Annotated in this window: 44 protein-coding genes and 5 tRNA genes (2 of these 49 only partly in view); 26 read left to right on the forward strand and 23 right to left on the reverse strand. The window is 39.7% G+C overall.

The window, feature by feature from the left end; all coding sequences use genetic code 11:
• The 3 genes in view from AACH28_RS18525 to rbsK are tightly spaced (at most 41 nt apart) and all read right to left on the reverse strand, a layout consistent with a single transcriptional unit that may run on beyond the window.
• On the reverse strand, window positions 1-462 hold the start of the coding sequence (locus AACH28_RS18525) for a GRP family sugar transporter (protein ID WP_341831202.1). It extends 540 nt beyond the left edge of the window; 462 of the gene's 1,002 nt are visible here — the first part of the coding sequence; the start codon lies at window positions 460-462; its stop codon lies off the left edge, out of view.
• Window positions 463-503: 41 nt separating this feature from the next.
• Window positions 504-2,363 (reverse strand): beta-L-arabinofuranosidase domain-containing protein, encoded by a 1,860-nt coding sequence (locus AACH28_RS18530; RefSeq protein ID WP_341831203.1) that lies wholly within the window; start codon window positions 2,361-2,363, stop codon window positions 504-506.
• A 35-nt stretch (window positions 2,364-2,398) separates the two neighbouring features.
• A complete protein-coding gene (gene rbsK, locus AACH28_RS18535; RefSeq protein ID WP_286767724.1) occupies window positions 2,399-3,310 on the reverse strand; it encodes a ribokinase in 912 nt (303 codons plus the stop codon).
• Between the two features lie 232 nt (window positions 3,311-3,542).
• On the opposite strand from rbsK, the gene AACH28_RS18540 reads away from it, so the two are divergent.
• Window positions 3,543-4,586, forward strand: a complete 1,044-nt coding sequence (locus AACH28_RS18540) for a GntR family transcriptional regulator (RefSeq protein ID WP_312335457.1) — start codon at window positions 3,543-3,545, stop codon at window positions 4,584-4,586.
• 108 nt (window positions 4,587-4,694) lie between these two features.
• On the opposite strand, the gene AACH28_RS18545 is transcribed toward AACH28_RS18540, so the two are convergent.
• The 11 genes from AACH28_RS18545 to panC all read right to left on the reverse strand — a co-directional run bounded on the left by AACH28_RS18545 (window position 4,695) and on the right by panC (window position 16,061).
• Window positions 4,695-5,267 (reverse strand): DUF4136 domain-containing protein, encoded by a 573-nt coding sequence (locus AACH28_RS18545; protein WP_336830794.1) that lies wholly within the window; start codon window positions 5,265-5,267, stop codon window positions 4,695-4,697.
• A gap of 284 nt (window positions 5,268-5,551) precedes the next feature.
• Complete coding sequence (locus tag AACH28_RS18550) at window positions 5,552-7,195, reverse strand: NAD+ synthase (RefSeq protein ID WP_341831204.1); 1,644 nt, start codon at window positions 7,193-7,195, stop codon at window positions 5,552-5,554.
• Between the two features lie 518 nt (window positions 7,196-7,713).
• Window positions 7,714-8,697, reverse strand: coding sequence for a transposase (locus AACH28_RS18555; RefSeq protein WP_313262116.1), 984 nt, complete (start codon window positions 8,695-8,697; stop codon window positions 7,714-7,716).
• A complete protein-coding gene (locus AACH28_RS18560; protein WP_286767917.1) occupies window positions 8,690-9,043 on the reverse strand; it encodes a transposase in 354 nt (117 codons plus the stop codon). The genes AACH28_RS18555 and AACH28_RS18560 overlap by 8 nt, the downstream gene beginning before the upstream one ends.
• Window positions 9,044-9,555: 512 nt before the next feature.
• On the reverse strand, window positions 9,556-10,149 hold the full coding sequence (locus AACH28_RS18565; RefSeq protein WP_341831205.1) for an FKBP-type peptidyl-prolyl cis-trans isomerase: 594 nt from the start codon (window positions 10,147-10,149) through the stop codon (window positions 9,556-9,558).
• A 218-nt stretch (window positions 10,150-10,367) separates the two neighbouring features.
• Window positions 10,368-11,054: a hypothetical protein gene (locus AACH28_RS18570; RefSeq protein ID WP_341831206.1), complete on the reverse strand. Its 687-nt coding sequence runs from the start codon at window positions 11,052-11,054 to the stop codon at window positions 10,368-10,370.
• 75 nt (window positions 11,055-11,129) lie between these two features.
• Complete coding sequence (locus tag AACH28_RS18575; RefSeq protein WP_341831207.1) at window positions 11,130-11,597, reverse strand: thioredoxin family protein; 468 nt, start codon at window positions 11,595-11,597, stop codon at window positions 11,130-11,132.
• A gap of 14 nt (window positions 11,598-11,611) precedes the next feature.
• Window positions 11,612-13,948, reverse strand: a complete 2,337-nt coding sequence (locus tag AACH28_RS18580) for a TonB-dependent receptor (RefSeq protein ID WP_341831208.1) — start codon at window positions 13,946-13,948, stop codon at window positions 11,612-11,614.
• Between the two features lie 374 nt (window positions 13,949-14,322).
• Window positions 14,323-14,685, reverse strand: a complete 363-nt coding sequence (locus AACH28_RS18585) for a hypothetical protein (RefSeq protein ID WP_070570114.1) — start codon at window positions 14,683-14,685, stop codon at window positions 14,323-14,325.
• A gap of 120 nt (window positions 14,686-14,805) precedes the next feature.
• Window positions 14,806-15,156, reverse strand: a complete 351-nt coding sequence (panD, locus tag AACH28_RS18590; protein WP_070570112.1) for an aspartate 1-decarboxylase — start codon at window positions 15,154-15,156, stop codon at window positions 14,806-14,808.
• A 44-nt stretch (window positions 15,157-15,200) separates the two neighbouring features.
• The gene (gene panC, locus AACH28_RS18595) at window positions 15,201-16,061 is read right to left on the reverse strand and encodes a pantoate--beta-alanine ligase (RefSeq protein ID WP_341831209.1); all 861 of its coding nucleotides are present in this window, start codon (window positions 16,059-16,061) and stop codon (window positions 15,201-15,203) included.
• 148 nt (window positions 16,062-16,209) lie between these two features.
• On the opposite strand from panC, the gene AACH28_RS18600 reads away from it, so the two are divergent.
• From AACH28_RS18600 to uvrC, 4 genes are all read left to right on the forward strand, one after another.
• Window positions 16,210-17,028, forward strand: coding sequence for a glycogen/starch synthase (locus tag AACH28_RS18600; RefSeq protein WP_070570107.1), 819 nt, complete (start codon window positions 16,210-16,212; stop codon window positions 17,026-17,028).
• Between the two features lie 373 nt (window positions 17,029-17,401).
• A complete protein-coding gene (gene ispF / locus AACH28_RS18605) occupies window positions 17,402-17,881 on the forward strand; it encodes a 2-C-methyl-D-erythritol 2,4-cyclodiphosphate synthase (RefSeq protein WP_070570337.1) in 480 nt (159 codons plus the stop codon).
• A gap of 239 nt (window positions 17,882-18,120) precedes the next feature.
• A complete protein-coding gene (locus AACH28_RS18610) occupies window positions 18,121-20,391 on the forward strand; it encodes a transglycosylase domain-containing protein (protein ID WP_088163052.1) in 2,271 nt (756 codons plus the stop codon).
• A 93-nt stretch (window positions 20,392-20,484) separates the two neighbouring features.
• Window positions 20,485-22,284 carry an excinuclease ABC subunit UvrC gene (uvrC, locus tag AACH28_RS18615; RefSeq protein ID WP_341831210.1) on the forward strand — a complete coding sequence of 600 codons (1,800 nt, stop codon included), beginning with the start codon at window positions 20,485-20,487 and terminating at the stop codon, window positions 22,282-22,284.
• A 73-nt stretch (window positions 22,285-22,357) separates the two neighbouring features.
• Here uvrC and era read toward each other — a convergent pair whose 3' ends face one another.
• Window positions 22,358-23,236 carry a GTPase Era gene (gene era, locus AACH28_RS18620; RefSeq protein WP_070570335.1) on the reverse strand — a complete coding sequence of 293 codons (879 nt, stop codon included), beginning with the start codon at window positions 23,234-23,236 and terminating at the stop codon, window positions 22,358-22,360.
• A 115-nt stretch (window positions 23,237-23,351) separates the two neighbouring features.
• On the opposite strand from era, the gene AACH28_RS18625 reads away from it, so the two are divergent.
• The 10 genes from AACH28_RS18625 to AACH28_RS18670 all read left to right on the forward strand — a co-directional run bounded on the left by AACH28_RS18625 (window position 23,352) and on the right by AACH28_RS18670 (window position 33,110).
• A tRNA-Met gene (locus AACH28_RS18625) sits at window positions 23,352-23,424 on the forward strand.
• 55 nt (window positions 23,425-23,479) lie between these two features.
• Window positions 23,480-23,552, forward strand: a tRNA-Met gene (locus tag AACH28_RS18630).
• Window positions 23,553-23,608: 56 nt separating this feature from the next.
• Window positions 23,609-23,681, forward strand: a tRNA-Met gene (locus AACH28_RS18635).
• Window positions 23,682-23,736: 55 nt separating this feature from the next.
• Window positions 23,737-23,809, forward strand: a tRNA-Met gene (locus tag AACH28_RS18640).
• A gap of 55 nt (window positions 23,810-23,864) precedes the next feature.
• Window positions 23,865-23,937, forward strand: a tRNA-Met gene (locus AACH28_RS18645).
• A gap of 350 nt (window positions 23,938-24,287) precedes the next feature.
• Window positions 24,288-27,377, forward strand: a complete 3,090-nt coding sequence (locus AACH28_RS18650; protein WP_341831211.1) for a TonB-dependent receptor — start codon at window positions 24,288-24,290, stop codon at window positions 27,375-27,377.
• 23 nt (window positions 27,378-27,400) lie between these two features.
• Complete coding sequence (locus AACH28_RS18655; protein WP_341831212.1) at window positions 27,401-29,146, forward strand: RagB/SusD family nutrient uptake outer membrane protein; 1,746 nt, start codon at window positions 27,401-27,403, stop codon at window positions 29,144-29,146.
• Between the two features lie 169 nt (window positions 29,147-29,315).
• Complete coding sequence (der, locus tag AACH28_RS18660; protein WP_070569188.1) at window positions 29,316-30,617, forward strand: ribosome biogenesis GTPase Der; 1,302 nt, start codon at window positions 29,316-29,318, stop codon at window positions 30,615-30,617.
• Between the two features lie 21 nt (window positions 30,618-30,638).
• Window positions 30,639-32,105, forward strand: coding sequence for a cysteine--tRNA ligase (gene cysS / locus AACH28_RS18665; protein ID WP_075994298.1), 1,467 nt, complete (start codon window positions 30,639-30,641; stop codon window positions 32,103-32,105).
• Between the two features lie 120 nt (window positions 32,106-32,225).
• Complete coding sequence (locus AACH28_RS18670; protein WP_341831213.1) at window positions 32,226-33,110, forward strand: DUF4440 domain-containing protein; 885 nt, start codon at window positions 32,226-32,228, stop codon at window positions 33,108-33,110.
• 77 nt (window positions 33,111-33,187) lie between these two features.
• On the opposite strand, the gene AACH28_RS18675 is transcribed toward AACH28_RS18670, so the two are convergent.
• Window positions 33,188-34,537, reverse strand: a complete 1,350-nt coding sequence (locus tag AACH28_RS18675) for a peptidylprolyl isomerase (protein WP_075994297.1) — start codon at window positions 34,535-34,537, stop codon at window positions 33,188-33,190.
• Window positions 34,538-35,019: 482 nt separating this feature from the next.
• On the opposite strand from AACH28_RS18675, the gene AACH28_RS18680 reads away from it, so the two are divergent.
• Window positions 35,020-36,111: a lactonase family protein gene (locus AACH28_RS18680; protein WP_075994296.1), complete on the forward strand. Its 1,092-nt coding sequence runs from the start codon at window positions 35,020-35,022 to the stop codon at window positions 36,109-36,111.
• A 61-nt stretch (window positions 36,112-36,172) separates the two neighbouring features.
• Here the strand turns inward: AACH28_RS18680 and mnhG are convergent, their stop codons facing one another.
• Genes mnhG through AACH28_RS18715 form a run of 7 tightly spaced genes read right to left on the reverse strand, consistent with a single transcriptional unit; the run spans window position 36,173 to window position 41,915 of the window.
• Entirely contained in the window at window positions 36,173-36,523 is a 351-nt protein-coding gene (gene mnhG, locus AACH28_RS18685; RefSeq protein WP_046671613.1) for a monovalent cation/H(+) antiporter subunit G, read from the reverse strand.
• Window positions 36,516-36,791, reverse strand: a complete 276-nt coding sequence (locus tag AACH28_RS18690; RefSeq protein WP_046671612.1) for a monovalent cation/H+ antiporter complex subunit F — start codon at window positions 36,789-36,791, stop codon at window positions 36,516-36,518. Before AACH28_RS18690 ends, mnhG begins: the two co-directional genes overlap by 8 nt.
• Window positions 36,788-37,264, reverse strand: coding sequence for a Na+/H+ antiporter subunit E (locus tag AACH28_RS18695; protein WP_046671611.1), 477 nt, complete (start codon window positions 37,262-37,264; stop codon window positions 36,788-36,790). The genes AACH28_RS18690 and AACH28_RS18695 overlap by 4 nt, the downstream gene beginning before the upstream one ends.
• A 1-nt stretch (window position 37,265) precedes the next feature.
• A complete protein-coding gene (locus AACH28_RS18700; RefSeq protein ID WP_075994295.1) occupies window positions 37,266-38,774 on the reverse strand; it encodes a proton-conducting transporter membrane subunit in 1,509 nt (502 codons plus the stop codon).
• Window positions 38,771-39,127, reverse strand: coding sequence for a Na+/H+ antiporter subunit C (locus AACH28_RS18705; RefSeq protein ID WP_046671609.1), 357 nt, complete (start codon window positions 39,125-39,127; stop codon window positions 38,771-38,773). Before AACH28_RS18705 ends, AACH28_RS18700 begins: the two co-directional genes overlap by 4 nt.
• Complete coding sequence (locus AACH28_RS18710) at window positions 39,127-39,549, reverse strand: Na+/H+ antiporter subunit B (protein ID WP_046671608.1); 423 nt, start codon at window positions 39,547-39,549, stop codon at window positions 39,127-39,129. Before AACH28_RS18710 ends, AACH28_RS18705 begins: the two co-directional genes overlap by 1 nt.
• 56 nt (window positions 39,550-39,605) lie before the next feature.
• Complete coding sequence (locus AACH28_RS18715; RefSeq protein ID WP_341831214.1) at window positions 39,606-41,915, reverse strand: putative monovalent cation/H+ antiporter subunit A; 2,310 nt, start codon at window positions 41,913-41,915, stop codon at window positions 39,606-39,608.
• Window positions 41,916-42,293: 378 nt separating this feature from the next.
• On the opposite strand from AACH28_RS18715, the gene AACH28_RS18720 reads away from it, so the two are divergent.
• The 10 genes from AACH28_RS18720 to AACH28_RS18765 all read left to right on the forward strand — a co-directional run.
• On the forward strand, window positions 42,294-42,815 hold the full coding sequence (locus AACH28_RS18720) for an RNA polymerase sigma-70 factor (RefSeq protein ID WP_333625715.1): 522 nt from the start codon (window positions 42,294-42,296) through the stop codon (window positions 42,813-42,815).
• Window positions 42,816-42,867: 52 nt separating this feature from the next.
• Complete coding sequence (locus tag AACH28_RS18725) at window positions 42,868-44,019, forward strand: FecR domain-containing protein (protein ID WP_341831215.1); 1,152 nt, start codon at window positions 42,868-42,870, stop codon at window positions 44,017-44,019.
• Window positions 44,020-44,253: 234 nt separating this feature from the next.
• Window positions 44,254-47,835, forward strand: a complete 3,582-nt coding sequence (locus AACH28_RS18730) for a SusC/RagA family TonB-linked outer membrane protein (protein ID WP_341831216.1) — start codon at window positions 44,254-44,256, stop codon at window positions 47,833-47,835.
• A gap of 14 nt (window positions 47,836-47,849) precedes the next feature.
• Window positions 47,850-49,316: a RagB/SusD family nutrient uptake outer membrane protein gene (locus tag AACH28_RS18735; RefSeq protein ID WP_333625712.1), complete on the forward strand. Its 1,467-nt coding sequence runs from the start codon at window positions 47,850-47,852 to the stop codon at window positions 49,314-49,316.
• A gap of 23 nt (window positions 49,317-49,339) precedes the next feature.
• On the forward strand, window positions 49,340-50,779 hold the full coding sequence (locus AACH28_RS18740; protein WP_341831217.1) for a substrate import-associated zinc metallohydrolase lipoprotein: 1,440 nt from the start codon (window positions 49,340-49,342) through the stop codon (window positions 50,777-50,779).
• A 28-nt stretch (window positions 50,780-50,807) separates the two neighbouring features.
• Complete coding sequence (locus AACH28_RS18745) at window positions 50,808-51,881, forward strand: DUF4302 domain-containing protein (RefSeq protein ID WP_341831218.1); 1,074 nt, start codon at window positions 50,808-50,810, stop codon at window positions 51,879-51,881.
• Between the two features lie 316 nt (window positions 51,882-52,197).
• Window positions 52,198-52,518, forward strand: a complete 321-nt coding sequence (locus AACH28_RS18750; RefSeq protein ID WP_333577547.1) for a hypothetical protein — start codon at window positions 52,198-52,200, stop codon at window positions 52,516-52,518.
• 417 nt (window positions 52,519-52,935) lie between these two features.
• Window positions 52,936-53,463, forward strand: a complete 528-nt coding sequence (locus tag AACH28_RS18755; RefSeq protein ID WP_341831219.1) for an RNA polymerase sigma-70 factor — start codon at window positions 52,936-52,938, stop codon at window positions 53,461-53,463.
• Between the two features lie 46 nt (window positions 53,464-53,509).
• Entirely contained in the window at window positions 53,510-54,661 is a 1,152-nt protein-coding gene (locus AACH28_RS18760) for a FecR domain-containing protein (protein ID WP_341831220.1), read from the forward strand.
• Between the two features lie 258 nt (window positions 54,662-54,919).
• Window positions 54,920-57,671, forward strand: partial view of a SusC/RagA family TonB-linked outer membrane protein gene (locus AACH28_RS18765; protein WP_341831221.1) — the 5' portion only. It continues 827 nt past the right edge of the window; 2,752 of the gene's 3,579 nt are visible here — the first part of the coding sequence; the start codon lies at window positions 54,920-54,922; its stop codon lies off the right edge, out of view.

Below are 57,671 nucleotides of genomic sequence, written 5' to 3' on the forward strand. Positions count from 1 at the left end.
AAAAGCATTGATTACAATGGCCACCGCGATACAGGCTACTCCAACAAATAGGAGGGATGGATTACCTTGCATTGCTGCAATATAGTTGATAAGTACTCCTAAAATCAATGCTGTACCGATACCAACCGGAAATGCAACAGCCATACCTGCCAGGGAGATCGCTGATGAGAGTAGGATATTGGCAGCATTGAAGATAATCCCACCAAGTAAGGCATTGCAAATATTGCTTCCCTCTGCTTGTTGCAGATCAGCGACAAACGGTCTGCCGAGCTCGCCATAACTGCCTAGTGTAAAGGCAAACAGTAACGAAAGGAGAAAAATGCCGAGCACATAATCCCAGTAGAAAAGTTCATAGCGCCAGCTTTTGTTGGCTAGTTTTTGGGTATTTGCCCAAGAACCCCAGCAGATCATCGTAATGATGCAGAAGATGATGGCTTGGGTATAGCTTGTTACAATAAACATGTCTTCTTGTTGAGTCTGTTAATATTTGAGAAAGGGTACTATTATCGACTTATAGCAGGAACCCAGAGCGTCGAAAAACCTCCAGTTTGACTGGCATCGGCATAAGGTACAAATACCAGCGATTGCTGCCCATTGTCTGCGGTTTTGATCTCGGTGGCGTAAGCTAATGTTCCAACCCAGCCTTTCGGTAACTTGTCCTGTGCATCGGTCAGTTTGATATTGTCTTGAAGCGGATAAACAAATTTTGTTTTATCCAGCTGGAGCTGCGGATTCAGTGATTGATCCAGGGCAAAGATCTGCGGTCCCCTTTTTAATGTAAAGCTATTGGGATAAGTTTTCCCACCATTGATAATTTCTGTTTCTATATCAAAAGAAACGACGATTTTATCCTTGTCTTTCCATTGGCGCTCGATTTTTAGCAATTGATCGGGACCAGATTCATAGCTTTTGCCATTGACTGTTGCTGTATAGTTTTTAGCCCATTCCGGAACGCGCAATTGAAGTGGAAATTGTGCTGAGCCTGGAATATGAACTTGTACAGTCGCGGTTCCCTTTCTTGGAAATTCACTTGTAAGGGTAAGTTCCAACGGTATGGTCTTTTGGGATGAAGTCTTGATATTCTCTTTGATCTGTGCCGGTTCATATAGCAATAATGTCGGGATATTGTTGAGCATACCAAAATTCAAGTAGGGGATAAGTGCTATTCCTCGTGGAACGCTGCTCAGGCAGCAGGTGATATTACAGCGGTAGGGTTTTTCGCCAATAAGAGGCGTATAGTAACTTACACAGCCAGTCTGCGGATTTTCGGCACCGAGTAGGTGGTTGTAGATCGTTTTTTCAATTTCATTATAATATTTTAGATCGCCAGTAATTGAAAAAAGCTGTGTATTGAATTGAAGCCAAGTCGTGGTGACACAGCCTTCCCCCATGTGGGCCGAGGTGTCGGCCAGGAGGTAATGGTTGTCCTGAAATCGCTCATGATCACTGGATGTACCTGTTGCAAATAATCTGTTGGCGCTGATATCATCGAAGGTGTAATTGATGACCTGAAGTAATTGACTATCCCCAGTCAGACGGTACATCTTGACCAGTCCGACGATATTTGAAAGCATCTCATAGGCTTTGGCATTAGCTACTTTATCGACGCGTTTATGCTTTAAAATGGAGTTAACAATAGCTGGACCACCTTCAAAGTCATATGCGCGAATGATGTAACGGCAAAATTCAAGATATTTTTTGTCGCCAGTCCATCGGTATAGATCTAGCATCGGGTCAATGACGGAAGTTGCGGCCATGCCGACATGCGATCCTGATTTCAGAATATTTTTTTTTCCGGGGGTATCGCCGAAAGTGCTGCAAAGGAGGTCGCCAATTTGTACAGCTGCTTTCAATGCCTTGGTATCTCCAACGGCGCCATAGTAAGCAAGCAATCCAAAGAGATCATATTTATGCACCCAGACATCCCAGGAGGTCCAACGGTTTTCAGCCAGGTAAGTGCCCAGATATCCATCTGTATCCTGTGTTTCGAGCAGGCGATGAAACATGCGGTCCATCTGTTGTTTCAGTCGCGGATCTTTGGTGACAATCCAGGTATTTGCTGCTGCCTCAAGATATTTTCCAATATGCTCACCGATCCATCGTTGTTTTCCGGGACGGTTTTCAAAACCAGCTAATAAACCTTCTTCATCAACCTGAAGCAGTCTTTTTTCGAGATTAAGCTGATAACGATTACCCAAATAGCCACTGATCCGATCTATTTGAGGAAGTTCAAGGTCATAGCGAGAGGGCACGACATAGTCGACTTTTGGGTTTGCTGCTGCGGTAATCAGCTGTGCTTTAGAATGCTGAATCGAGGTAAACAGCAGCAATACTGTAGCTGTTAAAATAAGACGAAGAGACATGATTATGTAAATAAGGTTAATAATTGAATTTCAGGTTATAAAATGTTGTATTCTTGCCAAAAAGGAATGGACGTCTGTGCTCCCATACGGGTAACAGAGATTGCTGCAGCTTTGGAAGCCAGTTTGACCGCATCGACGATCGGCATGTCCTTGGCAATACAGGCGGCAAGGACGCCACAGAACGTATCGCCTGCGGCGGTACTGTCCACTGCCTTGACTTCTTCCGCCGGAATCTGAATATAGTCATCCTTTTCCTTGAGCAGTGAACCTTTAGCGCCTAGGGTAACAATGATTATACCCGGGCATTTTTGATATAAATAGTCTGCCGCTAGGGCGGCCTCTTCCCAGTTTTCAATCGTCATGCCGGTATAAAATTGTGCTTCAGCTGTATTAAGCACGAGGATATCAACTTGTTGGAGTATTTTGTCTGGCAGGGCCTGTGCTGGGGCCGTGTTGAGTATAATTTTGGTATCATGCTGCACGGCAATGTCAATGGCCTGTTCGATGGTTTCTAGTGGAATTTCAAGCTGCATAAGTAATACTTTGCCGGAAATGATCTTATGCTTAACCGATTGAAGTTCCTTGGTTGTAAGTGTTGCATTGGCTCCCGGTGCGACGAGAATACAATTCTCCCCTTTCGCATCCACGGAGATAAGGGCTATGCCCGAAGGATTTTCTTCGTCCCGGAAGATGGTGTCAACCTGAATGCCTTCTTGCTGGAAATGCGCAATAGCCTGCTGGCCGAAGATATCTGTACCAACTTTAGCGATAAAGGCGACTGCACTACGGGACCGCGCCGCAGCAACCGCCTGATTGGCTCCTTTGCCACCGGGGACCATAAAAAATTGACCACCTAAAATAGTTTCTCCGGGTGCAGGAAGATGTGCTGCCTTGACCACCATATCCGTATTTGAACTGCCTAAAACGACAATAGTTGCGCTGCTCATAATAATTAGGTTTATACGCTGTTACTGAATTGATAACCAAAAGTACAGATTTCGTATTTCAGTTAATTATAACGGCTATTTTTTTCGTACAGGTAAGGGCAGGATAGTTAAAGCAACATCATTCCTATTTTTTGATTTATATAAAGTATCTTAGTATATATTCTCCGAGAGGAAATAAGACCAGTGTAACTTATAAAGTTTTTAGCGTATTTATCATGTAGATGTTCAAGCTATGAATATGACCAATGCAATAGCTCAATTTTTAAAAATACTTGAAATAAGTGACTTTTCTGCTACGCCCAAGTATCTGCAGTTAGCCAATACAATTGTTGATGCCGTTAAAAATGAAATTTTATCGAAAGATGATATGTTGCCTTCGATTAACGAGCTGAGCGGTTATCTTGATATTTCACGCGATACGGTGGAGAAAGCATACCGTTATCTAAAACAGCAGGAAATTATCGCATCTAATCCGGGGAAAGGTTATTATATCAATAAAATAGATGTGCAGTCCAAGGTAAAGATCGCCCTCTTTTTAAATAAGCTCAGCACACATAAAAAAATTGTCTATGACTCCTTTGCGCGTGAGTTGGGTGATTATGCCAATTTGGATTTATTTGTATACAACTCGGATCTTTCTTATCTGAATACGTTGCTTGGAAGTTTGACCAAGACGTATGATCATTACGTGCTATTTCCGCATTTCAAAGAAGGACGGGATAAAGCTCCGGATATCATCCGAAAAATTCCGGCAGAAAAACTCATGTTATTGGGTCGTTTTATTGAGGATGTACCGGGCGAATTTCCTGCTGTTTATGAAAATTATGAGCAGGATATCTATAGTGCCCTGGAAGAGGCTAACGAGTCATTAAGTAAATATCAGATGCTCAAATTGGTCTTTCCAGATCATAGCGATTTTCCGAAAGCTATTATTAAAGGATTTTATAAATTCTGTCAGCAATATGCATTTGATCACGAATTGGTTGCCGATCTTCATCGTGAAAAGGTTGTAAAAGAGACTTGCTACATCAACATTATTGAAGATGACCTCGTCAAGTTACTGAATAAGATTATACAGAAAAAATTGGTCATTGGGATGGATGTTGGGGTTATATCCTATAATGAAACACCATTAAAAAAATTTATATTGAATGGTATTACGACGATATCGACCGATTTTGAAATGATGGGACGATTGGCTGCCGAATTGATCCGAAGTAAATCCAAGGATCGGGTTGAAGTCCCATTCTATTTAAAGCTTAGGCCCTCCGTATAGGTCAAAAAAAAGCAGGCTAATCAAGACGATTAGCGTGCTTTTTTTGACAGATATGATCTAGCCCTTTATGTATTATAGTGTAATATTAAAGAAGCAGCTCGTTTATTCTTATTTCTTTATCGTTTTTATAGGAAACAGGTCAATAACACCTTTTGCAACCTTGCTGATGTTATTAATTGCTTTTTCTGGGTTATCAACATCGCCAGAGCCACGAGCCTGCCAAATCACTGCGTTTGTTTTACGATCGATGGCTTCGATAATCAAATGGCCGTAACGATAGCGTTCTTTTGCAACTGGGTAATAGCCGCCGCCATAGTAATAAGGTGAAAACCATGGACGGTACCAGCCCCATGGACCACCCCAGCCGTAATAACCGCCACCACCATAGACCAAACGGCTTTTATTGTTGACAATGGTAATATACCGAAATAGTAAATCAGGATTATCTTTAGAATATTGTAGGCCCTTTGCCTCCAACGCCGTATTCGCGGCATCCAAGATATTGGCTTTGGCGATATCGTTGTCAAAATAAGACTTCGAAAGCGAGTCTACCGGAGGTAACCAAGCATAGGTCTTGAAAGGAGTAAAATCCATCTTTTCTACCCGAGTGGTATTGTATTGATAAGACGAACATGATGCGAGTGCAACGCAAAGCACCAAAAATAATAGAATCTTTTTCATCGTAGTAATTTATTTATCAACTGTGATGAATCTACCATGAGTATTTTGTCGCCGTATTGGACAACCACACTCATGATGGTTCATGGCCTATATGGAACTTATATTTATTTAACTAATTTGTTTTTATTCTTTATCCGCATACCTTTCAATTGTAAAAATAGTACAGTTGACGGTCTTTATGGCAATTGTTTTTTTACCGTCCGGGATGCTACTGTCCTTTTTGGTTTTACAATCTATTACTTTAGACAAAAAACTATAAATATGGTTTAATCCGAATTGTAAAATTAATAGGGATATTTTGCCACCAACGGAATCTGTCTTCCTGGACCAAAAGCTTTTGGACTAACACGCAGGATAGGCGGAGCTTGAAAACGTTTGAATTCCGCATTATTAACCAATTTACATACCCTTTCTACTAACGATTTTTCAAAGCCCATTGCTACAACCTCAGATCCCGCTTTCTCATTTTCGATAAGTTCAAAGAGGATTTGATCCAATAGATCGTATTCGGGTAGCGAGTCCGAATCTTTTTGATCGGGTCGAAGTTCCGCAGAGGGTGCTTTTTCAATGGTATTGACTGGAATGATCTCCCTTTCTCGATTGATATAGCGCGCTAAATCGTAGGCTTTGGATTTGTAAACATCACCGATTACAGAGATGGAACCTGCCATATCACCATAGAGTGTACCATATCCTACAGCAGCCTCACTTTTGTTGGATGTATTGAGTAAAATATTGCCGAATTTATTGGAAGCGGCCATCAGAATTACCGCACGTGCGCGCGCTTGAATATTCTCTTCAGTCGTATCTGGCTGCAGCCCTTCAAAAAGAGGAGCTAAACTATGTTCGAAGGCATTGGCAATATCTTTGATCGGAACGATATAATGTTTGCAACCGGTATTGTTGACGAGATCCATTGCATCTTTTATCGAATGGTCGGAAGAGTAGACCGATGGCATCAGTATGGCTAATACATTATCGGCACCCAGAGCCTCGCAGGCCAAAGCGGCAACTAAGGCCGAATCTAGCCCGCCGGACAGACCTAAAACCGCCTTTTTGAAACCAGATTTTTGAAAATAATCACGTAGGCCAAGGATCAATGCATCATGTATAAGAGCCAGCTCAGTTATAGACTCTTTCGAAGAAGCTGTGGTGGAGGTTATATTTTGTTGATGATAGGTGACAAATTGAAGATCTTCTTCAAAGCTTTTTAGTTCAGCAATTTTTGTTCCTTCATTATTCAGGGCGATTGAACGGCCGTCAAAGATAATATCCATGTGAGCGCCAATTTGATTGACATAAATTAGCGGTCTGCCAGACTTTGTTACCTGTTGGCTGAGGACCTTGATCCGTTCATCAAAATGGGTATAGGAAAAAGGGGATGCCGCAATGTTGATGAGGAGGTCTGGATTTTCTTTTCTCAACTCTGCCATGGGGTCTCCAACGTAAGAATTGCCCCCTTCGTCATCATCCCACAAATCTTCACATATGGTTAAGGCGATTTTTACGCCGTTCAACTCGATACAATCAAAACGTCTGCTGGGTTCAAAATAACGATATTCATCAAATACATCGTAATCGGGCAAAAGGCCTTTTTTAACAATGTTTCGGACTGCCCCATGCTCAATAAATACAGCGGTATTATAAAGCTCTTTGCCCTCAGGATCACTGTTTTTGACGGGTGCTCCGATGATACAGGCGATATCCTGACAATGAGCAGCGATTTGATGAATAGCTTCATCGCATTGACGTTTAAAGGCCTTACTTCGCAAAAGATCCTTGGCAGGATAACCACCAATTGCAAGTTCGGCAAAAATAATAAGATCGGCTGTTGCTTCTTTGGCCTGTTGGATCGCGCTAATTATTTTTTTAGTATTTGCTTCAAAATTACCGATATGGTAATTCAATTGTGCTAAAGCTATTTTCATATGCTATTAATCGTCTAACTAAATAAGATACCAATTGATGTTGGATCTTCTCACAAATTTATTTCTTTTTTTTGATACTCAGACCGCCCTTAGTCGAATAAAAGCGCTAAATTATCTTCCGATCAATTGAAGGACATTGTATTACCAGCTATGGCCTGTAAGTGGAATGAATGCACAGTGAGTCCATGTTGAGTCTATCTGTTGAGCTGCTATCGTTGTAGATGTATGTTTTTTACAACGCGGGACGGTATTGAATGTGCTAAATTGTTTTAACGTAATTTTAACAACGTTAAATGCTGTTAAATTTCTTGACATGAAAGCAGATCTGTAGTACCTTTGATATATCAAAAGAAACGAAAGATATTTAAAAATAATATATAAAGAACTTTTCATAATTTAGGTTAATAATTGGTTAGGTAAAGCTCGGAGTTCCCCACTTCGAGCTTTTATTTTTTCTAGACACCTGTTTCAAGTCGTGTTTCAATGGATCATACCGAAAGTTTGGGGGGTAATCATTTTTAAGCATACAATTTCATCACTCTGTACAGGAAGAATGTTGTATCCCTTACTCCACGGAAGACGCTCCTGAAAGCTTTGAGTTTTGCATTGAAGGACTTTGCGGATGCATTGGTGCTTCTATTGTCGAAGTAGTGGAGAATGTATTGATGATGTGCTGCAATGGATCTTGCGACACTCTCGAATGAAGCAATACCCGCGTTCTCAACCTGGTTGTGCCACAGTCCTAACTTTGTGAAAGCAACTTTTTTATCCCTGCATTTATTGAAGATGTCACCTAAGGCAACTCCAAGATCATAAGCCTGTTTTAGCTTGGGAAACCTGATGAACAGCAGTTCTGCACGGCGTTTTTGGCTTTCCGACCATCGACTTGGATGCTTGAACAGGAGGTGTCTCGACCTAGCTAATAGCTGTTTGAGCGTATCACCATTAGGCAACAACTCGGGGTCATATGGGATACCCCGTTTTCGCGATTCCATTATTTTTTTGCTTTCTGCATCTAAGACTTCCCATCGGTATTTGATACGGAGTTCCTGAACAGCATCATAAGCAAGTTTTTGTACATGAAACCGATCGATAACCCTTCTGGCATTTCTGAAACACCTACGGATAGCCTTTGCCATATTGGGGGCCATATCCATCGTTACTTCCCTAACTTTGTTCCTTAGTTTAAGTGGAATGCGCTCTAATACAGCAATAATATCTTCCGCCTTTGTCCCTCTTATGGTAGCCAATATGGTTCCCTTCCTGCCCTTTGCTGATTTACTGCTTACGATCGTGTAAAGTTCACCGTTGCTAAAGCTGGTCTCATCGATGCTCAGGTGTTCCGATATGTTATCAGGAAAAAGGGTCCATTGCTCTGCGTGTGGCTTTTGGTCCCAGTCCTGGAAGTCACTGAGATGGTTCTTGTATTGATCCTGTAGTTGCTTACCGTCCATTTGGAAGAACAGACCTACCAATTGGGCGCTTACAGGATGATTATCCAAATATCTTCTTTAAAAAAAGCCCGAATTCCGTAGTCATTCGAGCACCCTCACGCACCAGATTCCAATCTCTTGTGATGATCTCTCCGGTATCCAGGACCGTCCAGCGACGACGGCGGATATGTAGCGTAACTTTCTGGCCTCGAATGGGAAAGTCTGAAATCTCAGTGGAAGGCATGAAGCCCTTTGACTCCAACTTGCTGTTCTGATAGCCTGTCGGAGCAATATTAAGCTCATCTAAATAAATGTGGAGCTGATTGTCAACCTGATCGACTTCTAAAATCTGAAAGTATTCCAATAGCCCTTCGGGCATCAATAGGGACAGTAATTTACGTTCGGCTTCTTGCAAGGGATATCTGTATTAAGGATGCTAAACTAAGAAATTTTTGACATTCCCCCCAAGAATTCAGCTTGATCCGTTTCAATTTCCTTCTTTGTTTAATTAATTTAAGGTATTGTTTATCGATCATACTATTGTCGCACAACAGCGATCTTTTTGTTACGTAAGTATAGCTTCTACTTTTTTTCTCTTTTATTTTTTAGCGGCAAATTAGGATCAGATAGTGATCAAATTAACTCTTTTGACAGTGCTTGTTCAGTGATTGCTCAGTGTAGACTGAATGATCAATGACTGATCACTGTTTAAAAAGCGATTGAAAATTGTTATTAGGTATAGGTTGATATGAAAATATATCAGTTTTAAGATCTATCTTACTTTTAAGTTTTGGATAATTTTGCTAGCATATAAAACTATCGTACAATAAACACATTAATTGTTGAAAACCTCATTGAACTAAAAAGCTCCTAAAATGAGATCATTTTAGGAGCTTTTATGCTTTATTGCTTCAGAAGGGGCGATAATTATTTGATATCTGTAACTTCAATCACAAAATCCAATGGTGAGTTTGCCGGAATAGTTCCGACAGCCTGGTTTTGGTATCCATAAAGGGAAGGTGCCATGATGTGAATTTTACTGCCTTTTTGTAGACCTTTTTCGGTTAAGCCGCCCAATTTCATGTCACCGATTTTTTGTGGTGCAAATGTGAAGGTCCAAGCAGGAATAATGGTGCTATAAAATGGATATTGATACCCCGTGTTTGTGATGATTTCAAATTCTTTGGCCGTATCAGTTTTATCAAATACACTTCCACTCAATAACTTTCCAACATATTTTACAGTCGGTTTAAATTTTAAGTATTTACCATTTAATGTGTCAACCACTTTATATTCATAATTTCCGGTTCCTTCGGCAAGAATTTCATACCAAATTCCTGTTTCGCTATTGTATTGTGCAGCAGGATAATTTTGGCTAACGTAATTTTTAAGTGTTACAGAATCCGTTTTAAATTGTGCATTCGCATCATAAACAGGTGCATCGTCACTTTTGTTACAGCTTACAATAAGGAAAGAGATTGCTGCAATTCCCATGAATAGTGGTGATAACAGTTTTTTCATTGTATTTTTTTATTGGTTTTTCAAGGAAAAGCTATTTTCTTTATAAAAGTAGCTTTGCAAATGTATATTATTTTTTCTTCGTTAGAAGTTTTCACTGTAAGAATTAACATTTTGATACAGTAATTTACACTTCTGATCGTGGACTACGGCGGTGGTTGCTTACAAAAAAGCCATTCTCACGAGGAAAATGGCTTTGATGAATGCATTGTTTATGTTTCTTAGTTGGAAGTAGCAGCTCCAATAGTCAACAATTCAATCGTATATACGACAGGTGTATTTTTAGGTACTGTCACCTTCTCACTGCCTTTGGTATATTCAGTTTGATCAAACGTATAATATGAAGGGGCAATAAAAGTTATTTTATCTCCCTTTTGTAATCCTTTTGGAAGTAAACCGTGTGGATAGTAATCTCTTCCATCTTGTTTAATAGTAGGAGGCGTAAATGCTCTCATCCATGCAACATTATAGATACTGAATGCATTGTAGATATTGGTGTAATTTGCCGGCGTTCCTGTAGCGCTTTTGTCGAAAACAGTTCCGTCCATGAGCTCTCCTTTAAAGTTAAATGTTGCAGCAAATGGTGTAATCGCAGCACCACTATTTGTTAACGTGATACCATAGGTATACGGTGTAGCGGTCTCTTTGGCATATTCAATTTTGTACCACATTCCTTTTGAAAGCGAAGAGTCTGAACGCATAGCATCGTTACCCCATTTTTGCCTTGCGTAAGCTTCCAAAATTGGAGCTTGAATTTTGTATAGCGAGTCCTGTCTTGCCTTTTCTTTTTTTATGGCTTCCTCTTGTTGTTTGTAATAAGCATCCCAATCAAAATTATCTTTATTACAAGCCGTAAAAAGAACCCCCAGACACAAAAACGCCATTAATAATTTCGTGATATTTTTCATAATTTCTTAAAGTGTGTATTAATTATAAAATCCAAAACGCAGGAATGATGGAATTCGCTACAAGTAAATGTTAAATTATTCTAAAAAAACAGCTAACTCCTTTGAATTCAGGTATTTTTGTTGTATACTTTTTAGACGAAATTCACGATCAAAACGTAGGAGAGTTGGGAAGATCATTTTTCTTCCTTGTATCAATTGCAAAGCTAAAGGATGGTATTGTCCTGTTTTCTTTCTTTTGCTTAAGGGCCTCCACATACTTTGGTCAAAAGCAATGTCTTGGATAGATTCTGCATCTAAATGAACAGCGTAGTAACGCTTGTTTATTAATTGGACAATCTGCTTTTTTGTAAAGATTTCCTTTTCCATTTTCCGGCAATAACTGCACCAATCCGTATGAATAAAGAGGAGCGTTTCGCGCGGTGAAACAGTCAGGAGTGAATCGAGTTGTGCAAAATCAATCCAATTTATCCGCTCCTGTCCTTGAGAACAGAGCGGATAAAAGAATAGGATCAATAGCACATATATTTTTTGGAAATGCTTCATATCCCAAATCCATGTTAATGAAAATGACCAACACGAAGGCCAAATGTATAAGTTCGCGGGCGTGTTGGACCATAGATATAGTCTGAATCGCGGAGCGCTCCCTTGTCAAAATCTTTTTGGAAAGCATTGAACATGTTTTGTACACCACCAAAAATCTCAATGCTGAAATCTTTATGTATTGGAAAGGTATACCCTAAGCGGAGGTTCAGCTCCACAAAGTCCCGGGCATTTTTAAGGGTCATTACATCATTTTGGATGTGTGGAACAATCATCTTTCCCGTGTATACCCCTGTCAGATCGATTGCAAATTGCTTGGTCGCTTTCAGGTTGCTATTCATATAACCATAGATATTTGGCGTACGGACATATTTCTTGGTGAGGATATCCTGTCCATCTTCTTTTCCCTCATAGATGAGCTGGTCTTTCTTATAGCGTGAGCGCTGGATCGTCCCCCCGGTTTGAAAAGAAAACCAGGAGGATGGCGCGATATTGATTTCAATATTGGAACCGTATACCCTGGCTCCTTCACCATTTTGCATTTCCTGGATAATCAATCCATCTTTTTCGGACGCCATGACGTTGACAAACTGATTGTTTAGGTCCGTGTAAAATCCCTCCACGAGCAAACTTGTTTGTACATTTCCAAAATTTTTATTGTAGCTAAAAGAACCTGTATAGGCATTGGAGTATTCTGTTTTCAGATTTTCACCGATCAATACAAATACTTGGTTTCCGCCAATGGAAGTGACGTGCATGTCCTCATTAAATGCCTGGGGGGCACGGAAGCCCCGTGCATAACCGCCTCTAAATTGAAGGTCTTTTGTGATATCGTATAAGATGGTCAACCGTGGGCTAAAGGTGCCGAAGCGCTGATCTGAGTTTCGGTTTATACCTGCGAGACTATATTTACCGTCAACATAGGTGTAATCGTATCGCGCTCCGATTAACGTTTTAAAATTGCTTAAAGGCTTCCATTCGTATTGGGCATAACTGCCTAGTCCTTTATTCTGCTGATCAATGATTCGTTTATACCCCGGTATTTCATCCTGGGTATTGTTGTATGAAAACTCCACTCCGGCAGTAAATACATCTCTTTCAAAGTTGTAGGTATATTGTCCTCCGGCGACTAGCGCAATATCATTTGTTTTGCCATAAGCATTTGCGGCTAATGTGCTGTCTGCAAGGGTTGTTCCGCCCCCAAGACCGCCATAGTAGCTGTCGCGAACAGTTTTCTGCACAGAACCATACAACGACATTTTTTGCTTATAATCTGTGGAATAGTGATCATATGTGATTCCGCCAACAAGCGAACTGGTTTCCAATTGTTCGGTGATTTGCGTCAGATGCGGCACTTTATCGAGTTGATCGCCGCCGCGGCGAAACTCATTCACGGTGCTAAAATCAACCGTTATCTTATCCAGGTCACTCGGTTTGTAAAATAGTTTTGTGCCGAAGGTGGTGTTACGAAGTTTGGTTATTTCCGAAAATCCATCGCCATTTGCATCGTAAGCTTCACGATTACGGTGCATACCGTAGAATGTAGCTCCTCTTTTGAGGTCTTCCGAAACGGTGGAGGTATTAAAATCTACAGTATTATCCCAGCTTTTGCCGCCAATGAGTGAATTGGTGGATTTTACTTGCCAGTCGTTTTCTACGGGATCTTTTGTAATAATATTGATTGTTCCAGCGATCGCATTGGCACCAAATAATGCCGAACCTCCGCTTCGAACAACCTCAATACGATCGATCATACTGGTTGGAATCTGATCCAATCCATATACGCTATTTAGCGCGGAAAATACCGCCCTACTGTTGATCAATATCTGTGAATAGGGGCCTTCGAGGCCATTCAGGCGGACTTGTGAAAAGCCGCAATTCTGGCAATTGTTTTCTACCCGTACACCCGGCTGATAATTCAATGTTTCCGACATGGCAACAGATTGTGTCGCATTAAATAATTTAGGCCCGATGACATTGACAACCACGGGGGCGTCCTTACGTTTGACGCCATAGCGTGTAGCCGAAACAACAACCTCATCCAAATTGAGGTTGTCTTCTTCCAGTTGAATTTGCAAAGGCGACTTCAACGTGTCTAAAGAGACGACTTTGCTGATGGAGCGATAGCCCACTGCCGATATATTTAAGGTTACTTTTTGCGTTGGTATGGCGGATAGCTTAAAGTACCCATTTGGATCGGATGTAGTGGCGAGCTTGCTGTTTTTTAAAGTCAGTGTACCAGAAGGAACCGCCTCATGGTTTTTGTTGAATAAGTAGCCTTCAAGTTTTGACTGGGCGTATATAGTGGATGTACCAGCCAGTAATGTGGCCAATAAAGTGTATTGCTTTAGCATCGTAATTTTATGAAAATTTTAAAAATACAGGCCTCGTATAGCATGGTCTGTTCCTCGTTATGAACGGCGTTCAAGGCATTACGTCTTATCGAAAGCAGGATAATAGCTTGTTTCCGACAAGGTAATGTATGCCAATGAGCTCACTGAAACCATAGTAACAGTATTCAGCGAAAGTTCGCTATTGTAACAGGGACAACTCTCAAAGTAGAGGCAAATAAAAATGGGATCAAAGATGATATCTCGATAGCGGTATTTCATGCTGTCGTTCTGGAGCCAAGCGATTTAGCACATACGTAATCTCTTACTTGTTTGCACCAAGTTCGTTTGATCGTTATGGAACCAGGGACAGGCCCTCGAAATCTTTGATTTTTGGTTTATGCTAAGCTGGGGGGACCACGTAAGTGGTAATGATCGATCGTTGTGGTGATCGCCTCCGGACAAAATGAATTATAATGCTCTTCTTTTACTTCACGCGGAATAGGAAGTTCAAGGACGGTAAATTCGGTTTGTACGTAGGTATTGTGATAGATGACATTGAGGTATTCGATCTGGTCATCTGTTTCTTGCGGCTTTTGTTTTTTTGTAAAATCATAAGGGTGGGTGTGCATGACAATTTCACCGGTTGATTTTACCTCCTTGTGCATAAAAACAACACCCGAAATAATAATCAGCGACATTAATACCAATTGGCATAATGCGATAAGCTGACGTGGGGATTTCGTTGTTTTTCGGTACATAAAAAAGCGCTACTTATTAGGGTAACGCTTCAAAAATACGATTTTATTTTGTGAGTATTCGTGATCTACTCATTAAAAAAATATGAAATAGCTATATACTAAGCTTCCAGTGTTTCCTGATTATTTAATTAGATGATTGTTGTCGTCTGGAAATACAACGGAAGGTTTAAACTGCTTAGCTTCTTCAAAATCCATGTTCGCGTAGGAAATAATGATGACGATATCGCCAACTTGAACCAGGCGAGCCGCAGCACCATTCAAACAGATAATACCTGATCCACGTTGACCTGGGATGACATATGTTTCAAGACGGGCTCCATTATTGTTGTTTACGATTTGAACTTTCTCGTTAGCGATGATATTTGCGGCATCCATCAAATCTTCATCTATTGTGATACTACCCACATAATTCAATTCCGCTTGTGTGACTTTAACGCGGTGAATCTTGGATTTCATTACTTCTATTACCATGGCGCAAAGGTAGGGCTTTCTGCTGAATTTGAAAGATTTGTCAATTAATTTGACAAATTATTCAGAATCATATTATCAATCAAACGGACACCTTCAACCCAGGCCGTGACAAGTGCGACATGCTGCTTGCTGAAATCGATGTGGTTGACTTCTTTTAACGTTGAACTTTCACATAGCGCAAAGTATTCAACGCTAAGCCCGTCGGTGTCTGTTAAAATCTGTAGGGCTTTGTCTTTTATTTCCGCTAGCGGGATAGGGTCATGTATATGATCTTTTACATATTGCAGGGAGCGGGAGAGTGCCAAAGCCGTTCTTTTCCCAGCTTCACTTAAGCGCGCGTTTCTAGAGCTCAGTGCTAGGCCGTCTTGATCTCTAATGATAGGACATATCGCCAATTGAATCGCGAGATCCTTCATGGCTATCATGCGTTTGATAACCATGACCTGTTGAAAATCTTTTTGTCCGAAACACGCAATATCCGGTTGTACTAATGTAAATAATTTATAGACGACCTGGGTGACACCTTGGAAATGGCCAGGGCGTTTTTCGCCTTCCCAAATTTGGTCCAGTTTGCCAAGATCGAGATGCCAGGCCTCATTTTTATCGGGGTACATCTCATCAACGCTTGGTAAGAAAAGGATATCGCAATCGACGGATTCCAATAATCTGATGTCGTTTTCGATGGGCCGTGGATATTTTTCGAGATCTTTCGGATCGTTAAATTGTGTGGGGTTAACAAAAATGCTGCAAACACGAATATCGCTGATTGGTTTTGCATAATTTAATAAGGATAAATGTCCTTCATGTAAAGCGCCCATCGTAGGGATTAGGGCGATTTTTTGACCTGTTGATCGGGCTTCTTGCAGGTATGCTTGGAGAGATGCTTTCGTTTTGAAAATTTCCACTTTGCTATTTAGTTTTTTGTTGGCAAAGGTGCATAATATTTTGGGAATATAAAACGATGATTAATAGTGAATTGCATAGTAAGTATTTTTTTCGTACCTTTGTAGACCGATTTTACTGTTCGAAAATAATAAATAAAAATAACTGGAGATGGCAAAAACGAAGATATTGTTTATTACTCACGAGATGTCGCCTTTCCTCGAATTAACTAAAATTTCTGAAATTACACGTCAACTTCCACAAGCGATGCAAGAAAAGGGTTTTGAGATCCGGATCTTAATGCCGCGTTTTGGGAATATCAATGAGCGTAGAAATAGATTACATGAGGTTATTCGTCTTTCAGGCTTGAACATTGTTGTGGATAATAATGATAATCCGCTAATTATTAAAGTTGCTTCATTACCTGCGGCCCGTATGCAGGTGTATTTCTTGGATAATGAAGACTACTTTCAGCGTAAAAAAGTTTTTAGTGATGAGCATGGCGAATTCTTTGCAGACAATAATGAGCGTTCGGTGTTCTTCTGTAAAGGAGCGTTGGAAACTGTGAAGAAATTAGGATGGTCCCCTGATGTAGTACACTGTCATGGATGGTTCTCTGCTTTGGTACCGGCTTACGTGAAGACAACTTATAAAGACGATCCTACATTCAAGGATGCAAAAGTGATGTACTCTTTGTTCAATGAAGAATTTAAAGGTACATTAGGTACGAAGTATGCTGAAATGGCGCCAGAAGGTTCCTTTAAAGCTGCGGATGCGCAGGTTTACGGTGATGGTAGTTATGAGGCTATCTACAAAGGTGCTTTGCATTTTACCGATATGGTGGTTGTCGCTGACGAAAATGTCAACACTGAAATCGTTGATTTTGCTCGCTCAAAAGATATTCAGGTTTTTGAGCCTAATGGCGATCAGGACTACGATGCTTTTGGAGAAGTGTATGATCAGTTTGCGCCCGAAGAAGTAGAAGCGTAAGCTTTACTTTTCGAAGCGTTTCGAAAAACAAACAGACAATAATATAAAAAAAGGCTATTCTCAAGGATAGCCTTTTTTTATGCGTCTCTTTTTTCATCCGGTCAAACCGTTATTTCAATGATTTTCGTTGCGCTACCTGCTAGAAACCTTTTGTCGCGGTAAATGTAGCTGCGAATTGTTATCTTCGCAGTAATCTGTCATTGTGTTTAGATGTTCATGCCCGGGGATCTCCGCGAAGATGAATCGGGTTTGATCTAGACCTAATAGGCTAGGTTATCAAATAGCATACATAGGCTGTATTTTATTGTATTTAAATCGGGTGTTTGGGCATGTTTTCTAGGATATGAACAGACACCATAGCTATAATCGTGTAATGAAAATTAAGGTAGGATTTGGATTTGATGTCCATCAGATGAAAGAAGGTCATCCATTTATTGTTGGTGGAGTGCAATTGGAGCATCATGCTGGAGCCTTTGGGCATTCTGATGCCGATGTGTTGGTCCATGCGATATGTGATGCCATTTTGGGCGCTGCCAATTTAGAAGATATTGGCTACCACTTTCCAAATACAGATATGCGCTGGAAAGGCATTAGTAGCTTATTGTTGTTAAAAGAATGTATGGCGCTGATTGCTGCGAAGGGATATACGCTTGGCAATATTGATGCGATGCTGTGTCTCGAAGCTCCTAAGATCAAACCCTATATTCCACAAATGAAAGTTAAACTGGCTGAAGCAACGGGTTTGGATATCGACGACATCTCTATTAAAGCAACAACAAATGAAACGATGGGATTTATCGGTCGTCAGGAAGGGGTGGTTGCCTATGCGGTTTGTTTGATTGAACGCGCGTAGTTCGCCTCAATATTTTCACGTTTAAATTCTTGCTTTTGGCCCAATTAGTAATACCTTTGCCAAAGTAGGGATTCTTGGCACACTATCTGATAGAGTGAGCATTAATGTCTTAATTTAAGTCTTTAAAGATCGAAAAATGCCGTATCCAAGTTTGCAAAACACGACTGCAGATGGAAAAATGGACTATGCATTGCGGTCTTTAAAATGAATAATATTTACGTCTGAAATTTAGTAAATAGATGAAACGAGTATCAAAAAAAAATCAACTTACTGAGGCTGATGTCAAGCGGTATACGTTCAATTTTTGGAAAATTATCGTCGGGATCGTCGCGATAGGTTTCCTTTTTATATTGAGTATACGTCTTGGCGTATTTGGAAAATTACCCTCCTTCAGTGATTTGGAAAACCCCAAAAGTAATTTAGCTTCCGAAGTTATCACGGAAGATCATAAGGTATTGGGAACCTATTATGTCCAAAACCGCTCCAATGTAAAGTATAGTGAATTGTCACCTTATTTGGTCAAAGCATTGGTTTCGACAGAGGATAAACGCTTTTATGATCACTCTGGGATAGACTACTCACGTACATTTACAGTTATCTTTCACACCTTGACCGGTAACAAACAGGGGGGAAGTACAATTACACAGCAGCTGGCACTTAATCTATTTTCGGATGGACGGCAAAAGAATTTTCTAAAGCGTGTCATCCAGAAATTTCAGGAATGGATTACAGCTGTTCGCTTGGAAAGAAATTATACCAAAGATGAGATTATTACCATGTATTTTAACACGGTAGACTTTGGTGCTTACAATACATACGGAATCAAATCTGCAGCGCGGACTTATTTTAATACGACTCCGGATAAATTGACAGCTGATCAAGCAGCCCTTTTGGTGGGGATGCTGAAAGGACCTGGCGTATATTCTCCTGTACGTTATCCTCAAAATGCAATGAAACGCCGTAATACGGTGTTGAATAATATGGTTGCCGCAAATTTTATTTCGGCTGAGGAGGCTACAAAAGCAAAAGAAAAACCACTTGGTTTAGAACTTAAGATTGCAAATTACGGTGAGGGTTTGGCGCCCTATTTTAGAGCGGTATTAAAGGATGAAATCAAAAAGGAATTTGCAAAATTGTCCATCACCAAACCGGATGGCACACCTTATGACCTCGATCGTGATGGATTGAAAATCTATACGACGATCAATATGTCTATGCAGCAATATGCCGAGGATTCGCAAAAAGAGTGGATGAAGCAACTGCAGTCTAAATTTGCCGCGCAATGGAAAAATAGGGATCCTTTTAAAGGGGATAAAGCCAAGCTGCTCGTTAGCGGAATGAAGCGCTCTGACCGTTACCGTATTTTGAAAGAAGAGGGCTTGAATGAAGACGAGATCAAAAAGGCCTTCAATGTCAAGGTTCCGATGAATATATTTACATGGAAGGGAAGTGTTGATACGATGATGACGCCAATGGATTCCATTAAGTACAATAAACTCATGTTGCGCAATGCGATGATGTCTATGGAGCCGAAGACCGGACACATCAAAGCTTGGGTTGGTGGTATTGATTTTGACCACTTCAAATATGATCAGGTAAAAATGGGTACGCGTCAGGTCGGATCAACGGCTAAACCATTTACGTACGCGGTGGCGATTGACAACGGTTATTCACCATGTTACAGTATTCCCAATTACCAACAAACCTATAATGGGTGGACGCCAAGAGGAAATGCACAAGGTGGGAACCCGATTACTTTAGCGAAGGCATTGGCTTATTCGCAAAACTATGCGACGGCCTATTTGGTACACGAAGTTGGTGCTGCAGAAGTGGCCGCATTGACTAAACGGATGGGTATAACAAGTGATGTGCCTAATTATCCTTCGATCTCATTAGGTGCTTATGAAGCGTCGGTCTTTGATATGGTGGGTGCTTATTCGGCATTTGTGAATCAAGGAACCTGGATTGAGCCAACTGCGATCTTACGTATTGAAGATAAAAATGGTACACCGATCTATGATAAAGCACCAAAGGTCGTAAAAGCCCTAAATAGTGAATCCGCTTATATTATTGTTGATATGTTGAAAAAGGTGGTATCCCAGGGTACGGCGAGACGTATTCAATGGATGTATAAGCTCACAAATCCAATTGGCGGTAAAACAGGTACAACCAACGATAACTCAGATGCCTGGTTTATTGGTATTACACCGGAACTGGTTACGGGGGTTTGGACTGGTGCAGAAGATCGAGGCATTAGTTTCGATAGGATGGAGTACGGACAAGGGGCCGCAGCAGCGATGCCAGTATTCGCCTACTACATGCAGAAAGTGTATAAAGATTCAAATTTGAAGTATACCAAAGGTGATTTTGAGCAACCGCAGGGAGGGCTTACCCGTGTCATTGACTGTAATCAGTATTGGGGCGGTGGTGGCTCCGATGTCGAAGATGGGTCTACGGATTCAAGTGGCAAAGATGCGACTAAACTAAAAGATGATCGCTTAGGTTTCTAAGTTATTTTAAGGAATACCATTGGGCCAGACAATAAATTTTTTCGAGATTTGTTGTCTGGCTTTTTTGCTGAAGGTGTTTGATATTGGAACATAATGGACGTATTTGACTATAGAGAAGAATTAAAGAAGATACCGCATCGACCGGGAGTCTATCAGTATTTTGATAAAAATAACGAACTGATCTATATCGGTAAAGCGAAGGATTTGCGTAACCGGGTCGGTTCTTATTTCGTTAATGAAAATCAGCTGAATGGCAAAACCCGTGTTTTGGTTCGGAAGATCAACCGTATAGCTTTTACTATAGTTGACACGGAGATTGATGCTTGGTTGCTTGAGAATTCATTGATCAAAAAACACAAGCCCAAGTATAATGTTCTGTTGAAGGATGATAAAACCTATCCATGGATTGTCATCAAGAACGAACCTTTTCCGCGGGTTTTTTGGACCCGACAATATATCAAGGATGGATCCCGTTATTATGGCCCCTATCCTTCGGTGGGGATGATGCATATTGTATTGGATCTGATCCGTGAATTGTTTCCCCTCCGTACCTGCAATTTGGCCCTAACACAGGAAAATATACGGAAAGGCAAGTTTAAGATCTGTCTCGAATATCAAATCGGAAATTGCAAGGGGCCCTGTGAAGGGTATCAGTCCGAAGACGACTACGATCAGAACCTGAGTGATATCAAGGATATTCTGAACGGAAAGATTGCTGTGGTGACCAATCGTTTAAAGGAGAGTATTGCTGCCGCAGCAGCAGCTCTGGATTTTGAAAGAGCGCAGTTAATTAAGGCGAAGCTGGATAAGCTGGACAATTACCAAAGCAAGTCTACGGTGGTCAACTCATCCATTACAAATGTGGATGTATTTAGTATTGCTTCAGACGAGGGCTACGCTTTTGTCAATTACCTGAAAGTCATGAACGGTGTTATTATTCAGACACAGACGCTCGAAATGAAACGGCGTTTGGATGAGAGTGAACAGGAGCTTTTGGCCTTGGCCATACCGGAGATTCGGGAGCGCTTCAAAAGCCTTTCGCGGGAAATTATCGTACCCTTTGAATTAGATATTGAAGAGAACGAACGGATTCGATTTACGATTCCGAAGCTGGGCGAAAAGAAAAAATTGCTGGAGCTTTCCCAAAAGAACGTGGCATTTTTTAGAAAAGAGCGTCTGTTGCAATATGAAAAGCTTAATCCTGACATTCGGACTGAGCGCATCTTAAAGCAGATGCAAAAAGATCTGCGCATGAATGTGCTCCCGCAACATATTGAATGTTTCGATAACTCGAATATTCAGGGGAATTATCCCGTATCGGCTATTGTTGTCTTTAAGGATGCAAAACCTTCGAAGAAAGATTACCGCCATTTTAATGTGAAAACCGTGGAGGGGCCCAATGATTTTGCCACGATGGAGGAGGCTGTTTTTAGACGCTATAGGCGATTATTGGATGAAGATCAGCCTTTGCCGCAATTGATCATTATCGATGGGGGAAAAGGGCAGCTGGGCGCAGCCTTAAAGAGTCTGCGCTTGTTGGGGATAGAACGGAAAGTCACGGTCATCGGCATTGCCAAAAGACTGGAGGAGCTATTCTATCCGGGTGATCAATATCCACTTTATCTGGATAAGAAGTCTGAAACCCTCAAGGTCATTCAACATCTCCGGGATGAAGCACACCGTTTCGGAATCACCTTCCACAGAAATCAACGGAGCCGCAAAACCTTCGTTTCAGAGCTGGAAAATGTTCCGGGTATTGGAAAAACAACGGTTGAGAAAGTGTTAACTGAGTTTAAATCGGTAAAAAAAGTGAAGGAAGCCTCCGATGAAGAACTAAAAAAAGTGCTTAATCTGAAACAGATTAAAGCACTTCGTGAATATTTTGCAACGTAAAAATTTAAAAGAAGAATAGTTCGTGCAGTAGAGGTCGGTAAAAAAGGTCTCCGTACGAACTTTTCAAAGCGAATTAATCATCGTAACCAAAACGTTTAAGGTAGTTCTTTTTACTTCTCCAGTCAGGAATCACCTTAACAAAAAGTTCGAGGAATACTTTTCCATCGATAAACTCTTCAATATCCTGGCGGGCATAGGTACCGACTTTTTTGATCATGGCACCTGCTTTTCCGATGATAATATTTTTTTGAGAGTCGCGCTCTACAATAATTTCGGCAGCAATACGTGTGATATTTGCTTCTTCTTTGTATGATGTGACGATTACCTCTGTACTGTAGGGGATTTCCTTATCGTATAGTTTGAATACTTTTTCACGGATCATCTCAGAGACGAAGAAACGCATGGATTTATCCGTTAGCTCATCTTTCTCATAATAGGCTTCGTGAATCGGTAACTTGTCCTTGATGTAGTGCATCACGGCGGCGACATTATGATTTAATTTTGCTGAAATCGCAAAAACGGTATCTGGATTTAATTTTTCCTGCCAAAATTCAATCTTAGCCTTGACCTCTTCTTCCGAAGATTTATCAATTTTGTTGATAAGCACGGCAACAGGGGAATTTGTTTTACGCAATTTCTCCAGGACATCGTTCTCATCGTATTTTTCGTGGATATCTGTCACAAATAAAATAATGTCTGCATCGATCAACGATCCTTGGACAAAATTCATCATTGATTCTTGCAAAGAATAGTTTGGTTTGATGACACCAGGGGTGTCCGAAAACACAATTTGATGGTCTTCATCGTTTACAATACCGATAATGCGGTGTCTTGTCGTTTGCGCTTTGGGTGTAATGATAGACATTTTTTCACCCACTAAAGCGTTCATTAGGGTGGACTTACCAGCATTTGGCTTTCCGATGATACTTACGAATCCTGCTTTGTGTGACATTTTTCTAAATTTTATTAGGATTACAAAGAAACAAAATATATCTTTGTACTCCAATTCGGAAGGATCATAATCTTGTTTTTTCAAAAGAAAAAAGCAATTTTGTTCAAAAATATATTGCGGGGTGGAGCAGTTGGTAGCTCGTCGGGCTCATAACCCGAAGGTCACTAGTTCGAGTCTGGTCCCCGCTACTAAAGAAAGAGCCGATTGCAATGATCGGTTCTTTTCAAGACATTTAAAATACATTGCGGGGTGGAGCAGTTGGTAGCTCGTCGGGCTCATAACCCGAAGGTCACTAGTTCGAGTCTGGTCCCCGCTACTAAAAGAAAGAGCCGATTGCAATGATCGGTTCTTTTTAAGAAATTTAAAATACATTGCGGGGTGGAGCAGTTGGTAGCTCGTCGGGCTCATAACCCGAAGGTCACTAGTTCGAGTCTGGTCCCCGCTACTAAAGAAAGAGCCGATTGCAATGATCGGTTCTTTTCAAGACATTTAAAATACATTGCGGGGTGGAGCAGTTGGTAGCTCGTCGGGCTCATAACCCGAAGGTCACTAGTTCGAGTCTGGTCCCCGCTACTAAAGAAAGAGCCGATTGCAATGATCGGTTCTTTTCAAGACATTTAAAATACATTGCGGGGTGGAGCAGTTGGTAGCTCGTCGGGCTCATAACCCGAAGGTCACTAGTTCGAGTCTGGTCCCCGCTACTAAAAGAAAAAAGCCGAGGTGAATATCTTGGCTTTTTTTTGTATCCTAAATCACGCTATAATACCACCTGTCTTTCAGGATTATCTTTTTCCTGCTCGTCTAAATTTCTCATTGTCGACTGTCCTGAGGTTGTTAAAAAACTGTCTTTTGCTGTTAGTTAATCGCTCTAATTTTTTGATAGTGGATTGTACTGTAAAATGTGTGTTTATGCAATCGTTTGTTTAATTGGCGCAATCGATTTCGTTGCTGCTAAATTTTGATATACTGTCATCATCTTTTAGTTTTAGCATTCATGTACCTAAATTTTGATTAGCACGCTAATCAATTTTTAAACTAACTATTAAATATTATGATTTCAAAGATTCTCGACAATCACAAGTTGAGTCTGTTATCATTAGCTTTACTCATTACAAGTACACACAACTCGGCTAATGCTAATGGTCTTACGTTTCCAAACAACAATATTTTGTTGAATGACGCGGTTTATCAACAAAAAGTGAATGGAAAAGTGCAGTCTACAGACGGCCCATTGGCTGGTGCAACCATTAGTGTTAAGGGGAGCGCTAAATCGACATCGGCAGGAGTAGATGGACGGTTTACCATAGATGCTAAAAATGGAGATGTACTAGTCGTCACAAGTGTTGGTTATAAAACACAGGAAGTGACGGTGACAGGACCGGTTGTTAACATCAATCTGGAGTCCAATAGTGAAGCACTTCAGGAAGTTGTTGTCGTTGGGTATGGAACACAACAGAAAAAAGAAAGTTTAACTGGTGCCCTTCAGGCTGTTAAGGGAAACAAATTACGTGATGTCACTACGCCATCGGTTGAGAATATGCTGAATGGTAAGGCTGCCGGTGTATATGTTGCACCAGGGGCTGGTAAACCGGGGTCAAATGGTGGTGTTGTGATTCGTGGTCAGGCAACCCTAAGCGGTACGACGAGTCCGTTGTGGGTTATTGATGGTGTTATCGTCGGCTCAAGCCCAGGTGATATCAATCCAGATGACATTGAATCATTGACTATCCTAAAAGATGCTGCCTCAACATCTATTTATGGTTCTCAGGGTGCAAATGGTGTTGTTGTCGTTACAACAAAAAATCCTTCGGCTTCCAAAACAAGCATTAGCTTTTCTACAAAAATGGGTATCAACCAACTTTCCAATGGACACATGGAAATGATGGACGGGGCTGAACTTTATGACTACTTTGCTTCATTTTCGAATCCCGCTGATATCAAATTCCCACGTTGGAATTCGGACTTGCGCAATAGCAATTTTGATTGGTGGAAGCTGGCAACGAAGACCGGATTTGTCCAAAACCACAATTTATCCATTCAGGGAGGAGATGATAAATTACAGTCTTATTTGTCTTTAGGGTACTACAACGAAGCCGGTGCTGTAAAAGGGTATGATTACGATCGTTATAACTTTAGATTACGTACCAACTATAAGCCTTTTGACTGGTTGACCATCAAGCCATCTATTGCCGGTTCGAGACGTGCGGTAGATGATCGTCAATATGATGTCAATGCCATGTATGGAAACCTACCTTGGGATAGTCCATACGATGCAAATGGAAATTTAGTGCCACACCGTTATAGTGGCTGGGTCAATAATGCAAGCACGAATTACTTGTATGACTTGCAATGGAATCATAGTGCCAATACCAATTATGAATTTATGGGTAACTTAGATTTCGATGTCAAATTAACGGATTGGTTGACCTTCTCTTCTGTCAACAATTATCGCTACAATACGTATTCTGACAGTGGTTATCAAGATCCGCGATCAAACAGTGGTGAAAGTGTAATTGGGCGTGTGACGGATTACCGCATGGAGTTTGCGCGTCGTTATACCAACCAAATCTTGCGTTTCAACAAGACCTGGGATAAACATAGCCTGAATGGATTGGCTGCATACGAATTTAACGACTACTGGACAAAAACTTTAGATGCTTACGGAACGGGTATTGTAAATGGTTTCGAGGTATTGGATGTTGTTGCAAAACCAGAACGTACGAAAGGCGGAATTTCCGAATGGGCAGTACAGTCATTCTTGTCGAATGCAAACTATGCATACGATAATAAATATCTGGCACAGGTATCTTTCCGTCGTGATGGAGCATCCAATTTTGGTACCAATGCAAAATATGGGAACTTTTTTTCAGTTAGTGGTGGTTGGAATATCAATAAGGAAGAGTGGTTCAAGGCTGATTGGGTAGATAATTTAAAACTGAGAGCGGCTTATGGATCGGTAGGTAATAGACCAAGTTCATTATATCCGCAATATAGTCTTTACTCGGTGTCTGCATCATCAAGTTACAATGGTATACCAGGGGCATTAATTAGCCAAATTGGTAATAAAGATCTGACTTGGGAAAAAACCTACACAACTGGTTTTGGGGTTGATGCAGCCTTGTTTAAGAATAGATTGCGATTCAATGTTGATTATTATGACAAGAAGACCGATAATGTACTTTATCAAGTGCCAATCAGCGGTCTGACCGGTGTCACTTCTATCTGGAAAAATATTGGTAAGATGCAAAACCGGGGGATTGAATTGACCATCGGTGGCGATATCGTTCGAAATGACAATGTACATTGGAGTTTGGATGTTAATTTGAGTCACAATGTGAATAAATTGACCGAGCTATTTGAGACAAAAGATGCCAATGGTAAACTTGTTTCAAAACCAATTATCGCAGGGGACGGATCAGGGATAGCTGGATCGGCGCAACGTTTGCTTCAACCTGGTTATCCGGTAGATACCTATTACTTAAAAGAATGGGCTGGTGTCAATGTTGATAATGGTTTGCCAATGTGGTATCGATACGAGACAGATGCCAATGGCAATGAAACAAGGACGACGACGTCGAACTATTCCAATGCAACCTTCCGTAATGTAGGAAAAGGAAATCCGGATCTTTTCGGCGGTTTCAGTACGGCTTTAAGTTATAAGCAGTTTGACCTGAATGCCGTGTTCGGTTTCTCCTTGGGGGGTAAATTATATAATTACTCGCGTCAGGAATTTGATTCGGATGGAACCTATACGGATCGTAACCAGATGAAGTTACAGGATGGTTGGAGCCGTTGGGAAAAACCTGGCGATGTTGCCACTCACCCGATTGCAAGATACGACAACCAAGATAAAGGTAATTCACCTTCAACACGCTTTTTAGAAAGTAACAATTTCTTGAAAATGAGATCGCTGACCTTAGGGTACAACTTTGATTTAAAGAAATATAACATCAAAAATTTACGTGTATTCTTAGCTGGGGAGAATTTGTTTACGATTACAAACTACTCGGGTGTTGATCCGGAGCTTCCATTGACTGAGCCGGATGGCAAAGGTGGGGGTGGTCAAATGATCCGTTCAACGGGCGTTTCGGTGTACCCAATGGTTCGTAAATATATGTTTGGCGCAAGTGTGACATTTTAATTTTAACGTTTAGAAAATCAATCATGAAAAAAATACTAATAGGACTTTTAATAGCTACAGCAGTGTCCTCTTGTGATATAGATCGTCTTCCTTATACTTCAATGGATGAAGAAAATATCGTTAATAATCCGGATGCAATGGTAACAGGTACCTATGCGCAGTTAAAAGCTTGGTCTGATCCGATGCACCGTCTTGGTGAATACGCTGGTGATAATATGATGATCCGCGGGTCGTCGACAGATGCGTTCTACGAATTTATCTCCTATGCGAGAACACCCAATAATTACCGTTTGCAAAATTTTTGGGACTATGGCTATAAGGCTATTGCACAGTCTTCGAACGTAATCAAGATGTTTGCGGAAGGTCAGAGTACAGAAATGGATAATAAACTGGGTGAATGTTATTACATCCGTGGAATGATGTATTTTTACCTTTGCCGTGCATTTGGGAAGCCATATTATCAAAGTCCAGAGACAAACTTGGGTGTTCCAATTGTCAACGGTACACCTGAAGATGTATTCAATGATTTAAACTTGCCCGATCGTTCGTCTGTCAAAGATACATACGCGCAAGCGATCAGTGACCTGAAAAAAGCAGAAGCTTTAATGACACTTGATAAAGGGGCAGCGTATGCGTCTAAGGGTGCAGCGCAGGCAATGCTTTCTCGCATTTATCTATACATGAGCGGGACATATAAGAATCCGAACGCGGAATATGCACGTCTTTCTTTAGAGTATGCCAATAAGGTGATTAATTCAGGTAAATATGTCTTGTTGGCCCGTGAGCAGTTCATGAAATACAATACCTTTAGACCTGAAGATAACAAGGAGACCATCTTTGCCGTGAAACGTGTTGCGTCTGAGTTCTCGGGCGATGATCATTATTATGGTATCGGTGGTATGTATTCCAATATTGGTGGTATGGGCTGGGGTGAGATGTATTCCAGTGCCAAATATATTGATCTTTTGAATGAAACTGGTCGTAATGACTGGCGGCCAGATCATTATAGCATTGTGGACGCACGCGCAGCTTTTATAGAGCCGACTTATTCCAAAGACGATAAAGGCAATTACTCAACTGTTTTTCGATTTATCAAACAGAACTCACCTGCAAAAGTCGGTGACCCTAAAACATTAAGTTATGTGCAAATTCCGGCCATTATTAATGGGAATACAGTAATTGCTCGAGAAGTAAAAAAGGTGGGTGATCAAGAAGTTGTTAAAGAATATACTTTAGCGACAATTAATGCTGGTCAGCAAACTTATTCCATTACCTATGAAGACGGTAATACCTATTCGGGTATGATTGATTACTATATTTCCTTAAACCGTGCTTATCCACAATTCTATATTGTGAAATGCTCACGTGAAGGCGAGGAGTCGCAATTGCACTCACCTGTAATCAGCCGCTTGGGTGAAATTTATTTAAATCGCGCAGAGGCTAATGCAAAATTAGGTAATTATGGTGCTGCGCTAAATGATTTAAATACCATCAGAAATCGTTCTATTGTCAATGGGGGATATACTTCAATTGATGCTACCAATGCAAGTAAACTGATCGACAAAGAACGTCAGTTGGAATTGGCTTACCAGGCTGAACGCAGTTATGATGTGTTTCGTAATGGCTTGCCGTTAAATAGAACTTATCCTGGGCCACAAAAACAATTTGAGGATATTGTACCGACAGATTTTAGAGTGACTTATTTTATTCCACAGGATGCGATCAATTCATATCCGGGCAAATTGACTCAGAATCCAACGTCTAACTAGGCGAATATTGATAATTTAAACCCTATAAATGGCTTTACTTCACGGTAAAGCCATTTTTGTTTTTGTGTCGCGATAATCCCTTTCGAATCCGTATCTTTGTTCCCTTAAGTATATTTTTAGCATAAAAGTGCCATCTGCTGTGATAGTGGATGGATCAAATAAAATAAATATGGCAAATATTGTTGCAATTGTTGGTCGTCCAAATGTTGGTAAATCTACCTTATTCAATCGTCTTACAGAAAGTAGAAAAGCGATTGTTGATGACTTTAGCGGGGTGACGCGCGACCGTCATTATGAAACAGCCGAGTGGATCGGAAAGAAATTTACAGTAATTGATACAGGTGGTTTTGTACATGGTTCGGATGATGTCTTTGAAGAGGCTATTCGTGATCAGGTCTATATCGCTATTGAAGAAGCTTCGGTCGTTATATTCATGGTGGATGTCACCACTGGCATTACCGACTTGGATGACGAAATCGCTGATATTCTGAGAAGAAGTTCTAAGCCCGTGTATGTCGTGGCTAATAAAGTCGATCACGCTAAATTGCACCATGAATCGGCAGAGTTTTATGCTTTTGGTTTAGGTGAGGTTTTTAATATCTCGTCGGCTACAGGATCCGGTACAGGTGAATTGTTGGATGCTGTTGTTTCTCATTTTGAAGTGGAAGAGGAAGAAGAAGAATCTTTACCGAAATATACCATCGTGGGGCGCCCGAATGTGGGTAAATCCTCCTTGACAAATGCCTTGATCGGCAAAGATCGCAATATTGTAACGCCAATGGCCGGGACAACACGTGATTCAATCCGTATACATTACAATCAATATGGACATAACTTTTTATTGATCGATACAGCAGGTCTTCGTCGTAAGTCCAAAGTAAATGAAGATATTGAGTTTTATTCAGTGATGCGTACCATCAAAGCATTGGAAGATTCTGATGTGACAATTTTAATGCTTGACGCACAGGATGGATTAGAAGCGCAGGACGTTAATATTTTCAACTTGGCGGAGAAGAACCGCAAAGGTATCGTAATTGTTGTCAATAAGTGGGATTTGATCGAAAAGGACAACAAAACAATGAAGGCTTTTGAAGATCGCATCAAAGAGAAAATAGCACCATTTACAGATGTGCCTATTATCTTTACTTCCGTAACTGAAAAACAACGTGTTCTTAAGGTGTTGGAAGTTGCCGACAAGGTATATGCCAACAAAACCAAAAAGATCCCTACTTCCAAATTGAATGAAGTGATGTTGGATATTATCGAGAATTATCCACCGCCATCCTTAAAGGGTAAATATATCAAAATTAAATATGCAACACAGTTGCCTGGACGGACGCCGATGTTTGCATTCTTCTGTAATCTGCCACAATACATCAAAGATCCGTACAAACGTTTTATTGAAAACAAATTGCGTGAGAACTTTGACTTTACAGGTGTGCCAATTCAAATATATTTCAGACAAAAATAGATTTCCAAGCAGCGATTAAACATGGACCATAATCTCTATTTATACAATACGCTTTCGCGAACAAAAGAAAAATTCGAACCTATTCATCCCAATCTTGTTGGTATGTATGTATGTGGGCCCACAGTGTACAGTGATGTGCATTTGGGGAACTGTCGGACGTTTGTGTCTTTTGATTTGATTTTTAGATACCTGCGTCACCTTGGTTATAAAGTGCGTTATGTGCGCAATATTACCGATGCGGGGCACTTGGAAGGCGATCGTGATGAAGGGGATGATAAATTTGCAAAAAAAGCAAAATTGGAACAATTGGAACCGATGGAAATTGTTCAAAAGTATACGATAGGTTTTCATGACGTATTGCGTCTTTTCAATACGTTGCCGCCCAGTATTGAGCCTACTGCGACAGGACATATTTCCGAGCAGATTGAAATGATCGAACAGATTATGGAGAATGGCTATGCCTATGAGCGCAACGGTACAGTCTATTTTGATGTTGAAAAATACGTTGAAACATACGATTATACGATATTGACCAATCGTAAATTGGAGGATATGCTCAATAATACCCGTGAATTGAGCGGTCAGGATGAGAAAAAGGGACGTTTGGATTTTGCCTTATGGATCAAAGCAAAACCTGAAACGATTATGCGTTGGCCTGCACCTTGGAGTGTTGGCTTCCCAGGTTGGCATATTGAATGTTCGGCCATGAGCAGAAAGTACTTAGGTGATCAGTTTGATATTCATGGCGGTGGAATGGATTTGGCAGCTACACATCATACCAATGAAATTGCACAATCAGAAGCATGTAACCATACGAGCCCTGCCAAATATTGGATGCACACGAATATGTTGACTGTAAATGGTGCGCGTATGTCCAAATCTGCCGGAAATGGATTTTTACCGGGCGAACTATTTACTGGAAATCATCCCTTATTGAATAGAGGTTATTCGCCGATGGCCGTACGATTCTTTATGTTGCAGGCACATTATAGAAGTACGCTGGATTTCTCCAATGAGGCTTTGGATGCGGCCGACAAAGGGTATAAAAGACTTATGACTGCGATCAGTCTTTTAGACAAATTGAAGGTGTCGAAAGGTGCTGATTCATTCAATTTAGCTGAAATCCGCCGCAAGTGTTACGCAGCTATGGATGACGATTTTAATAGTCCTGTACTCATTGCCGAATTGTTTGAAATAGTACGTATCATCAACTCGATTTATGATGGTAAAGCGAAAGTAACAGCTGAGGGATTGGAAGGTCTTCAAGTATTCATGAAAGAATTTGTTGAGGATATCCTAGGGCTTAGAAACGATCAGACTTCAGCATCCGATGATATCGATGACGTCATGAATCTGGTCATTAAACTACGTAATGAAGCCAAAGCAAATAAAGACTTCGTCACCTCTGACCGTATTCGTGATGAGCTTAATTCTATTGGAATTCAATTGAAAGATAGCAAAGAAGGAACACTTTGGAATAAGATTTGATAGATAAGAAATCGAATTTATAAAAGAGGAATAAAATGGAATATTCCTATTGGGAATACACATTGTTGTGGAAACCAATGGATATTCCATGTAACCTTTAAAAGAAAGATCAATTTGCATATGAATTTTTGGAATAGGCTATCCGTCGTTGCATTGATGAGTGTTGCTGGTACAACACTATATGCGCAGATACCCGAGAAAGTAGGAAGCCTATTGCAGGCCGATAAGGATGCTGCTGCGCTGGCTAAAGCCACTACGCCGCATCAAGCGTTTCTTTCGATCATTGATAAGGAATCTACGTTTTACGTCCCATCGGCAGTAAATGCTTATAACTATCTTAATAATAGACCAAATATTCCCGATGTTTTAAATTGGCAACCTACGTTTGCGTTGATTGCTAAAAGTCAGGAGTTTGGTGTGACTTCGGGGTCGATGGACTTTCAGAAAGTAGGTGCAAGATTGCGTCATGGAGAATACTTGACTGTCTGGAAACGCAACAAAAAGGGTAAGTGGCTGGTCGATATTCGGGCCGAAGTTGAAAACAACGGGAAGGATGGGGAATTTGATCTTGAATATATCGAACCTACCGATTCGTGGTATCTGAAGCATCGCTCTAAAGTGCGATTAAATCAGCGTGAAGATATTGTCCTGGAAACAGACAAATTGATGTCAACAGTTCTGAAGGCCGATAACCCAACCGCATATAAGGAGTTTTTAAGCGAGGATGTCCGCTTTTTGTTCCCTTGGACCAGTCCGATGGAGGGAAAGGCCACAATGATGGCTTACCTCAAAAAACAACGGATGACGATAGAAACAGTCCCGGAAGAAGTAAAACGTTCGTATAGTGGCGATTTTGCCTATACAAAAGGAACTGCAACGGTACGACAAAAGGATAAGGTGGTGAAGTATAATTATATTCGTATCTGGCAACTGAGCGAATTGGCGAAGGATGATGTGAAGAAAGCGAACTGGAATATTCTGATCGAGATGATGTTTGAGAAATAGCATGACGATTGCCAAATAAAAAAAGGGCTTGAATATATACTATTCAAGCCCTTTTTTATAGGATAAGTGTTGTACACTTATTGTTTTTTCCATTTTTTCAATTCATCGCATGAACCAAACTCGTCACTGATATTGATAAATGTTGTTTTCGATTTATCATCGAACCATTTACTTAGATTGCGATTGATTTTATCTTGTCTGGCAGCCTCTTTGATTTTGGTGAAATCCTCGTCCAAATTTGCTTTGTGCGGCGGAATACGTGTTTTCAAGTAATTGAAACGGTAGCCAACATCGCCCATTTTGTCTGTAAATTGCTCTGGTTTGGAGTATTCTCCTGGTTTTAGGGGATCGATTGCTGTAAATACTGATTTTTCCAAGCCATCCATAGGAATTACGGTTGTGCGGCTTGAGCCTTCTTGATTTAGGATCATACCCCCATTGAATTTGCTTTCTTCTGCGTCCGAATAATTTGTAGCAGCGTGATAGAAATCCATTTTTTTGTCAACAACCAGTTTATAGATACTGTCCAATTTATTTTTGGTTCTTTCCAACGCAGCAGTACCAGGATTGATCTTCATCAGGATATGGCGTGTATGCACCTCTTCGCCCCGTCGTTCGAGTACCTGAATAATATGAAAGCCAAATTTGGATTCTACAATTGGAGAAATTTCTCCCGGTTTTAATTTAAAAGCCATCGCGGAGAATTCCTTTACGTAGTTGTCACGTGTGCCGAAACCTAAATCACCACCATAAGGGGCAGATCCGGGATCTTGCGAGTATATACGAGCCATTGTACCAAAGTCCGAGCCATCTACAATCTGCTTGCGGATACCTTCAATCTTATCTCGCTGCTCTTTTTTTTCTGCATCTGTCAATTTGGGCATCATCACAATCTCACCGATTTCTACCTCGGTATTGAAGTAAGGCAGACTGTCTTTATTCAAGCCTTCAAAATAACGCTTTACTTCCAATGGTGTTACGTCTACTTTTTGAACAATGTTTTGCTGCATTTTGTTAGCTTTCAATTGCTCAAAAACACTTGAACGCATTTCTTCTTTGTATTGCAATAAAGAGCGGTTGAGGAATTTTTCAAGACGTTCTTGCCCTCCTGCCTGTTGTGACATATGACGTAGGCGGGAGTTAAGGTTATCGTCAACTTCGGTTTCCGTTACATCTATAGAGTCAATTACTGCCTGTTGGGAAAGCAGTTTCTGAATGATTAACTGCTCAAGTACGCCGCATTTAAAATTTTCATTAGGTTTATTCCCTTGCGCTAACCATTGAGAATATTGCATATCCACGTCGGACTGTAAGATAATGCCCGATCCAACCGTTGCTACAACGCGATCAATAACTTGACGTTGCGCAAGACTGGCCTGAATTGATGCAAACAGCAATAAAAACAATATATAAATGTTTTTTTTCATCCGTATAAATTATTTATGATATTTATGAGTGATCTTCATTTGTATAAATGAACTCGTTTCACTCGGTTATTTGTTCATCATTTATTTTTTTGTCACAAGCATTCACGCTACCTTCGGCGGTATGTGTAGTAATTGTGTTCAATATATACTTTTTTGAACAACAGCACAAAATTATCAGATTATATGAATTATTCGTACTTTTATTTAACAATATTTTTGTATTCCCAATATTTTAAATGGGTGATTTTAGAATTGTTAAAATTGATGTGCTAAAATACGCATTTGCCTATTAGAAAGGACGGTTTTAACCAAATTTAACAAGTCTATTGACGATCTTTACACCTGTAAAATGGAGGGGTTTTAGATCCTCACACGGAGGAATGAATGGGGGGATTTAATTGGGGTTCCGTATAATTTAGCAACAAACTTGATGTAACGGTCTCATTCAACAAATGAGTAGCTACATCTATAAAATAATTTCAATGAAAAAAGCATTTATTTATTTGATGACAATTTTACCTCTTGCTAGTTTTGCGCAACAGATTCCCATGTTTGTGGGCACATATACGAGCAAAACCGCGAGCAAGGGCATCTATATTTATAATTTTGATGTTAAAACTGGTGAAACAACCTTGTCGAGCACGCAAGAAAGTAAAGATCCATCCTTTTTAGCGCGAAATAATAACTTTATTTATGCCGTTAATGAGGTTCCAAATCAAGAGGGGACTGTTTCTGCCTATTCTTTTAAGGACGGCCATTTAACTTTTCTAAACTCACTTCCTTCCGGAGGGGAGTCGCCTTGTTTTGTTGAAGTACATCCTAAGGGTAGCTTGCTCGCTGTAGCAAATTATACAGGCGGCTCTGCAGCGCTGTTTGATTTAGAAAGTAATGGTGTTTTGAGCAAAAGAGCACGCTTAATACAACATGAGGGCAAGGGGGTGGATCCCGTACGCCAAGAAAAGCCACACGTACATTCTACTTTTTTCTCCAATAAAGGGGATAAGTTGTACGTCCAGGATCTTGGTTTGGATGAGATTTCTATTTATCCGGTGAATAAAACGGGAAATGCCTATAGTCTTGCAGATGAATCAGAAGATATCTTTACACCGGCAGGGGGGGGACCACGTCATATCGTGTTTGATAAGAAAGAGAAATTCCTGTATGTCGTATTGGAAATGACCGGTCAAATTGCATCGTATAAGAAAGATGGCGATGCATGGATGTATCAAAGTACTTTTGATATTAACCCCGAAGGCTTTAAAGGAAGTAACGGCGGTGCTGATATGAAGATCTCTGCTGATGGAAAATTCCTGTATGCGACCAACCGTGGCGATGCCAATACGATAGCTACTTTTTCGGTAGAAAAGGATGGAGAATTGAAGAAAATAGCGAATCTTTCAGTAAAAGGTAAAGGTCCGCGTAATTTCAACCTTTCTCCGGATGGGAAATATCTTTTGGTCGCCAATCAATATACCAACAACATTGTTTTGTTTAGCCGGGATGCTAAAACGGGTTTGTTGACAGATACTGGAAAAGAAATTGCTGTACCAGCACCAGTTTGCATTATCTTCTAATCCAGAAAAGAAGTTCGAATAAGAAAAGAAGATTTTTAGGAAAAACCGTATGCGTTTTTTCTTAAAAATCTTCTTTTCTACAATCTAATTTACCTTCCTTTTCAAGGTCATTTAAGGTGGTTCCCTTCCATGTTTTTACCCGCTGTATATAGGCAGCCCTGCCAATCATGTGTGCTGCAACCGGAGCCGTTAGGATCAGAAAAAATCCAATAGCTATAGCCTTGGTCGTTACGGATACATCCGGGAATGTCATTGCCGCACAGATAAGTAAAAGTCCCACACCCAGCGTTGCCGCCTTTACCGTAACCGAAAGACGCAAATAAAAATCGGGCATCCGCAAGATGCCAATAGACGCAAATAGTATGGCCAAGGCCCCGATGGTACTGAGAATGGCTAAAGTAATATCAATCATCTTTGCTTTGTTTTTCTAAATAAAATGAAAATGCGATCGTACCAAGAAATGCGATAAGCGCCAAGATCATGGCAATGTCTAAAAACACTTCCTGCGAAGTTCGTATACTATAAACGGTAATAATGCCAATTCCGATGGTGATAATGAGATCTAGGGCAATAACACGATCAAATATCTGGGGTCCTTTATACAGACGAATAAAAGCCAGTATGACTGAGATAGTCAAGATCGGAAGGATCACATAATCAAAATAGCTATTTAAAGTCATCTTAAGAGTTCTAAAAGTCTTCGTTCAACATTATTTTTAAGGGTAGAAACAAACTGTTCCTTGCTTTTCATGTACATGACGTGAATAAAGAGCGTTTTTTTATCTTCACTTACGTCGAGGATGAGTGTGCCGGGTGTCAACGAGATAAAGGTTGAAAGCAGGTTAATTTCCAAATCGGTTTTTGCATCCATGGGATACTTGACAATCGCAGGTTTGATAAAAAACTTGGGGGTTATCACGTCGTAGGCAACCTGCACATTGGCAACAATCATTTCCCACAGGAAAAAAAGAATAAAACTCAATGTTTTGGGGACCCGATAAAAGTAGCGTTGGTCCACCTCATTCCTGTTCATAAGCCAGAGGATACCAAATCCCAACATAAAGCCGAAAAGGAAGTTGGTGTAATACATCGATCCCGTCAATGCGACCCAGATAAAGGATAGCATGAGGTTCATTAAAAACTGTTTGATCATATCATTTCTGCCCTCCTAATACAGCGTTTATGTAAGGTGATGTGTCCAATAATTGTGTAGCGATCTGATCCGCGACATGGATAATCGCTTCGGCGTTGAGTCCGATATACAGGGATGCAGATGCCAAAATAACAACAGGCAGTATGAGCATTGTTCTTTTATAGCCGATCATACCCGCAAATTTGTCCTCAATGATTTCCGGATCAGGTGCATCTTTCCAGAATACCTGCGCCCACATTTTGGCGATGACAAACAAGGTGATAAAGCTGCCAATAATCAGGGCTCCCGCGAAAGCATACTTCTCTAAGTGGAAGGCATCTTTGAATAGATAGATTTTAGGCCAGAATCCCGAGAGAGGCGGGATGCCCACCAGTGAAAAAAGAACAATGGCAAAAAGTAATGAAATCTTTGGGTATTGGGCATAAAGTCCGCCCAGTTTAGTCATATCCATGGTGCCGCGGAGTTGCCGTATAACACCGGCTATGAGGAATAAATTCGTTTTGACCATGATATCATGGATCAGATAGAATACTGCCCCCAATAAAGCCCATTTGCTATATAAGCCCAGTCCGCCAATCATAAAACCAATATGACAAACGATCAAATAGGAAAACAACCTCCGGATATTGGTTTTGATCAATGCACCAAAAGCGCCCGTCAGAATTGTCAATATGGCCAGTACGATAAGGAGTTCCTTGGTAAAATGATTGGGAATAAATAGTAAGGAAAATACCCGGAACAAGGCGTAAATCCCAACCTTGGTCAATAAGCCTCCAAATGTCGCTGCTACGGCCGAAGGTGGCGTATGGTAAGAGGACGGTAACCAGAAATAGAGTGGAAATACAGCGGATTTAATGCCAAAACCGATCAGGAAAAATGTTGCTGTAATTTCTACTAAAGCCTGATTTTGTATTTTAGGAATACGCAGGGCCAGGTCGGCCATGTTTAACGAGCCTGAAATGCCATAAAGTATACCTATTCCTGTTAAGAAAAATGTGGAAGCCAGGATATTCATGGCCATATATTTTACGGCACCTTCCAATTGGGATTTTCTGCCCCCCAAAGTCATCAGCACAAAAGAGGAAATAATAATAACTTCAAACCATACATACAGATTGAAGATGTCACCGGTTAGAAAAGCCCCATTGAGCCCCATCATCAAAAAGTGAAAGATCGGGAAATAACCATAGAGTATGCGCTGGCGCCCCACACCGACACAGGAAAAGATAGAGACCGCCAGACCTGCGATAGAAGTCAGGAGAACAAGGGTACTGCTGAATAGATCGGCAACAAAAACGATCCCAAAAGGAGCTTTCCAATTGGCTGCATTCATGGTCAGAATACCATCATCATAAACCTTGAAGAATAGTTTAAAGGCAAGAATGAGTGCGAGCAAGCTTCCGCCAACACTCAGAAAACGTTGTGCAGTGGATTTGCGCCACAACATCAGTTGGACAATAGCAATAAATAAATGCACGATGATCGTGGCAATAATGTGGTTGTCTATCATATATCTTCTTCCTCAGGCGTGTTCAAATCATCCAGATCATCTGTCCCCAGCAATGCATATACACGCTTGAGTAAAACGATGGCAAAGGAGGTTAGGCCAAAGCTGATCACGATGGCCGTTAAAATAAGTGCTTGCGGAATCGGGTCCGCATAAATATCGGTGAATACCTTCAGATCGGGTCCAATGATGGGTGGTTTACCTTTAATAATGTTTCCCAATAAGAAGATCAATATATTGGTACCATTGCCCAGTAACATAATCCCCAGCAACAATTTCACCATGCTTCGACGCAAGATGAGGTATATTCCGGCAGCATAAAGGATGCCGATCAATAACACGAGTATCAGTTCCATTATTCTTCTTCTTCAGTAGTTAAAGCAATTGTAAATAAAATTGTCAGGACGACACCGATGACAACAAAGTATACACCAAGGTCAAAAAATAAGGCGGTTCCTATCATCCCGATAACGGGAATTTTCTCTTCCAGCCAAAGCCCAGTCATGACAGGGTAGCCAAAAAATGCAGGTAAGAACATGCTTATGGCCGAAATCCCCAATCCTATGGGAATAAGTGACAAGGGTTTGTACTGAATCAGTTTCATGGTATTTTGAGGGCCAAAGGCAAAACTATGCAGCACAAAGGCAATCGAAGCAACCAAGCCGCCAACGAAACCTCCGCCAGGGTAATAATGCCCCCTGAGTAGAAGGAATACCGAGAAAAGTAAAAGTATCGGTAATAAATACCGCGTAGCGGTCTGTAATATTGTACTATTCATTTGTTACTATTTAGCAAGGAGTTATTAGCTCATTTGTGCATAACCTTTATCTATCATTATTCTTTATCAGAGGATTTTAAACGTAATTTTAATAAGCTATATACCCCTAATGCAGCAATACTCAATACTACAATTTCAAACATGGTGTCAAAACCTCTGAAATCGACAAGCAATACATTGACGACATTTTTTCCTTTAGCAAGTACATAAGCATAATCGCCATAGAAATCACTGATATTAGTTGTTGTTGGTTCATGGAGTACACGCAGTGCAACCATGGATAGCAGAATGCCAAAAACGATAGCGACCACGGCGTCGCGAATGATGGTGCGTCGATTGGCTAAATTCAGAAAAGAGGGGAGCTTAAAGAGTACCAATACGAAGAGTACCACCGTGAGTGTATCGATGGTGAATTGCGTCATCGCTAGATCTGGGGCGCTGTAAAATACGAAAATAAGACATATGGCATAACCTACAACACTGGTGGCTACTACGGCTGTTAAACGGGATGAGGTGCGGATGGTAAGCACAATGGCACCGATCAAAATGCAAACTGTGGTGACTTCGTAGAAACTCACTGGCGATAGGGTTTCCCATTTGATATGGAGTGGTCCCCCCAGGTATAACTGGTAGGCGATCAATAATTCGGCAAATAAGATAATTTTCAACAGATACGAACGCAAATAGCCGTTGTGCATTTTGTTGGTGAAGAAAGTAGAGAACAAAACAATTTCCTGCGCACATAATTGAATGATATATTCAGGAGAAATCTTATTGAAATTTGCAATCCAAGCCAATTTTTTCTCGCTGGGCCTGTTTGTGAAATAAAGCAACGTACCAGCGGTAATTGTAATAGCACTTAATAGCAGGATTAAATTAAAGCCATGCCAGATTTTCAGCTGAAATGTTTCGGGTTTTGCGAGTATACTTGTTGCGGTAGGTCCGGCAATCCATTCGCCGACAAGTCCTGGGATGCACCCAAAGACAACTCCTAATATAGCTAAAAGTAGAGGTGGGATCCACATGGCTTTATAGGGTAGGTGGATTGTATTAAATTGCTCGGGTAGCTTACCCATAAAAGGTTTGATACCGGCCATAAATCCAGCAGAAACCAAGAGTATATTTGTTACTACTGCAGCGACGGTCAAATAGAGAAATAAATCGGGTGTGGCATGTAGTGTTGCCTCGTAAATCAGATCCTTTCCAATAAATCCAAATGTAAGTGGAATACCTGCACTGGAAAGTGCCGCTAGGAGACCTGCGATAGCGACAGGCATTAATACCTTGCGTAGCCCCCGCAAGACTGTAAGATCTCGCGTTCCCGTTTCATGGTCTATAATCCCCGTAATCAAGAATAATGCGGCTTTATATAAAGCATGTACGAGTATAAAGACACTTGCAGCGATAATGGCATCCTTGGTACCGAGTCCTAATAAGAAAACCAAAATACCGAGGGCGGATATGGTTGAATAAGCGAGTACTCCCTTGAGGTCTGTTCTGAAAAGCGAATGGAATGCGGCATAAAGCATCGTGAGGCCACCAATGGCCATGAGGGAATACATCCAGATCGGGTTGCCTCCAAGTATCGGTGAAAAACGGGCCAAAAGGTAGATTCCTGCCTTTACCATGGTTGCCGAATGTAAGTAGGCCGACACAGGTGTTGGCGCCTTCATGGCACCGGGTAACCAAAAATGGAAAGGGAATTGTGCTGATTTCGTAATCGCTCCAAGTGCTACGAGGCCAAAGACCAGGGGAAAGAGTGGATGTTGCTGAATGATTGATACTTTGCCGATGAGTGCTGTAATATGGTAAGTGCCGGCAATATTACCCAGCAAAATAAAACCTGCCAGTAGAAAAAAACCACCCAACCCGGTAATGGATAGTGCGGTCAGCGCGCTTTTGCGTGAATCATTTTTGTCATTGTTAAATCCAATGAGAAAAAATGAGCTGATCGAGGTCAGTTCCCAAAAGATAAACAATAGTAACATGTTGTCCGACAGGACAAGCCCCAGCATAGCCGACATAAAAAGGCAGAGGTAGCCAAAGAATCGATCGATATACCGATGACCTTTGAGATAGGCATTCGCATAAAAGAATATACAGGATCCGATCCCAGTAATCAATAAGGCGAAAAGTAGCGACAGTCCATCTAATTTAAAATCCAGATTGATGCCTAAGGAGGGCACCCACGATGTGGATTGTACGAAATAGAAGCCTTGACCAATAGGTACGATATATTGAGCAAAGTATAGAAATAGAAGTACCGGTAAGAATGCGAGAATAAAACCCCATTTGGTTTTTAGGAATCGACCAAATGGAACAATAAGGCTCGATGTTATTAGTCCTGACAGAACAGTAAATAGCATGTAGTCTTTGTTTTAATTTTTAACCTTCTACATTTCATTGTTGCCAATGCTTATATGGCGATGAAGGTTTTTTGAAAGTTTACAATATAGTAAAAAAAAGCGAAAAATGGTGTTTTTTCAGCTGTTTTTCCTATGAATAAATGATAAAAACAGGGATTTTGTTTTGACTTGGGAATAAATTTTTAATGAGAGAATAAGGGCCAAGAGAAGTTAATTTATTGAGAAGTAGAATTTTTTAATGTGTAGTGTCAATAGTTTATGTAATAAATGTGTTAATTTTTGTTTAACAAAAATTAAAAATTATATCTTTACATAAGACTAGTTTATCAACCGCTAGCGATTGTCGCTAATCAATTTTACTATACCCGTTAGAGAGCTATGGGACCCGAAGAGAAGTTATTTAGAACGCATTATAAAAGCTTGTGTCATTTTGCATGGAAATTTGTAGGAGAATCTTCTATTGCAGAGGATTTGGTGCAAGAGGCGTTTATTACATTCTTTAGGGAGCAGCAACGAATCGATGAATCCGAAATCTTTGTACGAAACTATTTATATACTGCCGTGCGATTTTCTTGTCTGAAGCATTTAAGGCATGAAAAAGTAAAAGAAAAGTATTGGACTCGGGTTAAGTTCAATGAGGAAGATGCGCATTCTGTTGAACTTTCGATAATTCATACCGAGGTGATCAATGAAGTCTATCGGATTATTGCCGAAATGCCTACTGCGTGTCAGCAAATTTTTAAGATGGGCTATTTAGAAGGCTTGTCGAATCTTGAAATTACCGAAAAACTTCAGATCAGCGTAAATACCGTTAAAACGCAAAAACAACGAGGCATGAAGATTTTACTGGATAAGCTGCATCCCGAATTTTTACCCCTTGTTATTTTTTTATTAAAATAATTTTAATTTCTTGTCACCCTTGACGAATCTATAGGGTTTCTAACCTGTAGATATGAAAGCTAATCCTAATTACATAGTCAAACTAATTAATAAGTTACTTCGTGGCCAAGAAACAATGGCGGATCGGGATGCTATTGAGCAGTGGCGGAAATCTGACAAAAGTAACGATGATTTGCTGGAAAGTTTTCGGGACGCAAAGAATATTGAGTCAGATCTTAACTTTTTTGCCAATTTGGATGAAGATGGTGCTTGGTGTAATATTCAGCAGACTCCCCGGAAATTAAATAAGAATTATAGGCCCTTTCTTCGTGTGGCTGCCATTCTTGTCGTATTATTAGGAGTATCACTCTTTTATGTATTACAGCAGGATGGGAAAGTGTCCGACAAAGTAGCAGCTACCGCTCCTGTAAAAAAAGATATTTCACCTGCTCAGCCAGGAGCCTTATTGGTCCTAGCTGATGGGACAATAATGCCTTTGGAGAAATCGAACAAAACAGTAGATCAAAAAATAGTTGCCTTAGCGAATAAAGATAATGGCAAGAATATGGATATTCCAGTGAAGGAAGCTCCTCTTCAATTTAATACATTGGTTGTTCCTAAAGGCAATTTTTATAAGCTGACCTTAGAAGATGGGACCCACGTATGGATTAATGCTAACTCCCAACTCAAATTTCCTATAAAATTTAAAGATAATGAGCGTCGTGTCTACTTGGAAGGTGAAGCTTATTTTGAGGTAGCACATGAGGCTGGGCGTCCTTTTTTTGTGGAATCTAAAGGAAACGAAGTGAAGGTATTGGGGACTCATTTCAATATTAATGCTTATGGAACTAATGTTCGTACGACATTGTCTTCGGGAAGAGTGCAAGTAAGTCATTCTGGCAATGTTGTTGTTTTGGAGCCCGGGGAATACGCGAATCTTGTAGGAGAACAGCTTCGGAAAGGAAAAGCAGATTTGGAACACGATCTATCATGGCATAACAATCAGTTTTACTTTAAGAAAGAAACCATTGTTGAAATTGCCTCAACACTTTCTAAATGGTATGACATACAAGTTAAATTTAAAATAGATGTTGCATTAGATAAAGTGTATACTGGCAACTTTAAGCGTGATGTTAAGTTATCGGAAGCTTTGGAAATGCTGACTTACGTCTGTGATTTGAAATTTGAGTTTCAAGGAAAAGAATTAATTGTCGAAAATAAATAAAAAGGAGTGCTTATGTAAGAGAAATAATACCTAACCTTAAGGCCTTACATATAAAATAGAACAGGAATGTTGCAGCATCCCTGTTCTGGAATGATCAAAAGGGCCTAAAAAATTAAAAAGCGAATTAAGTAAACCAAATTAACCACAAAGAGTAAATGTATGAATAACTTACCATTTGGCAAAACGTGGCGACTGATACCTCATGACCCTCGGTTTTGTAAACCTTTACGTATTATGAAAATTAGTACCTGTCTTCTTTTCGCCTTTGTGACCGGAGTTCAAGCCAACGGCATTGCGCAGAAAGTTACATTGAAGATGAAAAATGCACGGATTGAGGAGGCACTCAATGCAATTTCCAAGCAATCCGATCTGCAGCTATTTTATGGGGAAAATATTGATTCTAAAGTCAGGGTCAATGTGAATTTAAAAAATGCTACGGTAGAAGAAGCATTGAATTCTGTTTTGCGTAATAATCATATCGACTATAAGATTATTGCCAATACGATCTCAGTGAATGGTGATGCAGATAATCGTTCTACCATAAATACTTTGCAACAGGTTGTTTCCGGAACTATTAAGGATCAAAACGGGAAAAGTTTGAGCGGAGTCACTGTGTCAGTTAAGGGGACTTCCATATCAACTCAAACAGATGAATCTGGGCATTTCAAGATTAATGCTTCAGCCAATGCTGTTTTGATTGTACGATTTATTGGCTATTCACAGAAAGAAGTAGCGGTGGGTGGACGTAGTAGTATTGCTATTGAATTGGAATCCGATGAAAGACAGCTGGATGTAGTGGATGTTGTTTCTACCGGTTATCAAAATTTAAATAGAAAGCTATTTACTGGTGCCGCGACCACAATAAAAGGATCAGATATCAAACAGGACGGTATTACTGATGTAAGTAGGATGTTGGAAGGACGAGTAGCGGGGGTATCTGTACAAAATGTATCTGGAACTTTTGGTGCAGCACCTAAAATACGTGTCCGTGGAGCAACTTCAATTACAGGCGATAATAAGCCGCTATGGGTTGTCGATGGCGTTATTTTGGAAGATGTTGTAAATATCTCGAATGAACAGTTATCTTCTGGTGATGTCAATACACTGATTGGTTCTTCTGTGGCTGGAATCAATGCGGATGACATTGAAAGTTTCAATATCTTGAAAGATGCTGCCGCAACAGCACAATATGGTGCCAGGGCGATGAACGGGGTAGTCGTAATTACGACAAAAAAAGGAAGAATAGGAAAACCGTTAATATCGTATACAGGTAATTTCTCAACGTTTTTGAAACCGACATATAACGATTATAATATCATGAATTCTTCGGATCAAATGTCGGTTTATTCGGAGCTTGCACGTAAAGGCTGGCTTAATCATTTTAATGCATCAAGAGCTGAGAACGGTGGCGTTTATACCAAAATGTATCATTTGATCAATTCATATAATGAAAGTAATGGGAAATTTGGACTCGAAAATACTCCTGAAGCTCGAAACAAATTTTTAAGTAGATACGCGCTTGCTAATACGGATTGGTTTGATGTCTTGTTCAAAAACTCATTTATGCAAGAGCATGGTTTAAGCGTTTCATCAGGTACTGATAAATCTCAGTTGTATATGTCTACAAGTTATTTAAACGATAATGGATGGGCTGTCGGAAATAAAGTACAACGCTATACGACAAATATCAATGCTTTATTTAACCTTTCGGAAAAATTAACACTCAATTTTATTACTACGGGTTCCATTCGTAATCAAAAAGCTCCCGGCACTGTAGGAAGAGTTAGTAATCCTGTTGAAGGAAAATATTCTAGAGATTTTGATATTAACCCTTTTAGCTATGCCCTCAATACGAGCCGAACAATGACCGCTTATGATGAAAATGGGAATAGAGAAAGCTTTACGAGAAACTTTGCTGACTTTAATATTTTACACGAATTGGATAACAATAGTTTGGACCTGAGTATGTTGGATTTGAAAATTCAAGGTGGGGCAAATTATAAGTTTTCCAAGCACTTTAAATATGATGTGTTAGCTTCAATGCGCTACGTAAAAAGTGGTAATGAACATAAAGTAAGGGAAAGTTCCAATATGGCAAATGCGTATAGAGCAGACTACGATTCCTATGTTCAAGATAATAATCGCTTCCTATACAGAGACCCCGCCCATCCTGAATTACAACCCGTAGTTGTACTTCCCTATGGAGGATTTTATAATACAAATGATGATTTCTTAAAATCATATATGGTTAGAAACTCATTTGAGTATGATAATACTTTTAATGAAAAACATCTTGTAAATATTTATGCATTTCAAGAGTTACGTATAGCTGATCGTCAAGCTAGGAGTATGATTGGTTACGGGTATCAATATGATAAAGGGGGGGTACCATTTATCGATCCGAATATTATAAAACAGGCGACATTAAACAACCTGAATTATTATTCAATGGGACATAAGTATGACCGCTTTTCGGCATTCATGACGCGGGCTGCATATTCTTATGATGGAAAATATTCTATCAACTTTACTGGTCGTTATGATGGATCGAACCAGTTAGGAAGTTCAAAGACAGCACGATGGTTACCTACATGGAATATTTCGGGAGCATGGAATGTTGATGAAGAAGCATTCATGCAAAATCAGGATATCTTAAATAAATTAACAATTCGTGGTACCTACGGGTTAACAGCTAGTCTTGGTAATGCAACCAATTCAGCCTTAGTACTCCGAAATGGAAGTGCCTTAAGACCTTATTTAGATGAAATAGAATCTGTAATGAATATACAGTATATCGAAAATAAGGATCTAACTTGGGAAAAACAATACGAAACCAACCTCGGTTTCGATATGAGTTTCTTTAAAAGTAAATTGAACCTGACTGTTGATCTATATAATCGAAATGGTTTTGATTTGATTAGTCCCTTGCGTACTTCCGGTATAGGGGGGCAATATCTGATTACGGCCAATTATGCTGACATGAATTCTAAAGGTATTGAGGTGACATTGAGTGGACCAATTATCAAGAATGATTCGTTCAGCTGGAGAAGTAATTTCAATTTTGGCTACAATAAAAACAAGGTGACGAAGTTAACGAGCCCGCAGTCTATTTTTAATCTGGTGACTGCTGATGGTGGACCACAAGAAGGCTATCCATATCGTGGATTATATTCTATAGAATTTACTGGATTAAATCACGATACAGGTATTCCTGAATTTATAAATGAAAAAGGAGAAAAAGGTATCGATGTTTATATGCAGAGTCTCGAAACGAAGCACCTGAAATACGAAGGGCCTACCGATCCTAAATTAACAGGAGGTTTTTATAATTCACTAAGTTATAAAGGCTTTACATTAAATGCATTATTTACATTTTCAGCGGGAAATAAAATTAGGTTAAATCCGTCATTCGCTACATCCTATTCTGATTTAGATGCGATGCCAAATGAATTTAAGGATCGATGGACAATGCCTGGAGACGAAACCATAACAAATATTCCATCGATTTTAGATGTTGAGGCTGCCAATACGATTAGCGGACAGTACCCTTACAATACCTACAATTATTCTACCGTGAGAGTTGCTGATGGAGGTTTCGTTAGGTTAAAGCAATTGGCATTAGCGTACACACTACCATCCAATTTTCTCAAATCTATCAAAGCAAATCACGCTTCGATTGGTATAACTGCGAATAACTTCTGGTTGATTTATTCGGATAAAAAACTAAAAGGCCAAGACCCGGAGTTTTTTGCATCAGGAGGAGTTGCCCTACCAATACCTAAGCAGTATACTTTGTCTTTAAAAGTTGGATTTTAATAAATAATGTTACAATGAAAAGAAGAAATTTAATTCTATATATGGCGTTGTCTAGCTTATTTGTTGCAACAAGTTGTAATAAATTTCTAGAGCATCAACCCGATGATCGTACTGAACTAAATAATGCTGTTAAAGTAGCAGAATTATTAGCAAATGCTTATCCACATGGTAATTATATTACTATGGCAGAGTCAATGAGTGATAATGCTGGAGATAAAGGTGGAACAACACGAGAATTGCCCAATTCATCTGCTTGGAATTACGTTGATCAAGTAGATCCAACTGACATAGATACTCCACCATATTATTGGAATGCTTGTTATAAAGCGATAGCAGCAGCTAACTATGCACTTGAGGCCATCGATAAAGCGGGTAATACAGAAGAATATGCTGCCAGCAGAGGTGAAGCCTTGCTCGCACGTGCGTATGCTCATTTTATGCTGGTGACATTCTTTGCGAAAGCTTATGATCCAGCAACTGCTAAAACGGACCTCGGTATACCTTATGTTACACTTCCACAAAAAGTCGTCGAAGGCAGTTATAAGCGTGGTACTGTTGCCAGCGTTTATGAAAATATTGAAAAAGATTTGACAGAGGGACTTCCCTTGATTAAAAACAACAAATATGTAGTTCCAAAATACCATTTTACGACACAGGCGGCTCATGCCTTTGCTACTCGTTTTTACCTATTCAAAAAAGATTACGCGAAGGTTGTTGAACACGCAGATGCACTATACCCCGGTTCGACGGTAGCAGAGGATCTACGTCCTTGGAACACAACCTATAATTCATTGGGATATTACGAATTGCAAGCAATTTATACCAATTCGACAGAGGCGGCCAATATTTTGCTCCAAGAATCTCAGAGCGAGTGGGGAAGAAGTTATGCCGGTTATAATTACGGTTTAAGTTCTAGTTTGTTGGGGATATTTAGTCCTGCAAATAATCCTAGTGGAAAACAATTGGCGATGGCAACTAAGATTTTTGGAGGAACTGAGATGGTCTACAATATTCCCAAATTCAAGGAACATTTTGTAAAGGAATCAATTAATGCAACTATCGGTGATGCCTATAATATGGTGCCGCTCCTTACTTCTGAAGAAGTTTTGTTTAACAGAGCGGAAGCAAATGCGATGCTGGGAAATAGTGCACAGACAATCAGTGATCTTGATAGGTACCTTTCAAAGCGTATCATAAATTATTCAGCTACGGCCGACAAATTCTCTGTGGAAAAAGCGAAAAACTTTTATCAGAATTCATCAGATAAAGATGCCTTAGTATCATCTATACTAACTTTTAAACGCATGGAATTTATGCATGAAGGCATGCGCTGGTTTGATATTGTCCGGTTGAAAATTCCGATCGAACATGTCAGTGCTAATGGCAAGAATAAAATTATATTGGGTGCAGATGATCCAAGGAGAGTGATACAAATACCTCAGGATGCAATTGCTGCTGGACTTGAAGCTAATCCTAGGTAATGTCGACTTTTAAAAATTGAATTATGAAAAAGAAATTTAAAAATATATTTTTTTTACTGCTTTCGTCGGCGATAATTTTCGGATGTACCGATAAAGACAAGCTGACATCGGATATTGTAGGTCTAGGAGGAGATACTTGGGCCAAGACAGAGGTAGACGATTGGATTGGCAAAAATTTTACTACACCATACAATATCGAAGTAAAATATAAGTGGGATAGATCTGAACTACCAGAGATATATAAAAATGTAATTCCAGTGCAAGAGGGGTTGGTTATTCCAGTGATGGATATTATCAAAAAAACTTGGATTGAACCTTATGTCGCTATTAAGGGGGAGAATTTTATGAAAAAGTACACTCAAAAACAGTTTTTTTTGGCTGGAAGCCCTTCCTATAATAGCAATGGTACTATTACACTAGGTACAGCTGAGGCTGGACGGAAAATTGTTTTGCTGGACCTGAATACATTTGATCCAGATGACAAGCCTGCGGTGCGAAAAATATTGCATACAATGCACCATGAGTTTGGACATGTTCTGAACCAGAATATTGCTGTAACGCCTGACTACCAAAGGATAACTCCTTCCGACTATACGGCTACTTGGTTCAATATTTTTAGAGGGGCTTATAGCAGTACGGCTGCTTTGGATAAGATTCTTTATGAAGCCGATTTTTGGGGTAAAGGATTTGTAACACCTTATGCGAGATCTAACAAGGATGATGATTTTGTTGAAACATTGTCTACACTACTTGAAGGTGGAGATGCATATTATAACAATATCGTCAATAACTTATTTGTTTATGAAGGACAATATATTAAACGAAATGGTAAAGGTATTTATGAGCAAAACACCGGTGCGAGAAATAAACTTTTAAAAAAGAAGGCGATCGTAACGACTTATATGAAAAATGAATGGGGAATTACGTTATCGGATCTTCAAATCAAGACGCAAGAGGCTATAGAGGCTAATTCTCCAACGCCGGCATTGGGCGAACTGTTAGGACCGCAAAAAACTTATGGCACGATTACCGTCAATCCTCAGAAATTGTCGGGCTTATCAGCTAAATTTTTAACCGCATTCAATACATCTAATGCTACATTGCAGGCAAATATGGGGCTATATGTCGATAATATTTCCTTAATTTTTAGTACCGCAAATAGGGTGATCCTCCGTGTGAATTTTATGGATCCAACAGTTGCCGTTGGCGCAGGTTATAATGCTGATTTTAATTATACAATTACAAAAACAGATGGAGATTTAAAATTGACTTATACGAATCCACAGCCTACGAATGCAAATGCGAGAGCAATAGAAGCTTCGGTCTTGCCGATTGTTAATTATTTTTCTAATCAGACTTTTGCAATGCGATGGATAGATGATATTATTCCGCAATCAAAAGGAATCTTTGGTGGGTTAGTCAATAAAAATGATCCGACGTCTTATGTTTTTGGAACGTTGTAGTGAAAGAAGAAACGCAAATTAGAACAAGATGAAAAAGTACTTATTATTTTATATATTATTTATTGTCGCATTCTCGAGCTGTCAGAAAGATAAAACTTCGCCAGTTCTGGATGATGTTGACGTCAGATTGGCGGATAGTCTCGCTCAGTATCAAGCTACGCTTGCTAGTGCTCCATATGGTTGGAAAGCCTATCTTCTAACTAATATTGATATAGCTGTAGATTTTACGATGAAATTTAATGACAAAAATCGGGTTGTAATGACCGCTGAATATGGGTCCGATGAGGAAGAAAGCTCATATAGACTTAAAGCATTGCAACGTCCGACTTTGTTGTTTGATACCTATTCGATATTACATGAGCTTTCTGATCCCAATCCCAATGTTTTAGGAGGAGGGGTTGGTACTGGTTATGAAGCAGATTTTGAGTTTGCAGTAATTTCAGCTACCAAAGATAAAATTGTCTTGGAGGGGACTTTCAATAAAAGTAAACTTATTTTGGTTCGGGCAGAATCAAAAGTTGATTTGGAATCAACCTATAACGAGACGAGTTCTATGCAGGATAAATTGTCTCAGATACATACCTATTTTAAACGTACTGAAATCGGAGGGAAGAATTATGAAGCTAAGATTGATGTAGGAAATAAACGTATCAATTTTATTTCCGCAGAGACCGGTGATAATGTGGGAAGTAATTTTTATGTCGTCAAAAATGAGGTTAGATTTTTTAATCCAATAGTGATTGGCAAGGATAGTATTGTAAGCCTTTCGAATGTAAAGTATGATCCCTCTGGCTTTTTATCGGCAAGTTCAGGATCTTTAAATCTGAAGATTACAGAGTCAATTACGCCAATGAATTATGATAAGACCGCGGTAACGCGTTTTTGGAGATCTGATCGCCAAATTTCTTTTTCGGCTTGGGTTAAGGATGGTGAAGAAGATTATTTAAATGACAATAGTGTTTCTGTAGGTACAGGAATGAACAGAAGAATTGCCTGGTTGGATTATGGTCCTGGTTATGATTTGCTTGGATATGCTCAAGGCAATTCGTTGTATTTCGGTACTGCCATTGCTAGTACGATTGACTTACAAACGGCTTATTAAGTATCAGTATGTAGGAGCTTTGGGAACCATTCCAGCAGCTTATAGAAATATAATTTTACAAACTGCACTTGATTTTACGGATCCAAAAGGATTATACGTCATCGAAACAGCGCTAGGACAATATGATTTGGTAACTGTATCAGACGCGCGAAAATGGATTAGTTTTGGACGGTAGTCAATAAATTTTTCAAACTAGTTGGAAATCTAACTGAGAAAAATTTAGGATATGCCAAGGAGATACACAAAATGTGTATCTCCTTTTAATGACGTTGCAATGAATAAAATAATAACTGTTAAAGCTAAATAATAGATTTAAATGATGTATTGGAAAGAAATAAAAAATGGCGATAATTTACCTAAATTAGTCCGCCTTTTATCACAGATTGGACTACTGTCTGTCGCCTTGCTGATCGCACATTATTCTACATATCAATATCTTCCAGATTGGACCAATACGATTATTTCTTTTATTGTAGAACTTTTTACGATCCCATTGCTAATGATGGTCATATTCATTTGGATAACGTCGCTTTTTTTTCTTGTATTTAAGAAAGAGCATAGAGCTGATTGGATCATGAGTATACTTTATGCTTCGGCAACTATTATCTTAGTGTTGCTTGGAGATTATTTGGTGTAAAAATAAAATAAGTGGAATTTAGAAGTTCCTAGGCAAATATATTTTAATGATTTTGATCTACTGATTGCTAGGTTTGTTTTCTATTTTGTTACAATTAATTCCAAGATTTAGTTTTTTTAAGGAACCTTAAATTGATTGTTTATACTCGCCATAGATTTAGCTTTATTAAGCTTAGAATTATTTGATTTTTGTTTTACCTCCCTTAGAGCAGTTATCTTTTATTTTTTTACTGCCGATTTTCTAAGTTTATAAGTACAAAAAAGCATATGAGATTCCGCTTGGTAACTTTTTTGTGTGAATAATAAAAAATATTTAGCACTTTTACCAAACAATTATTAAGCACTTACATGTAAGTGCACATACATGTTCTAAAATATCCGCTATGAAGTACAATTTGTAGTCGCGGGATCTTTAACGATGCAGAAGGAAGAAGTATTATTTAAAACACACTATAACGGATTGTGCCACTTTGCTTGGAAAATTGTTGGTGATTTAGCTGTGGCTGAAGACCTAGTTCAAGATTCATTTGTCGCTTATTTTAAAAGCACTGGGCAGGTCAGCGACAATGAGATTGCCGTTAAAAATTACTTGTATAGTTCGGTTCGTTTTGCCTGTTATAATCATATTCGCCACGAAAAAGTACAACAAAGATATTGGAATGTCGTCGGTTTTACAGAAGAGGATAATATAGCCCTTGAATTGAATATGATTCATAGTGAGGCCATTCAGGAAATTTACAAAATTATTGAACAGATGCCGACCTCTTGCCAACAGGTCTTTCGCCTGGGCTATTTAGATGGTTTGTCTAATCTTGAAATAACCCAGGAATTGAAAATTAGCATCAATACCGTAAAAACCCAAAAACAGCGCGGTATGAAAATGCTTTTAAAACGACTAAATCCTGAGTTTTTACCCCTTATTATATTTTTGTTAAAAAATATTTAAATTCTTGTCACCCCTTTTCCTGCCTTAAGTTTCTTTACTGTACAATATGGAAGAAAACTCAGGGCATATCTCTCAGCTGCTTCAAAAATTTTTATTTGGTCAATTGACCGAAATAGAACAAAAACAATTTGAAGAGTGGCTACAAGCTAGTGACCAAAACAGACGGCTTTTAGAATCATTTCGAAAAGCAAAGAATATTGAACAAGATTTAGCTGTTGTTAAGCAATTGGATGCAAATAGAGCTTGGGAAAAGCTTAACAGCAGGAATAATAAATCTAATTATAAGTGGTTTATCAGTATTGCCGCATCGTTACTTCTATTGGCCACTTTTTTCTATCTATGGCAGAGCAGTTATTTGAAGACAGATGAAGATGCTGTACATAATCTAACTTTGAATTTGGAGCAGGATGTCGAGCCGGCACAGAGTGGGGCTATTTTACAGTTGTCCAATGGTGAAAAAGTTGTGCTTAATAACAAGACATCCAAAACCTACCATACAAACAAGACATTTGTTGGGAATGGCGCGGAATTAATCGTTAAAAACGATAAAAGCCAGCAAATATCTCGTCTGAACTCGCTCATAGTGCCACGTGCAAGTTATTATAAAATCACTTTGAGTGATGGTACCAAAGTTTGGGTTAACGCACAGTCGAAATTAAATTTTCCGGCGCAATTTTCAGCAGATGAAAGAAGGGTGAGTTTAGAGGGAGAGGCCTATTTTGAAGTGGCACATGATGCTAAAAAGCCTTTTTACGTTGATTCAAAAGCTGGAGAAATCAAGGTTTTGGGTACGCATTTCAATGTATTCGCCTACCACGATGACATCCGAGCAACGCTAGTCGAAGGTAAAGTAGAGGTGCGACAAAAGGAAAATAAATTAGAATTGAATCCAGGTGAATTTGCTTCCCTTTCGAAAAATAATATGATAAAGGGGAATGCTGATATTCAGCAGGATTTAGCTTGGCATAACAATGAATTTTACTTTAAAAAGGAAACGATTGTAAATATTGCTCATCAACTGTCCCGATGGTACGATCTGGATGTGAAATTTAGGGGCAATGTGCAACTCAGCAAAGAATATAGCGGTAGTATACAGCGCGATGTAAAACTTTCTCAAGTGTTGGAGATGTTATCGTATGTCAGTGACCTTCGATTTGAAGTTCACGGTAAGGAATTGATTATTGAGAACAAAAGCTAACTTATTTTAAAACATAAAACTAATTCAGCGAGGCTTATGATATAATATTACAATCCAATCATTAAAGTGCCCAAAAAAAAGAGAACAGGAATGTTGGCGCATCCCTGTTCAGAAATGTGATCAAAGGGCTCATAACTTAAAAGTGAACTATTAATTACCTAATTAACCACAAAATGTAAATGTATGAATAACTTACCATTTAGCAAAGCCTGGTCCTTGTTACCCCAAGATCATAGGTTTTGCAAACCCTTACGTATTATGAAAATTAGTACATGCCTTTTATTCGCATTTGTAACCGGTGTTCATGCTAAAGGAACAGCCCAAAAAGTTACCTTGAAAATGAGGAATGCACGGATTGAGGAAGCGCTTTCTGCGATTTCTAAACAATCCAACTTGCGTGTTCTCTATAGCGAAAACTTAAACGCTAAATCTCGTGTTACAGTCAATCTAAAAAATGCGTCTGTAGAAGAGGCATTAAACTCGATTTTAAGAGATAAAAATATCGAGTACAAAATTATTGCAAATACAATTTCTGTCAATAGTAATGGAAAGAATGACGTAGTTGTCGAGGGGACACAACAGTCGATCGCTGGAACAGTTAAAAATGCTGAGGGGAATCCGTTGGCCGGTGCTACAATCACGGTCAAGGGAACTTCCATTTCCACGCAAACCGATGCAAACGGACATTTTAAGATAAATGCTGGAGGAAATGCGGTATTGGTTGTCCGATATGTGGGTTATAGCAATCTTGAAGTTAGTGTCAATAATAGAAGTTCCATCGCGATCGTATTGGATTCTAACCAAAATCAAATCGACGAAGTTGTTGTAACAGGACTTGGAGCTAAAATAGACAAAAGAACATTTACAGGGGCTACATCTAAGGTCGATATGAAAGATATTGAACTTGGTGGACTTCCTGATCCATCAAGAGCTTTGGAAGGCCGTGTTGCTGGGGTTTCGGTTCAAAACACAACCGGAACCTTTGGATCAGCTCCAAAAATTAGAGTCCGTGGTGCAACGTCAATTTATGGTAGTTCAAAACCGCTTTGGGTAATTGATGGGATTATCATAGAAGATGTGTCAAACGTCTCTTCAGATGATCTGTCTTCGGGAGATGCATTGACCCTAATCAGTTCTGCTGTCGCCGGCTTAAATGCCAATGATATTGAGTCATTTACTGTACTGAAAGATGGTTCTGCGACTTCAATATATGGTGCTAGGGCTATGGGAGGTGTTATTGTTATTACAACAAAGAAAGGAAAAGCTGGTCGGAACTCCGCCAATTATGTGGGTGAGTTTACTTCAAGAGCGATTCCTTCTTATAATAATTTCAATATCATGAATTCTCAGGAGCAGATGGCATTTAATCAAGTTCTTGAACAAAGGGGATGGTTGACAATGGCAGATGTGGCAAGTAGATCCGAATCGGGTGTCTATGGGAAAATGTATGAATTAATCAAGGCAGGTCAATTAGAAAATACACAAGAAGCGAGAAACGCTTATTTAAGGAAAGCAGAATACCGAAATACAGATTGGTTTAAACAATTGTTCAGCCGGACAATCATGCAGAACCACTCAGTCAGTCTTTCATCAGGTACAGAAAGAGCACAATATTATACATCCATTAGTGGTGTTTTTGATAATGGCTGGGCGCGTAAATCAGATGTGAAACGCTATACAGGGATGTTTAATGCTTCCTATGATTTATTTGATAATCTTAAATTAGATTTGCGAACAAATGGATCCTATCGTGATCAGCGGGCTCCAGGTACATTAGGTTCTTCTGTAGATCGAGTTTCCATGGAAATTAAACGGGATTTCGACATTAACCCTTATAGTTATGCATTAAATACTTCACGGACACTTGATCCTAATGAATTCTATACACGGAATTATGCACCATTTAATATCCTGCATGAATTGGATAACAATTACATGGATATAAATGCTGCCGATATTAAATTTCAAGGAGAATTGCGATGGAAGCCGATCAAGGCATTGGAATTGGGGTTATTGGCCGCTACAAGATATCAGCAAACATCGCAACAGCACTATATTAAAGATCAGTCAAATCAGGCATTAGCTTATCGTTGGATGCCTACTACGTTTATTCGTGATGCGAATCCTTTCTTATATACTGATCCGAGTGATCCTTATGCAGTGCCAGTTTCTGTCTTACCATATGGCGGTATCTATAATCGTACAGACAATAAGATGTTGACAAAGGATTTCCGTTTTACAGCAGCTTTCGACAAAACTTTTAAAGAGATCCATAAGATATACGCATTTGCCGGTGCTGAAACGAATTCTGTGGATCGAAATCAGAACTGGTTTAGAGGTTGGGGTTTGCAATATGATTTAGGGGAAATTCCATTTATAGATTATAAGCTGTTTAAGAAAAGCCAGGAAGAAAATGCTGATTATTATTCTATTGATAGAAGAAAAAATGGTGATATAGCTCCTGCTCGTAACAGACAAGTAGCATTTTATGGAACCGCAAATTATACGTTTGACAACCGATATACTATTAATGGTACATTACGCTACGAAGGGACCAACCGTTTAGGTCGTACAACCTCTGCACGTTGGATGCCTACATGGAACGTTTCAGGAATGTGGAATGTCATGGAAGAAGATTTCTTTAAAAAATTGAATACGCCATTTTCGAATTTAAGTTTTAAGGGGTCTTATAGCTTAACGGCAGATAGAGGACCGGATTTCGTTACCAATTCGAAGATTATTATTCAAAGTTATAACCCATGGCGTCCTAATACCGCAGATAAAGAAACAGGTCTTAATATTTCTGATTTAGAAAATTCGGAACTTACCTATGAAAAGAAACATGAGTTAAATATAGGTACTTCCATTGGTTTATTTAAGAACAGGATCGCATTGGATGTTGATTACTATAAACGTAAGAACTTCGACTTAATCGGTATTGTCAATACACAGGGACTTGGTGGCGAGATTTCAAAGTACGGGAATGTTGCCAATATGGAATCTCATGGAT

It is taken from the genome of Sphingobacterium thalpophilum (genome assembly GCF_038396785.1).
Lineage (GTDB): Bacteria > Bacteroidota > Bacteroidia > Sphingobacteriales > Sphingobacteriaceae > Sphingobacterium > Sphingobacterium thalpophilum_A.

Bases quoted from the DNA above. Each gene is read 5' to 3' on its own strand.
- AACH28_RS18530 (WP_341831203.1), bottom strand. From the start codon at position 2,363: ATGTCTCTTCGTCTTATTTTAACAGCTACAGTATTGCTGCTGTTTACC.
- rbsK (WP_286767724.1), bottom strand. From the start codon at position 3,310: ATGAGCAGCGCAACTATTGTCGTTTTAGGCAGTTCAAATACGGATATG.
- AACH28_RS18540 (WP_312335457.1), top strand. From the start codon at position 3,543: ATGAATATGACCAATGCAATAGCTCAATTTTTAAAAATACTTGAAATA.
- AACH28_RS18545 (WP_336830794.1), bottom strand. From the start codon at position 5,267: ATGAAAAAGATTCTATTATTTTTGGTGCTTTGCGTTGCACTCGCATCA.
- AACH28_RS18550 (WP_341831204.1), bottom strand. From the start codon at position 7,195: ATGAAAATAGCTTTAGCACAATTGAATTACCATATCGGTAATTTTGAA.
- AACH28_RS18565 (WP_341831205.1), bottom strand. From the start codon at position 10,149: ATGAAAAAACTGTTATCACCACTATTCATGGGAATTGCAGCAATCTCT.
- AACH28_RS18570 (WP_341831206.1), bottom strand. From the start codon at position 11,054: ATGAAAAATATCACGAAATTATTAATGGCGTTTTTGTGTCTGGGGGTT.
- AACH28_RS18575 (WP_341831207.1), bottom strand. From the start codon at position 11,597: ATGAAGCATTTCCAAAAAATATATGTGCTATTGATCCTATTCTTTTAT.
- AACH28_RS18580 (WP_341831208.1), bottom strand. From the start codon at position 13,948: ATGCTAAAGCAATACACTTTATTGGCCACATTACTGGCTGGTACATCC.
- AACH28_RS18585 (WP_070570114.1), bottom strand. From the start codon at position 14,685: ATGTACCGAAAAACAACGAAATCCCCACGTCAGCTTATCGCATTATGC.
- panD (WP_070570112.1), bottom strand. From the start codon at position 15,156: ATGGTAATAGAAGTAATGAAATCCAAGATTCACCGCGTTAAAGTCACA.
- AACH28_RS18600 (WP_070570107.1), top strand. From the start codon at position 16,210: ATGGCAAAAACGAAGATATTGTTTATTACTCACGAGATGTCGCCTTTC.
- ispF (WP_070570337.1), top strand. From the start codon at position 17,402: ATGAAAATTAAGGTAGGATTTGGATTTGATGTCCATCAGATGAAAGAA.
- AACH28_RS18610 (WP_088163052.1), top strand. From the start codon at position 18,121: ATGAAACGAGTATCAAAAAAAAATCAACTTACTGAGGCTGATGTCAAG.
- uvrC (WP_341831210.1), top strand. From the start codon at position 20,485: ATGGACGTATTTGACTATAGAGAAGAATTAAAGAAGATACCGCATCGA.
- era (WP_070570335.1), bottom strand. From the start codon at position 23,236: ATGTCACACAAAGCAGGATTCGTAAGTATCATCGGAAAGCCAAATGCT.
- AACH28_RS18650 (WP_341831211.1), top strand. From the start codon at position 24,288: ATGATTTCAAAGATTCTCGACAATCACAAGTTGAGTCTGTTATCATTA.
- AACH28_RS18655 (WP_341831212.1), top strand. From the start codon at position 27,401: ATGAAAAAAATACTAATAGGACTTTTAATAGCTACAGCAGTGTCCTCT.
- der (WP_070569188.1), top strand. From the start codon at position 29,316: ATGGCAAATATTGTTGCAATTGTTGGTCGTCCAAATGTTGGTAAATCT.
- cysS (WP_075994298.1), top strand. From the start codon at position 30,639: ATGGACCATAATCTCTATTTATACAATACGCTTTCGCGAACAAAAGAA.
- AACH28_RS18670 (WP_341831213.1), top strand. From the start codon at position 32,226: ATGAATTTTTGGAATAGGCTATCCGTCGTTGCATTGATGAGTGTTGCT.
- AACH28_RS18675 (WP_075994297.1), bottom strand. From the start codon at position 34,537: ATGAAAAAAAACATTTATATATTGTTTTTATTGCTGTTTGCATCAATT.
- AACH28_RS18680 (WP_075994296.1), top strand. From the start codon at position 35,020: ATGAAAAAAGCATTTATTTATTTGATGACAATTTTACCTCTTGCTAGT.
- mnhG (WP_046671613.1), bottom strand. From the start codon at position 36,523: ATGATTGATATTACTTTAGCCATTCTCAGTACCATCGGGGCCTTGGCC.
- AACH28_RS18690 (WP_046671612.1), bottom strand. From the start codon at position 36,791: ATGACTTTAAATAGCTATTTTGATTATGTGATCCTTCCGATCTTGACT.
- AACH28_RS18695 (WP_046671611.1), bottom strand. From the start codon at position 37,264: ATGATCAAACAGTTTTTAATGAACCTCATGCTATCCTTTATCTGGGTC.
- AACH28_RS18700 (WP_075994295.1), bottom strand. From the start codon at position 38,774: ATGATAGACAACCACATTATTGCCACGATCATCGTGCATTTATTTATT.
- AACH28_RS18705 (WP_046671609.1), bottom strand. From the start codon at position 39,127: ATGGAACTGATACTCGTGTTATTGATCGGCATCCTTTATGCTGCCGGA.
- AACH28_RS18710 (WP_046671608.1), bottom strand. From the start codon at position 39,549: ATGAATAGTACAATATTACAGACCGCTACGCGGTATTTATTACCGATA.
- AACH28_RS18715 (WP_341831214.1), bottom strand. From the start codon at position 41,915: ATGCTATTTACTGTTCTGTCAGGACTAATAACATCGAGCCTTATTGTT.
- AACH28_RS18720 (WP_333625715.1), top strand. From the start codon at position 42,294: ATGGGACCCGAAGAGAAGTTATTTAGAACGCATTATAAAAGCTTGTGT.
- AACH28_RS18725 (WP_341831215.1), top strand. From the start codon at position 42,868: ATGAAAGCTAATCCTAATTACATAGTCAAACTAATTAATAAGTTACTT.
- AACH28_RS18730 (WP_341831216.1), top strand. From the start codon at position 44,254: ATGAAAATTAGTACCTGTCTTCTTTTCGCCTTTGTGACCGGAGTTCAA.
- AACH28_RS18735 (WP_333625712.1), top strand. From the start codon at position 47,850: ATGAAAAGAAGAAATTTAATTCTATATATGGCGTTGTCTAGCTTATTT.
- AACH28_RS18740 (WP_341831217.1), top strand. From the start codon at position 49,340: ATGAAAAAGAAATTTAAAAATATATTTTTTTTACTGCTTTCGTCGGCG.
- AACH28_RS18745 (WP_341831218.1), top strand. From the start codon at position 50,808: ATGAAAAAGTACTTATTATTTTATATATTATTTATTGTCGCATTCTCG.
- AACH28_RS18750 (WP_333577547.1), top strand. From the start codon at position 52,198: ATGATGTATTGGAAAGAAATAAAAAATGGCGATAATTTACCTAAATTA.
- AACH28_RS18755 (WP_341831219.1), top strand. From the start codon at position 52,936: ATGCAGAAGGAAGAAGTATTATTTAAAACACACTATAACGGATTGTGC.
- AACH28_RS18760 (WP_341831220.1), top strand. From the start codon at position 53,510: ATGGAAGAAAACTCAGGGCATATCTCTCAGCTGCTTCAAAAATTTTTA.